The sequence below is a fragment of the Streptomyces sp. NPDC093252 genome, from assembly GCF_040683675.1.
Classification (GTDB): Bacteria; Actinomycetota; Actinomycetes; order Streptomycetales; family Streptomycetaceae; genus Streptomyces.
The window spans coordinates 1-57671 of record NZ_JBFBEM010000003.1; the positions used below are offsets into that span (position 1 = coordinate 1).

General features: G+C 71.6%; 49 protein-coding genes and 1 pseudogene. 20 read left to right on the top strand and 30 right to left on the bottom strand.

Going from position 1 to position 57671, the window contains the following annotated elements:
• Positions 1-619 precede the first annotated feature (619 nt).
• A complete protein-coding gene (locus AB0O01_RS05945) occupies positions 620-1624 on the bottom strand; it encodes a stage II sporulation protein M (protein ID WP_365311267.1) in 1005 nt (334 codons plus the stop codon).
• A 140-nt stretch (positions 1625-1764) separates the two neighbouring features.
• On the opposite strand from AB0O01_RS05945, the gene AB0O01_RS05950 reads away from it, so the two are divergent.
• Positions 1765-2709, top strand: a complete 945-nt coding sequence (locus tag AB0O01_RS05950; protein WP_365311268.1) for an RDD family protein — start codon at positions 1765-1767, stop codon at positions 2707-2709.
• 19 nt (positions 2710-2728) lie between these two features.
• Here AB0O01_RS05950 and AB0O01_RS05955 read toward each other — a convergent pair whose 3' ends face one another.
• The 8 genes from AB0O01_RS05955 to AB0O01_RS05990 all read right to left on the bottom strand — a co-directional run bounded on the left by AB0O01_RS05955 (position 2729) and on the right by AB0O01_RS05990 (position 11400).
• Positions 2729-3346, bottom strand: coding sequence for a hypothetical protein (locus AB0O01_RS05955; protein WP_365311269.1), 618 nt, complete (start codon positions 3344-3346; stop codon positions 2729-2731).
• Between the two features lie 126 nt (positions 3347-3472).
• Complete coding sequence (gene ahcY / locus AB0O01_RS05960) at positions 3473-4930, bottom strand: adenosylhomocysteinase (RefSeq protein WP_365311270.1); 1458 nt, start codon at positions 4928-4930, stop codon at positions 3473-3475.
• 301 nt (positions 4931-5231) lie between these two features.
• Positions 5232-6212 carry a cation diffusion facilitator family transporter gene (locus AB0O01_RS05965; RefSeq protein ID WP_365311271.1) on the bottom strand — a complete coding sequence of 327 codons (981 nt, stop codon included), beginning with the start codon at positions 6210-6212 and terminating at the stop codon, positions 5232-5234.
• Positions 6213-6400: 188 nt separating this feature from the next.
• Positions 6401-7552: a mannose-6-phosphate isomerase, class I gene (gene manA, locus AB0O01_RS05970; protein ID WP_365311272.1), complete on the bottom strand. Its 1152-nt coding sequence runs from the start codon at positions 7550-7552 to the stop codon at positions 6401-6403.
• Between the two features lie 49 nt (positions 7553-7601).
• Positions 7602-8759 carry an SIS domain-containing protein gene (locus AB0O01_RS05975; RefSeq protein ID WP_365311273.1) on the bottom strand — a complete coding sequence of 386 codons (1158 nt, stop codon included), beginning with the start codon at positions 8757-8759 and terminating at the stop codon, positions 7602-7604.
• Positions 8760-8882: 123 nt separating this feature from the next.
• Positions 8883-9053, bottom strand: a complete 171-nt coding sequence (locus AB0O01_RS05980; RefSeq protein ID WP_355739326.1) for a Trm112 family protein — start codon at positions 9051-9053, stop codon at positions 8883-8885.
• Between the two features lie 307 nt (positions 9054-9360).
• Positions 9361-10725 carry a phosphomannomutase/phosphoglucomutase gene (locus AB0O01_RS05985; RefSeq protein WP_365311274.1) on the bottom strand — a complete coding sequence of 455 codons (1365 nt, stop codon included), beginning with the start codon at positions 10723-10725 and terminating at the stop codon, positions 9361-9363.
• 252 nt (positions 10726-10977) lie between these two features.
• On the bottom strand, positions 10978-11400 hold the full coding sequence (locus AB0O01_RS05990; protein ID WP_365311275.1) for a DUF3499 domain-containing protein: 423 nt from the start codon (positions 11398-11400) through the stop codon (positions 10978-10980).
• Between the two features lie 376 nt (positions 11401-11776).
• Between AB0O01_RS05990 and AB0O01_RS05995 the strand changes: the two genes are divergently transcribed.
• Positions 11777-12223 carry a metallopeptidase family protein gene (locus AB0O01_RS05995; RefSeq protein WP_365311276.1) on the top strand — a complete coding sequence of 149 codons (447 nt, stop codon included), beginning with the start codon at positions 11777-11779 and terminating at the stop codon, positions 12221-12223.
• Positions 12224-12313: 90 nt separating this feature from the next.
• On the opposite strand, the gene AB0O01_RS06000 is transcribed toward AB0O01_RS05995, so the two are convergent.
• From AB0O01_RS06000 to AB0O01_RS06010, 3 genes are all read right to left on the bottom strand, one after another.
• The gene (locus AB0O01_RS06000) at positions 12314-13798 is read right to left on the bottom strand and encodes a DUF5719 family protein (RefSeq protein ID WP_365311277.1); all 1485 of its coding nucleotides are present in this window, start codon (positions 13796-13798) and stop codon (positions 12314-12316) included.
• Complete coding sequence (locus AB0O01_RS06005) at positions 13795-17454, bottom strand: glycosyltransferase (protein WP_365311278.1); 3660 nt, start codon at positions 17452-17454, stop codon at positions 13795-13797. Before AB0O01_RS06005 ends, AB0O01_RS06000 begins: the two co-directional genes overlap by 4 nt.
• A gap of 367 nt (positions 17455-17821) precedes the next feature.
• Complete coding sequence (locus AB0O01_RS06010) at positions 17822-18085, bottom strand: WhiB family transcriptional regulator (RefSeq protein WP_030377564.1); 264 nt, start codon at positions 18083-18085, stop codon at positions 17822-17824.
• A 743-nt stretch (positions 18086-18828) separates the two neighbouring features.
• Here AB0O01_RS06010 and AB0O01_RS06015 point away from each other — a divergent pair.
• The 4 genes from AB0O01_RS06015 to AB0O01_RS06030 all read left to right on the top strand — a co-directional run bounded on the left by AB0O01_RS06015 (position 18829) and on the right by AB0O01_RS06030 (position 22757).
• Positions 18829-19329, top strand: coding sequence for a cysteine dioxygenase family protein (locus tag AB0O01_RS06015; RefSeq protein WP_365311279.1), 501 nt, complete (start codon positions 18829-18831; stop codon positions 19327-19329).
• 86 nt (positions 19330-19415) lie between these two features.
• Positions 19416-20375 (top strand): 2-phospho-L-lactate transferase, encoded by a 960-nt coding sequence (cofD, locus tag AB0O01_RS06020; protein WP_365311280.1) that lies wholly within the window; start codon positions 19416-19418, stop codon positions 20373-20375.
• On the top strand, positions 20372-21682 hold the full coding sequence (locus AB0O01_RS06025; RefSeq protein ID WP_365311281.1) for a coenzyme F420-0:L-glutamate ligase: 1311 nt from the start codon (positions 20372-20374) through the stop codon (positions 21680-21682). Before cofD ends, AB0O01_RS06025 begins: the two co-directional genes overlap by 4 nt.
• A gap of 118 nt (positions 21683-21800) precedes the next feature.
• Positions 21801-22757 carry a DNA-3-methyladenine glycosylase 2 family protein gene (locus AB0O01_RS06030; protein ID WP_365311282.1) on the top strand — a complete coding sequence of 319 codons (957 nt, stop codon included), beginning with the start codon at positions 21801-21803 and terminating at the stop codon, positions 22755-22757.
• A gap of 230 nt (positions 22758-22987) precedes the next feature.
• Here AB0O01_RS06030 and AB0O01_RS06035 read toward each other — a convergent pair whose 3' ends face one another.
• On the bottom strand, positions 22988-24070 hold the full coding sequence (locus tag AB0O01_RS06035) for an NDP-sugar synthase (protein WP_365311283.1): 1083 nt from the start codon (positions 24068-24070) through the stop codon (positions 22988-22990).
• Positions 24071-24126: 56 nt separating this feature from the next.
• Positions 24127-25596, bottom strand: a complete 1470-nt coding sequence (locus AB0O01_RS06040) for a peptidoglycan recognition protein (protein ID WP_365311284.1) — start codon at positions 25594-25596, stop codon at positions 24127-24129.
• 129 nt (positions 25597-25725) lie between these two features.
• Here AB0O01_RS06040 and AB0O01_RS06045 point away from each other — a divergent pair, with 129 nt between their 5' ends.
• From AB0O01_RS06045 to AB0O01_RS06070, 6 genes are all read left to right on the top strand, one after another.
• The gene (locus tag AB0O01_RS06045; RefSeq protein ID WP_365311285.1) at positions 25726-26493 is read left to right on the top strand and encodes a TIGR03089 family protein; all 768 of its coding nucleotides are present in this window, start codon (positions 25726-25728) and stop codon (positions 26491-26493) included.
• A gap of 358 nt (positions 26494-26851) precedes the next feature.
• A complete protein-coding gene (locus AB0O01_RS06050) occupies positions 26852-28042 on the top strand; it encodes an LCP family protein (RefSeq protein WP_365311760.1) in 1191 nt (396 codons plus the stop codon).
• A 256-nt stretch (positions 28043-28298) separates the two neighbouring features.
• Complete coding sequence (locus AB0O01_RS06055; protein ID WP_365311286.1) at positions 28299-30161, top strand: LCP family protein; 1863 nt, start codon at positions 28299-28301, stop codon at positions 30159-30161.
• A gap of 403 nt (positions 30162-30564) precedes the next feature.
• Entirely contained in the window at positions 30565-32109 is a 1545-nt protein-coding gene (locus AB0O01_RS06060; protein WP_365311761.1) for an LCP family protein, read from the top strand.
• Between the two features lie 149 nt (positions 32110-32258).
• The gene (locus AB0O01_RS06065) at positions 32259-33956 is read left to right on the top strand and encodes an LCP family protein (protein ID WP_365311287.1); all 1698 of its coding nucleotides are present in this window, start codon (positions 32259-32261) and stop codon (positions 33954-33956) included.
• Positions 33957-34325: 369 nt separating this feature from the next.
• Positions 34326-35870, top strand: a complete 1545-nt coding sequence (locus AB0O01_RS06070) for an LCP family protein (RefSeq protein ID WP_365311288.1) — start codon at positions 34326-34328, stop codon at positions 35868-35870.
• A gap of 221 nt (positions 35871-36091) precedes the next feature.
• Here the strand turns inward: AB0O01_RS06070 and AB0O01_RS06075 are convergent, their stop codons facing one another.
• On the bottom strand, positions 36092-36634 hold the full coding sequence (locus tag AB0O01_RS06075; protein WP_365311289.1) for an acyl-CoA thioesterase: 543 nt from the start codon (positions 36632-36634) through the stop codon (positions 36092-36094).
• A 119-nt stretch (positions 36635-36753) separates the two neighbouring features.
• On the opposite strand from AB0O01_RS06075, the gene AB0O01_RS06080 reads away from it, so the two are divergent.
• On the top strand, positions 36754-38067 hold the full coding sequence (locus AB0O01_RS06080; RefSeq protein ID WP_365311290.1) for an LCP family protein: 1314 nt from the start codon (positions 36754-36756) through the stop codon (positions 38065-38067).
• Between the two features lie 45 nt (positions 38068-38112).
• On the opposite strand, the gene AB0O01_RS06085 is transcribed toward AB0O01_RS06080, so the two are convergent.
• The gene (locus AB0O01_RS06085; protein ID WP_365311291.1) at positions 38113-38469 is read right to left on the bottom strand and encodes a VOC family protein; all 357 of its coding nucleotides are present in this window, start codon (positions 38467-38469) and stop codon (positions 38113-38115) included.
• Positions 38470-38578: 109 nt separating this feature from the next.
• Between AB0O01_RS06085 and AB0O01_RS06090 the strand changes: the two genes are divergently transcribed.
• Positions 38579-39085, top strand: a complete 507-nt coding sequence (locus tag AB0O01_RS06090; RefSeq protein ID WP_365311292.1) for a CGNR zinc finger domain-containing protein — start codon at positions 38579-38581, stop codon at positions 39083-39085.
• Between the two features lie 197 nt (positions 39086-39282).
• Here AB0O01_RS06090 and AB0O01_RS06095 read toward each other — a convergent pair whose 3' ends face one another.
• Complete coding sequence (locus tag AB0O01_RS06095) at positions 39283-40626, bottom strand: UDP-glucose/GDP-mannose dehydrogenase family protein (protein ID WP_365311293.1); 1344 nt, start codon at positions 40624-40626, stop codon at positions 39283-39285.
• Between the two features lie 280 nt (positions 40627-40906).
• Here AB0O01_RS06095 and AB0O01_RS06100 point away from each other — a divergent pair, with 280 nt between their 5' ends.
• Positions 40907-42064 (top strand): acyl-CoA dehydrogenase, encoded by a 1158-nt coding sequence (locus tag AB0O01_RS06100; protein ID WP_365311294.1) that lies wholly within the window; start codon positions 40907-40909, stop codon positions 42062-42064.
• A 196-nt stretch (positions 42065-42260) separates the two neighbouring features.
• Here the strand turns inward: AB0O01_RS06100 and AB0O01_RS06105 are convergent, their stop codons facing one another.
• From AB0O01_RS06105 to AB0O01_RS06140, 8 genes and pseudogenes are all read right to left on the bottom strand, one after another.
• Positions 42261-42728 (bottom strand): hypothetical protein, encoded by a 468-nt coding sequence (locus AB0O01_RS06105; RefSeq protein ID WP_365311295.1) that lies wholly within the window; start codon positions 42726-42728, stop codon positions 42261-42263.
• An 82-nt stretch (positions 42729-42810) separates the two neighbouring features.
• Complete coding sequence (locus tag AB0O01_RS06110; RefSeq protein WP_365311296.1) at positions 42811-43044, bottom strand: DUF397 domain-containing protein; 234 nt, start codon at positions 43042-43044, stop codon at positions 42811-42813.
• Between the two features lie 416 nt (positions 43045-43460).
• A complete protein-coding gene (locus tag AB0O01_RS06115; protein ID WP_365311297.1) occupies positions 43461-44291 on the bottom strand; it encodes a helix-turn-helix transcriptional regulator in 831 nt (276 codons plus the stop codon).
• Positions 44288-44563 (bottom strand): annotated as a pseudogene (locus AB0O01_RS06120) (DUF6879 family protein); the annotation flags it as partial. The gene AB0O01_RS06115 and the pseudogene AB0O01_RS06120, both read right to left, overlap by 4 nt.
• A 298-nt stretch (positions 44564-44861) precedes the next feature.
• Positions 44862-45572, bottom strand: a complete 711-nt coding sequence (locus AB0O01_RS06125; RefSeq protein ID WP_365311298.1) for a membrane dipeptidase — start codon at positions 45570-45572, stop codon at positions 44862-44864.
• A gap of 59 nt (positions 45573-45631) precedes the next feature.
• Entirely contained in the window at positions 45632-46960 is a 1329-nt protein-coding gene (locus tag AB0O01_RS06130; RefSeq protein ID WP_365311299.1) for a dipeptidase, read from the bottom strand.
• 7 nt (positions 46961-46967) lie between these two features.
• Complete coding sequence (gene purE, locus AB0O01_RS06135; RefSeq protein ID WP_365311300.1) at positions 46968-47519, bottom strand: 5-(carboxyamino)imidazole ribonucleotide mutase; 552 nt, start codon at positions 47517-47519, stop codon at positions 46968-46970.
• Positions 47516-48655, bottom strand: a complete 1140-nt coding sequence (locus tag AB0O01_RS06140) for a 5-(carboxyamino)imidazole ribonucleotide synthase (RefSeq protein WP_365311301.1) — start codon at positions 48653-48655, stop codon at positions 47516-47518. Before AB0O01_RS06140 ends, purE begins: the two co-directional genes overlap by 4 nt.
• A gap of 176 nt (positions 48656-48831) precedes the next feature.
• Between AB0O01_RS06140 and AB0O01_RS06145 the strand changes: the two genes are divergently transcribed.
• Positions 48832-49425, top strand: a complete 594-nt coding sequence (locus AB0O01_RS06145) for a GtrA family protein (RefSeq protein WP_365311302.1) — start codon at positions 48832-48834, stop codon at positions 49423-49425.
• 79 nt (positions 49426-49504) lie between these two features.
• On the opposite strand, the gene AB0O01_RS06150 is transcribed toward AB0O01_RS06145, so the two are convergent.
• The gene (locus AB0O01_RS06150) at positions 49505-50776 is read right to left on the bottom strand and encodes an ATP-binding protein (RefSeq protein WP_365311303.1); all 1272 of its coding nucleotides are present in this window, start codon (positions 50774-50776) and stop codon (positions 49505-49507) included.
• 12 nt (positions 50777-50788) lie between these two features.
• Entirely contained in the window at positions 50789-51466 is a 678-nt protein-coding gene (locus AB0O01_RS06155) for a response regulator transcription factor (protein WP_355739402.1), read from the bottom strand.
• A gap of 496 nt (positions 51467-51962) precedes the next feature.
• Here AB0O01_RS06155 and AB0O01_RS06160 point away from each other — a divergent pair, with 496 nt between their 5' ends.
• Positions 51963-53456 carry an oligopeptide:H+ symporter gene (locus AB0O01_RS06160; RefSeq protein WP_365311304.1) on the top strand — a complete coding sequence of 498 codons (1494 nt, stop codon included), beginning with the start codon at positions 51963-51965 and terminating at the stop codon, positions 53454-53456.
• A 50-nt stretch (positions 53457-53506) separates the two neighbouring features.
• Here AB0O01_RS06160 and AB0O01_RS06165 read toward each other — a convergent pair whose 3' ends face one another.
• Complete coding sequence (locus AB0O01_RS06165) at positions 53507-54895, bottom strand: hypothetical protein (RefSeq protein ID WP_365311305.1); 1389 nt, start codon at positions 54893-54895, stop codon at positions 53507-53509.
• Between the two features lie 266 nt (positions 54896-55161).
• Between AB0O01_RS06165 and AB0O01_RS06170 the strand changes: the two genes are divergently transcribed.
• The 3 genes from AB0O01_RS06170 to AB0O01_RS06180 are packed head-to-tail and all read left to right on the top strand — an operon-like array spanning position 55162 to position 56246.
• Positions 55162-55371 (top strand): hypothetical protein, encoded by a 210-nt coding sequence (locus tag AB0O01_RS06170; RefSeq protein ID WP_365311306.1) that lies wholly within the window; start codon positions 55162-55164, stop codon positions 55369-55371.
• A complete protein-coding gene (locus tag AB0O01_RS06175; protein WP_365311307.1) occupies positions 55355-55885 on the top strand; it encodes a DUF6879 family protein in 531 nt (176 codons plus the stop codon). Before AB0O01_RS06170 ends, AB0O01_RS06175 begins: the two co-directional genes overlap by 17 nt.
• A 25-nt stretch (positions 55886-55910) precedes the next feature.
• Positions 55911-56246, top strand: a complete 336-nt coding sequence (locus AB0O01_RS06180; protein ID WP_365311762.1) for a helix-turn-helix transcriptional regulator — start codon at positions 55911-55913, stop codon at positions 56244-56246.
• Here AB0O01_RS06180 and AB0O01_RS06185 read toward each other — a convergent pair.
• Complete coding sequence (locus AB0O01_RS06185; RefSeq protein ID WP_365311308.1) at positions 56224-56604, bottom strand: peptidase inhibitor family I36 protein; 381 nt, start codon at positions 56602-56604, stop codon at positions 56224-56226. The two genes, AB0O01_RS06180 and AB0O01_RS06185, sit on opposite strands and share 23 nt — an antisense overlap.
• 254 nt (positions 56605-56858) lie before the next feature.
• On the bottom strand, positions 56859-57248 hold the full coding sequence (locus tag AB0O01_RS06190; protein WP_365311309.1) for a peptidase inhibitor family I36 protein: 390 nt from the start codon (positions 57246-57248) through the stop codon (positions 56859-56861).
• Positions 57249-57671 lie beyond the last annotated feature (423 nt).

A 57671-nucleotide genomic window follows, 5' to 3' on the forward strand; every position in this document is an offset into this window, starting at 1 on the left:
GCGTTCGTCCTGAGCCAGGATCAAACTCTCCGTGAATGTGTACCGGTAATCCGGTCCAACACCACGAGAGCGGAACAACCAGGCGGAATAAGCCCAGCCGTTCACAGCGTCCTCGCTGTGTTTTACTTCAAAGGAACCCTGCCACCAGAAACCCGAAGGCTCCCGATGTCGGGGTATCAACATATCTGGCGTTGATTTTTGGCACGCTGTTGAGTTCTCAAGGAACGGACGCTTCCTTCGTACTCACCCTCTCGGGCTTTCCTCCGGGCGCTTCCCTTCGGTGTCTCCGACTCTATCAGATCCTTTTCTCGACCTGATTTCCTCGGAGTGCTTTCCAGGTTCTCGCTTTCGCGATTCCCTTTCCGGCAGTTTCGACTTTATCAGAAGTTTCTTGCCGGTCTGACCGGCCGTCCATTTCCGATTTCGTCGGGGACGCCACAACGAAGTCGAATCTCATGAATGAGGAGTCGACTTGAGGTGGCGAGTGGATTCTGATGGTTGCCGACCGAGTGAGACCCAGTTCCAGGCAACTGTTCGAATCTACCTCCCCACGGGCGCCGTGTCAACGGCTCCTGCGGGGCGAAGAGGAGACTAGCAGTTCAGCAGACCCGTCCGCACATCAGGCGGCTGTCGGGACCGTGGCGCTGCGTTCGGCGGAGTCGAGGTCGCCTGTGGCGCCGGCGCGGGCCGCGCGTCCGCCGAGGACGTAGACGTAGATGAGGAAGGCCAGCTCGGCGGTGATGCCGATGGTGATGCGGGCCCAGGTCGGGAGGCCGGACGGGGTGACGAAGCCTTCGATCAGTCCGGAGATGAAGAGGACCAGGGCCAGGCCGATCGCCATGCCGACGGCGGCGCGGCCCTCCTCGGCGAGGGCGGTGCGGCGGGTGCGGGGACCCGGGTCGATGACGGTCCAGCCGAGGCGCAGGCCGGTACCGGCGGCCACGAAGACCGCGGTGAGTTCCAGGAGGCCGTGCGGCAGGACCAGGCCGAGGAAGACGTCGAGGCGGCCGGCGGAGGACATCAGGCCGAAGCCGATGCCGAGGTTGAGCATGTTGCTGAAGAGGATCCAGATGACGGGCAGGCCCAGGAAGACGCCCAGGATCAGGCACAGGGCGGCTGCCTGGGCGTTGTTCGTCCAGACCTGGGCGGCGAAGGAGGCGGCGGGGTTGCTGGAGTAGTACGCCTCGTAGCCGCCTCCCGGGCGGGTCATCTCGCGTAGTTCGTCGGGGGCGGCTATGGAGGACTGGACCTCGGGGTGGGTGCCTATCCACCAGCCCAGGAGGGCTGCCAGGAGGGTGGAGAGCAGGGCGGTGGGGACCCACCAGTGGCGTGCCCGGTAGACGGCGGCGGGGAAGCCGTGGGTGAGGAAGTGGGTGACGTCGCGCCAGGAGGCGCGGCGGGTGCCGGTGACGGCGCTCCGCGCGCGGGCGACGAGTTGGCTGAGGCGGCCGGTGAGCTGGGGGTCGGGTGCGCTGGACTGGATCAGGGAGAGGTGGGTGGCGGTGCGCTGGTAGAGGGCGACGAGTTCGTCGGTCTCGGCGCCGTTGAGGCGGCGGCGTCGCAGGAGGGCGTCGAGGCGGTCCCACTCCGCGCGATGGGCGGTGACGAAGACGTCGAGGTCCATCGGTGTGCCTGCTCCCCGGCTGTTCGTCGGCGGATCCTGGCGGATCCTGATGGATGTCTGCTTGTCGTACTGCGGCGCTCCGCGTTCTCAGCTTGGCAGACTGATCGTGCTGTAGGCAGGCCAGGGGAAGGACATCGGGTGTGAATGAGCTGGTGACGGGCGAGGCGGTGGCGCTGGAGCTGCGTCCGGCGAAGCTGCCGAGCAGGGCGTTGGCGGTGCTGCTCGATCTCTTCGTGGCCTTTGCCGCGTATCTCCTGGTGTCGATGGGGTTGCTGATCGCTGCGGCGTCGCTGGACGAGGCGGCGCAGATGGCGTTGTCGATCGCGTCGTTCCTGCTGGTGCTGGTGGGGGCGCCGATCGCGGTGGAGACGCTGTCCCGTGGGCGGTCGCTGGGGAAGATGGCGGTCGGGCTGCGGGTGGTGCGGGACGACGGGGGGCCGATCCGGTTCCGGCACGCGCTGGTGCGGGGCGGGATCGGGATGATCGAGATTCTGATGACGTTCGGGGTGGTGGCGTGTACCGCGTCGCTGGTGTCGGCGCGGGGGCGGCGGCTGGGGGATGTGTTCGCGGGGACGCTGGTGGTGCGGGAGCGGGTGCCTGCCGGGCAGGCGGGGTTTCTGCCGCCGCCTCCGCCGTGGCTGGCGGGACGGTTCGCGACGCTGGATCTGTCGGCGGTGCCGGACGGTCTGTGGCTTGCGGTGCGGCAGTACCTGACGCGGATGCGGCAGCTCGATCCGCAGGTCGGGTGGGGGATGGCGCAGCGGCTGGCGGCCGAGGTGGCGGAGCGGTCGGGGGCTCCGGTGCCGCCCGGGGTGCCGCCGGCGGCGTATCTGGCGGCGATGCTTCAGGAGCGGCAGGTGCGGGAGGCTCGGCGGGCTGCCGGGGGTGGGGAGCGGGAGTGGGGTGAGCCGTCGTTGGGTGGAGGGGGCTCTGCCGTTCCGACTTCTGCCGTTCCGGCTTCTTCTCCGCCTTCTTCATATCCGGCTGCTTCTTATCCGGCTGCTTCTCCGGGGGCGGTGGGCTCTCCGGGGCCGGTCGGGAGGGCCGGTGATGGGGAGTCCACCGGGTTTGTGCCGCCTGCGTAGGTGGGAGGGGTTCGGGCTGTTACTCGGGGGGTGGGGACGGGGGTGAGTCGAGGTCGTCCAGGTCGATTCCGGGGGCTGCGAGTACTACGTCGCCGGTGAGGTGGACGGGGTGTTGTTCGCCGGTGTCCAGGGCTGTGACCTGGTATTCGTCCACGGTGAGGGGGCCGTTGTCAGTGGCGTGTGCTTCTCTTTTCAGCAGGGCCCAGGACTGGTCCACGGTGCGGGGGGCGAGGACGGGGTGGGTGAAGTCGACCAGGCGGACGCGGGTCGCGGCGGTGGAAGGGGTGAGGCGCAGGAGTCGGGCGGTGGCGATGAGGAAGGCGGGGGAGGTGCCGGTGAAGGCGTGGGCGCGGACATTGCCTTCGGTGGCGTGGTGGCCGGTGGGGTCGGTGCGGACCCAGGTGACGCCGTCGAGGGCGGCGCCGCGTACCTGCCAGCTCGCGGTGTGGAGTTCGAGGCGGAGGGGGCGGCCGAGGGTGTCGAGGGTGAGGTCGACGGAGCCGAGGTGGTCGCCGGTGGGGGCGGTGAGCTGGGAGACGTAGCGCCAGCCGGAGGGGCCGGGGGCGCACTGGAAGTGTTCGTGGGCGAGGGGGGTGTGATCGTGGGGATCGAAGAGCGTATAGCTGCCGCGGGGCATGGGGGCTGTCCTGGGGTGTGACGGGCCGGGCTGGTGCGGATCGGTTCGGGCCGGTCGGCCAAGGGGACAGGCCCCCGGCACGGGGGTGCGGGGGCCTGTCCTCGGGGTCGCTGGGGAGCGCGGGGCTCAGTAGCGGTAGTGGTCCGGCTTGTACGGGCCCTCGACCTTCACGCCGATGTAGTCGGCCTGCTCCGGACGGAGCGTGGTGAGCTTGACGCCGAGGGCCGCCAGGTGGAGGCGGGCGACCTTCTCGTCGAGGTGCTTGGGGAGGGTGTAGACGCCGGTGGGGTACTCGTCGGGCTTGGTGAACAGCTCGATCTGGGCCAGGGTCTGGTCCGCGAAGGAGTTGGACATCACGAACGACGGGTGGCCGGTGGCGTTGCCCAGGTTCAGCAGGCGTCCCTCGGAGAGGACGATGAGGACCTTGCCGTCGGGGAAGGTCCAGGTGTGGACCTGGGGCTTGACCTCGTCCTTGACGATGCCGGGGAGCTTGGCGAGGCCGGCCATGTCGATCTCGTTGTCGAAGTGGCCGATGTTGCCGACGATGGCCTGGTGCTTCATCTTGGCCATGTCGGCGGCCATGATGATGTCCTTGTTGCCGGTGGTGGTGATGAAGATGTCGGCGGTCTCGACGACGTCGTCCAGGGTGGCGACCTGGTAGCCGTCCATCGCGGCCTGGAGGGCGCAGATGGGGTCGATCTCGGTGATGATCACGCGGGCGCCCTGGCCGCGCAGGGACTCGGCGCAGCCCTTGCCGACGTCGCCGTAGCCGGCCACGACGGCGGTCTTGCCGCCGATGAGGACGTCGGTGGCGCGGTTGATGCCGTCGATCAGGGAGTGGCGGCAGCCGTACTTGTTGTCGAACTTCGACTTGGTGACGGCGTCGTTGACGTTGATCGCCGGGAAGAGGAGGGTGCCGTCGCGCTGCATCTCGTACAGGCGGTGGACGCCGGTGGTGGTCTCTTCGGTGACGCCGCGGATCTCGGAGGCGAGCTGGGTCCACTTCTGGGGGTTCTCGCCCAGGGTGCGGGTCAGCAGTTCGAGGATGACGCGGTGCTCGTCGGATTCGGCGGTGTCGGGTGAGGGGACCTTGCCGTCCTTCTCGTACTGGACGCCGTTGTGGACGAGGAGGGTGGCGTCGCCGCCGTCGTCGAGGATCATGTTGGGGCCGCCGGTGGGGCTGTCCGGCCAGGTCAGGGCCTGCTCGGTGCACCACCAGTACTCCTCCAGGCTCTCGCCCTTCCAGGCGAAGACGGGGATGCCCTGGGGGTTGTCGGGGGTGCCGTCGGGGCCGACGGCGATGGCGGCGGCGGCGTGGTCCTGGGTGGAGAAGATGTTGCAGGAGGCCCAGCGGACCTGCGCGCCGAGGGCGGCGAGGGTCTCGATGAGGACCGCGGTCTGGACGGTCATGTGCAGGGAGCCGGTGACGCGGGCGCCGGCGAGCGGCTGTGCCTCGGCGTACTCCTTGCGGATCGCCATCAGGCCGGGCATCTCGTGCTCGGCGAGGGTGATCTCCTTGCGGCCGAAGGTGGCCAGGGAGAGGTCGGCGACCTTGAAGTCCTGTCGGTTGTCGACAGTCGTCATGGGGAGCTGCTCCTCGGTGTCGGTTCGAGGTGGGTAGGGCTGGTCTGCGCGGCGGCGGACACAGGGGTGCCCTGGGGAGGACACAGGCATGCCCGCGTGCGCGCAGCGCAGTCCGTCGGAGGCCCTCTCTCCCTCGGCCGGTCCGCTGGGGGACCGCCCGACCGCCATCAGCAGCGACGTCTGGCTCCGTCCCAAGCTACACCGGACGGCCCGGCCGTCCCCAGTCCGCCTGAGAAGAGTTCGAGCCGATCCGGTGGGGAGGGGGCGGGGGCGTTGGCCGGTTTCGGGTGGGTGTGGGGGGTCAGTGGGTGGGGTCGGGGTGGGTGGGGCCGCCGGGGGTGGCGGTGGGGTCGGGGCCCTTGGCGGCCTCGGATTCGCTGTAGACGTCGGGTTCGAGGTAGATGACGCGGGCGATGGGGACGGCCTCGCGGATGCGGGACTCAGCGGCGTCGATGGCGGTGGCGATCTCGGTGGCGGTGTCGTCGTGCCGGACGGCGATCTTGGCGGCGACGAGGAGTTCCTCGGGGCCGAGGTGGAGGGTGCGCATGTGGATGACGCGGGGGACGGTGTCGCCGTCGACGAGGGCGGCCTCGATCTTCCGGACGTCGTCCAGGCCGGCGGCCTCGCCGAGCAGCAGGGACTTGGTCTCGGCGGCGAGGACGACGGCGATGAGGATGAGGAGGACGCCGATGCAGAGGGTGCCGATGCCGTCCCAGATGCCGTCGCCGGTGAGGAGGGCGAGGCCGACGCCGCCGAGGGCGAGGAAGAGGCCGACGAGGGCGCCGAGGTCTTCGAGGAGGACGACGGGGAGTTCGGGGGCCTTGGCGTGGCGGACGAAGTCCTTCCAGGACTGGGTGCCGCGCAGGGCGTTGGACTCCTTGATGGCGGTGCGGAAGGAGAAGGTCTCGGCGATGATCGCGAAGACGAGGACGCCGACGGGCCAGTACCAGTGTTCGATCTCGTGGGGGTGCTGGATCTTCTCGTAGCCCTCGTAGATGGCGAACATGCCGCCGACGGAGAAGAGGACGATGGAGACGAGGAAGGCGTAGATGTAGCGTTCGCGGCCGTAGCCGAAGGGGTGTTGGGGGGTGGCTTCGCGCTGGGCGCGTTTGCCGCCGAGGAGGAGCAGGCCCTGGTTGCCGGAGTCGGCGAGGGAGTGCACGGATTCGGCGAGCATCGAGGACGAGCCGCTGAAGAGGAACGCCACGAACTTCGCTACGGCGATCGAGAGGTTGGCGAGGAGTGCCGCCACGATCGCCTTGGTGCCGCCTGACGCGCTCATGTGGTCCGGGGTGTCCCTTCTGGGTGCCGTGCGCCGCCGTACCGGGCTGTGCCCGTGCGTTGTCGGTGGGCATTGTTGCAGTCCGGTGGGGCGGTGGCGGGGCAGTCGGGGAGATCGCTCGCCGGGGCCTTCGCGCGGGCCTCGTGGGCCCCGTGTCCGGGGCTCGCACAGGCGGCACGGGAGGGGGGTCAGGCGATGACGGTGGCCCGGAAGAGGGTTCCCGCGCCGGAGACCTCGGCTCGTTCTCCCGCGGGGACGAAGACGGATGCGCCGGGGGTGAGGTCCTGGTCGCCGGTGCGGAGGGTGCCGGTGGTGCAGAGGAGGATCTGCGGGGTGGGGCGGGTGAGGTCGCGGGGGGTGGCGCCGGCGGGCAGGACGTAGCGGGAGAGGCGGAACTCATCGATGGGGGTGGTGTAGACCTCTTCGCCGTCGGGGTCGGCCTCGGGGCGCAGGACTCCGGGGTCGGTGGGCTCGAAGCGGACGATGCGCAGCAGTTCGGGGACGTCGATGTGCTTGGGGGTGAGGCCGCAGCGCAGGACGTTGTCGGAGTTGGCCATGATCTCGACGCCGAGGCCGTCGAGGTAGGCGTGGGGGATGCCGGCGCCGAGGTAGAGGGCCTCGCCGGGCTGGAGCCGGACGTGGTTGAGGAGCAGGGCGGCGAGGACGCCGGGGTCGCCGGGGTAGTGGCGGGCGATGTCGGCGTAGGGGGTGTAGGGGCCGCCGAGGCGTTCGCAGGCGGTGGCGGTCTCGGTGACCGTGCGGGTCATGTCCTCGGGGTCGGCGGTGAGGACGGCGGTGAGGACCTCGCGCAGGGCGGCGTCCTCGGGGTGGGCGCGCAGGAGGTCGACGTAGGGCTTGAGGGAGGGGACGCCGAGGCCGTTGAGGAGGTCGGCGGTCTCGTGGGGGGCGCGGAAGCCGCACAGGCCGTCGAACTCGGTGAGGGCGCAGAGGAGTTCGGGCTTGTGGTTGGCGTCCTTGTAGTTGCGGTGCGGGGCGTTCCGGGGGATGCCGCGGCGCTCCTCGTCGGCGTAGCCCTCCTTGGCCTGGGCGAGGTCGGGGTGGACCTGGAGGGAGAGGGGGGCGCCGGCGGCGAGCAGTTTGAGGAGGAAGGGCAGGCGGGGGCCGAATCTGGCCACGGCTGCGGGGCCCAGTTCGCGGGTGGGGTCGGCGTCGATGACCTCGTCCAGGGTGCCGCGCGGGGTGCGGGAGGGGGCGCCGGGGTGGGCGCCCATCCACATCTCGGCCTGGGGTTCGCCGGTCGGGTCCATGCCGAGGAGGCGGGGGATGGCGGTGGTGGAACCCCAGGCGTAGGGGCGGACGGTGTTGTCGAGGCGGTCCATCGTTCTCTCTGGGGTTCTTCTTCTCGGGGTTCGGTGTGGTGGGGGGCGCTCAGAGGGTGGTGTCGGGTTCAGGGGAAGCCCCTGAGGCGAGCGCCAGGTAAACGGCGGCGAAATCCGTCATGGCGATCAGTTCGGCGAGGGTCTCCAGTTCGCCGCCCTCCTCGGGTTCCAGCTCACTGATCGGCGTGTCGTGGCTGAGGGCCAGGTCACGGGCGGTGGGGGCGGCCGTGAGGCCCCCGATCGGGCGGTCCCTGAGGAGCACTACGCGCGCGTGGAGGGCGGGGGGCTCGTCGACGCGGTCGCGGAAGAAATCGTCGGGGTCGGCTCCCGCGGCGAGTGGGCCGGCGAGCAGGGCGCTGTGCGCGGAGAGCGCCTCGGGGAGTTCGGCGACGAGGGCGGGGCGGCCGGAGAGTTCGGCGAGCGCGCCCGCGAAGCGGCGGCCGGCCGGGCCCGCGGAGGTGCCCTCGGTCCAGATCACCGGGAGGGCGTCGGCGAGTTCGGCGGCGAGGGTCTTGGCCGGATTGCTGAAGGTGGCGATGGCCGGGCCGCAGCGCTCGGCGATGTGGTCGAGCCGGTCGGCGACCTTCTCCACGGCCTCGGGGGGCGCGGAGACCAGGCCGACGCGGTCGAGGAGGGCGAGGAGGGGGGTCAGCAGGGCCCAGAAGACGCCGGGGGCGGACGCGGCGAGTTCCTCCGGTTCGTCCTGGTCGTAGGGGGCGGTCGCCATGGGGACGAACAGGCCGTGCACGGCCGCGACGGAGTCGGCGAGCGGGGTGCGGGCGGGGGCGACGGCGACGACCGTGCAGCCGCGGCGGTATGCCTGGTCGGTGAGGAGGGCGAGGCCGGGTTCGGTGCCGTCGGGGGTGGCGATGAGGAGGAGGTCGAGGTTGCCGGTCCAGCCGGGGACCTCCCAGCGCAGGGCGCCGGCGACGGGGGCGACGCCGGAGGGGGCGAGGCGGATGACGGGGCTGCCGGGGCCGGCGAGCGTGCCGAGGAGGTCGGCCGCGCCGATGGCGGCGGCGCCGGGGCCGGCGATGAGGACGGCGCGGGGGCGGCCGTCGGGTTCGAGGGCGGTGACGCCCGCCTCGGCGGCGTGCCGGGCGGCGGTGCGGACGCGGGCGCCCGCCTCGGCTGCGCCGCGCAGGAGGCCGCGGTGGTCGGCGTCCGCGAGGGCCTCGGGGGTGTCGAGCAGCGACTCGTCGAGCATGGCGGGTCCTCCGATCGCCGGGCGGGGTGACGCCGGCTGCGGGCGCCGGGGTGGGTGGCGCCTTGGCGGCGAGCGCCGGGTGGGGGTGTGCCGGGCGGCGGGTGGGGTACGCCGGGCGGCGGGTTACGCCGGGCGGCGGGCCTCGTCGACGAGGAGGACGGGGATGTCGTCGCGGACGGGGTAGGCGAGGCCGCAGTCCTGTGAGGTGCAGATCAGCTCGGGGTCCTGCTCCTTGAGGGGGGCGTGGCAGGCGGGGCAGGCGAGGATCTCCAGGAGGCCGGCTTCGAGGGGCATGGGGGTCCTTTGGGGTGCGGGGTGGGTGTGAGGGGGCGGGGTCAGGGTACCGCCGAGGGGTGTGGGTGTGGGTGTGGGTGTGGGTGTGGGTGTGGGTGCGGGTGCGGGTGCGGGTGCGGGTGGGTGGGGGGTGGGTGCGCAGTTCCCCGCGCCCCTGGGAGGTGGGGTGGGGTGGGGTGGGATTAGGAGGCGGGGTGTGAGGAATCTGTGCGCGGTTCCCCGCGCCCCTGAGGGTGGGGCGGGATTACAGGGGCGGGGGCGTGAGGGCTCCGTGCGCGGTTCCCCGCGCCCCTGGGGGGGTGGGGGCTCAGGCTCGGATGATGGTGAGGGCCTCGTCTCGGATTTGGGTCATGGTGTGTTCGTCGCGGGCCTCGGCGTTGAGGCGGAGGAGGGGTTCGGTGTTGGAGGGGCGGACGTTGAACCACCAGTCGGCCGTGGCGACCGTGAGGCCGTCGAGTTCGTCGAGGGTGACGCCCTCGCGGCCCTCGTACGCGGAGCGGATCGCGGCGAGGCGGCCCTGCTGGTCGTCGACGGTGGAGTTGATCTCGCCGGACCCGGCGTAGCGGTCGTACTGGGCGACCAGTGCGGACAGGGGGCCGTCCTGGCCGCCGAGGGCCGCGAGGACGTGGAGGGCGGCGAGCATGCCCGTGTCGGCGTTCCAGAAGTCCTTGAAGTAGTAGTGCGCGGAGTGCTCGCCGCCGAAGATCGCGCCGGAGGAGGCCATCTCGGCCTTGATGAAGGAGTGGCCGACGCGGGTGCGGACGGGGGTGCCGCCGTTCTCCTTGACGACCTCGGGGACGGTCCAGGACGTGATCAGGTTGTGGATGACGGTGCCCTTGCCGCCGTGCTTGGCCAGCTCGCGCGAGGCGACCAGGGCGGTGATCGCGGACGGGGAGACCGGGTCGCCGTTCTCGTCGACGACGAAGCAGCGGTCGGCGTCGCCGTCGAAGGCGATGCCCAGGTCGGCGCCCTCGGCGCGGACGCGGGCCTGGAGGTCCACGATGTTGGCCGGGTCCAGGGGGTTGGCCTCGTGGTTGGGGAAGGTGCCGTCCAGTTCGAAGTACATCGGGACGAGGGTCAGGGGCAGGCCCTCGAAGACCGTGGGGACCGTGTGGCCGCCCATGCCGTTGCCCGCGTCGACGACGACCTTCAGGGGGCGGATGGAGGTGAGGTCGACCAGGGAGCGGAGGTGGGCCGCGTAGTCCTTCAACGTGTCGCGGCGGGTGAGCGTTCCCGGGGTGGCGGCGGGGGCCGGGGCGCCGGTCTCCCGCCAGTCCTCGACCAGTGCGCGGATCTCGGCGAGGCCGGTGTCCTGGCCGACCGGGGCGGCGCCCGCGCGGCACATCTTGATGCCGTTGTACTGCGCCGGGTTGTGCGAGGCGGTGAACATCGCGCCGGGCAGGTCCAGCGCGCCGGAGGCGTAGTAGAGCTGGTCCGTGGAGCACAGGCCGATCTCGGTGACGTCGACACCGAGGGCCGCGGCGCCGCGCGCGAAGGCGCCGGACAGGCCGGGCGACGAGGGCCGCATGTCGTGCCCGATCACGATCGCCCCGGCCCCGGTCACCCGGGCGAAGGCGGCGCCGAAGAGTTCGGCGAGCTCTTCGTCCCACTGGTCCGGGACCACCCCGCGTACGTCGTACGCCTTCACGATCTGCGACAGATCAGCAGTCACGGCCAGCCCTTCTGATGTCCTACTCGGTCACCCAAAGCTACCTGCCCCCACCGACGGCGCGCGCGGGGCCCGGCGCAGTCGGGTCGCCCGCCGGGCGGCGGTAGGAGGGAGGGGTCCGGGGGAGGTGGGAGTGCGTCGGCGTCAGGGGCGTGAAGCGGCTGGTCGTTCGCGGCTGCCGGGAGGGGAGGGTGGGGCGTGGGCCGCAGCTCGTGGGTGGGCGGCGGTCGTTCGTGAAGGGGCTGTGCGGCGGGGTCAGTTGTCCGGGGAGCGCAGGACCCGGAGGTGGCCGCGGCGGGCGACCTCCATCGGGTCGGCTCCGCGGGACGCCCCGCCCGCCTGTGCGGCGCGCTCCTGGGGGCGGGCCGCCTCGCGCACCGCGTTCGCCAGCGCCTCCAGGTCGTCGCCGCTGGGGCGGGCCGGGGCGGAGCCGTCCAGGAGCCGGACGACCTCCCAGCCGCGCGGGGCGGTCAGCCGCTCGGAGTGCTCGGCGCACAGGTCGTAGCAGTGGGGTTCGGCGTAGGTGGCGAGCGGGCCGAGGACGGCGGTCGAGTCGGCGTAGACGTACGTCAGCGTCGCTACGGCGGGACGGCCGCAAGCGGTGCGCGAACAGCGACGTACAGGGCTCACGACGTTGGACGGTACCGCACTCTTGAGCGGGCCGCGACGACTCTCCACCAGGTCACTCCACCGTGTCGTGTTGCGGAACGTCCCCCGGACCTCTTCAGTCATACCCCGCTGACCTGCGCGGACATGCACGGGGGTGGAGGTCGGGGAGGGCCGGTTCGGTCAAGGCCCGGTACAAACAGCGTCAATTGCCTCGTGGCCGACGGTCTCGGAGAGATACGGAATCGAGCCCAACCTTGGCCGGAATGGTCATCTGGCGACATGCCGTACGCGTCCCCCATGGGCGTTGACCGGGCGGGCCGGGGAGGGGGTTGCGGGTGCGGTGCAGGTGAGGGGGGTGCGCCGGGGCGGGCGGGGGCGGAATCGGGTGGTCCGGCGGGTGGGCGTCGGGCGGGGCCGGGGTCGCGGGGACTACCCTTCACCAGTGATGGACAACCCTGTACCGCCTCCCGCCGCCGGACCCGGGCCGCGCCGCCGTGATCGTCACGGGCGGGGCATGCGCGGGCCGATCGCACCGCCGCAGGTGCCGCTGGCGGCGAGCCGTGCCGACGCGTTCGCGGATCTTGTGCAGGACTCGGTGGAGCGGCTGGAGCGGCGGTGGCCGCAGCTCGCCGATGTCGACTTCCTGGTGCTGGAGGTGCCCCGGCTGGACGGGGGCGGGCCCTGGAGCGACGAGGCGGTGCCGCTGGGCAGGAGTGCGTCGGCCGGGGACGGGCGGGCGGCGCGGGTGGTGATCTACCGGCGGCCCGTGGAGATCCGCACCAAGGGGCGGGAGGAGCGGGCCGCGCTGGTCCACGAGGTGGTGGTGGAGCAGGTGGCCGAGCTGCTGGGGCTCACGCCGGAGACCGTCGATCCCCGGTACGGGGAGGACTGAGCGCCCTCCCCGTACCCGCGGGGACGCGTTCGGTGCATTCGTCGCCGCTGCCACCTCCACTCAGCCCTCCCCGTACCCGCGGGGGCCGCGTTACTGCTGGAGCACCGACAGGTCCTGTGCCGCCTCCGGGACCGAGACCCTGCCCCGGTCGTCCGGGAGGACCTGGGTGGTGAAGGCGGGGACGTCGTCCTGGGCGGATTCGAGGGTTCTGGCGGCGTAGAGCGGGCCGCCCGAGGTGGGTTCCACGGTGAGGGCGTAGGTGCCCTTCAGGCCCTCGGGGACGGGGAGTTCGATGTTCTGGGTGGTGCCGGACTTGATCGTGTAGGACTCGGAGACCGGTTCGCCGCCCTCCGTCCCGGCCGACGCGGTGACCTTGACCTCGGTCGTGGTGGTCGGGGCCGTCAGGGAGAGCGTGGTGCCCTTCTCGGTGTTGGCGACGGCCGTCGCACGGGTGTCCACCGGGCGGCTGGCCGGGATGAAGGCGCTCTCCCGGTCGTCGCCCTCGCCGCGGATCACCTGGACCGCCGCGACGACCGGCACCGAGCCGCCGGTCGGGGTCAGGACCAGTGAGCCCGGCTCGCCCTTGGTGACGTCGGCGAGGTCGACCGAGGTCGTCATCCCCGCCTTGACGTGCAGCGTTTCATTACCGACGGGGGTGATCAGGCCCGAGGGGCCGGCGAGGCGCAGCTTGAGGTCGGCGTCCGTGTCGCCCGGGGAGAAGGCGATCAGCCGGACCTGGGCGGCGTCCTCGGGGATGCCCGGCAGCACCAGGCTGCCCGCGGGGTCGGCGGACGCGGTCAGCCAGTCGCCGCCCAGCTTGTCGTCCAGCGCCTGGACGGCCGCGCCGACCCGGCCGCTGCGCACATTGACCCGGACCGTCAGATCGCTCTCCTCGGCGTCGGTCAGCGTGGACAGCAGGACCGGCTCGCTGGTGCGGGGCTTGACCGTGATGTCGGAGGCGACCTCGGACGTCAGGGCGCCGTCCTTGCCGTACAGCTCGATGTCGACGACGGCGGCGGAGTCGTCGGGGTTGGTGAGATGGACGTAGTCGGTGCGGTCGGCGGAGGTGCTGGCGGCCGGGAACCAGAAGTCGGTGTCGGGGGTGACGCAGACAAGGCCCTGGAGGCCGCGTCCGGTGCCCGCGGTGACCTCGGTGGTCTGCTGCACGGTCCAGCCGGGGGCGAGGCGGCCCTCGGCGGTGCCGGTCAGGGCGGGGGCCTCGGCGCCGGACTCCTCGGCGGCGACCGGGGTGCCGGGCTCCTTCTGTTCGAGGACCGACGTGCCGGGTCCGTCCTCGGCGTCCGGGTCGGCCGACTCCTCGGCGGCGGGCAGCAGTTCGGCCGTGCCCCCGTCGCCGGTGCCCTCGGTGGCCGGGGTGAACGCGGTGTAGACCGTCTCGGCCAGGTCGGACGTGCTGGGTGCCGGGCAGACCAGGCTGGTGCGCTCGACGGGCAGGGTGGCCGCCGCGCCGGACGGTCCGGCGTCCTCGGTGCCGGGGGCGGAGACCGAGGCGAAGCCGGTGAGCGCGGCGAGGGCGGCCACGCCGGCGATCAGGGACACGGTGGTGCGCTTCACTGCTGGCTCCCGTCGGGGCGGCGGCCGTGCGGGTCGTGCTGCCGCGCGGGGTCGTACGAGATGTCGTGGCCCTGGGGGTGGGCGGCCGGGTCGTACGGCTGCTGCTGGGGCTGTCCGCCGTAGCCGTAGGGGTCGTACGGCGTGCCCTGGTCGGCGTTGTGCTGCTGCTGGTAGTGGTACGGCTGGGCGTAGCCGGTGTGGGCGGGCTGGGCGGCGTAGGGGTCGGCGGTGTAGGTGCCCTGGTCGGCGGTGTAGGGGGCGCCCTGGTGGGGGGTCCGGTCCCACGGGGCGTCGTAGGGCTGCTGCTGGGGGACCGGGGCGGGTTCGGCGGGGGGCGGGTCCTCGCCGGTGGGGGCGGGGTCCTCGGCGCGGTCGCGCAGGCGGCGGGCGCGGCGGCCCTCGCCGGTGGCGGGCTGCGCGGGGATCACGGGCTCCTCGGGCAGGTCGTCGTCGATGTCGCGGCGGCGGCCGGGCAGGGCGAGGACGACCAGGACCAGGGCGAGGGCGCCCTGGGTCCACAGCCGGGCGGTGTGGGTGACGGGGGCGTCGTAGGTGAGGTCGAGACGGCCGCCGGTGGCGGGGAGTTCGAAGCCCTGGGCCCAGCCGTCGACGGTGGTGGGGGTGAGGGGCCTGCCGTCCAGGGTGGCGGTCCAGCCCTCGGCGGCGGTGTCGGCGAGGCGCAGGACGCGGCCGTCAGGGCCGGAGGGGAGGTCGGTGTGGATCTCGACGGGACCCGCGGGGACCGGCTGGAGGTCGCCGCCGTCCTCGGCGGGGACGATCGCCGCGCGGGAGACCTGCCGGTCGACCTGCCACAGGGCGCTGCCGCCCTCCTGCTGGCTGAGGCGGCTGAGGCCGGGGGTGGCGTCCAGGACGCGGCTGACCTCGCGCGGGGCGCCGGGGTGGACCAGGACGTAGCGGACGGCGAAGCCGCCGAGCTGCTCGGCCTGGTCGGCGCCGGAGCCGGCGACGAGGTTGGCGACGGCCTTCTCCAGCGGGGCGTTGACCGCGTCGGCGGCGGCGAGGTCGGCGTCGCCGAGGCGGGCGCCGGAGCCGCGGACCAGGGTGTAGCGCACCTCGGCGGCGCTGTCGCTGTCCAGGACCAGGGTGCGGGCCTGGTCGTCGCTGCCGCTCTCCTCGGCGACGAACGCGGGCACCTGGACGGGTTCGCGGCGCTCCAGGGGGCCGTCGGCGCCGCGGATCATCCAGCCGGCGGCGAGCAGCAGGGGGCCCGCGGCGGACACGAAGGCGATCAGGGCGGCGACGGGCTGGCGCCAGCCGAAGCTCTGCTCGGCGACCCGGGAGCGGGCTCCGTCGGCGCCGAGCAGGGCGGCGGCGAGCAGGGCCAGGCCGTAGACGAGGGTGGCGGGTCCGGCCCAGGCGGAGGCGTTGGACAGCACCGCGAAGAGCAGGGCGGTCAGGGCGACGGCCCAGGCGGCGAGGATGCCGGTGCGGCGCTCGGAGCGCAGCAGGGCGGCGAGGGCGGCGAGCACAATGCCGATGAGCATCGGTCCGGCGACGGTTCCGGCGCCGCCGGGTGCGGCGGCGAGCAGGTCGAGGGCGCTCGCGGCGGAGGCGCCGTACTCCAGGCCGGCCTCCTGGAAGAAGCCGGTGGGGAGCAGGGACAGCGACCAGGGGGCGAGGATCAGCAGGGGGGTGCCGAGCTGGGCCAGGAAGCGGGGGCCGTAGGCGGTGAGTTCGGTGCGGCGCACGGCGAGCAGGGCGAGGCCGAGGACCAGGGCGAGGGGCCACACGATGGGGGTGAACGCCGTGGTGACGGTCAGCAGCAGGGCGTAGGCCCAGGTGGCGCGCCAGGTGCCGCGGGTGCCGGCCAGGCCGGAGGCGGCGACGGCGGCGCGGGCGAGCAGCGGGAGCAGCGCGGCGAGGACGGCGGTGCCGATCCGGCCGCCGGCCAGGGCGCCGGTGGCGGCGGGCAGGAAGGCGTAGACGACGGCGGCCCACGCGCGCAGGAGGCGGGACATGACCAGCGGGCGGGAGGCGAAGTAGGCGGTGACGCCCGCGATCGGGACCGAGCAGACCAGCAGCACGGTGACGGCGAGTCCGGTGGAGCCGAACAGGAGGCTGCCGAGGGCGGCGACGGCGGCGAGGTAGGGCGGGGCGGCGGGGGTGCCGCCGGTGCCGACCGGGTGCCAGGCGTCGAGGTAGCGGGCCCACAGCTCGGCGGAGTCGGCGGGGGCGGGCAGCAGGGCGCCGCCCGCGAGGGAGCCGGTGCCGAGGAGCTGGCGGCAGGCGATGAGGGAGGCGAGCAGCAGGATCAGGAAGAGCATCGGGCCGGGGTTGCGGGCGACGCGCTTGAGCCGGGCGAACTGCTCGATCTCCAGGAAGTCGGCGTCGTCGCCGCCGGGTCCGGACTCCACCGCGCCGTGGCGTCCGGCGCCGCCCGCGGTCTCGGTGTCGGAGCCGCCGAGGAGGGTGCCCGCGGCCTGTTCGACGGTGGCCCGGACGGTGGCGCCGGGGGGCGGGAAGAGCTGGCGCAGCTCGCCCTTGTCGATCCGGGAGGGGCCGCGCGCGCGGCGGGCGGCGATGATCCGTTCGGGGCGCAGGAGGGTGCTCAGGAGGCCGCGGATCTCGTCGAGGGCCTGTCCGGGGGCCTTGCCGACGAGGTAGGCGACGGTGCGCAGGAGGGTGCCGAGGACCAGCCGGAACAGGATCCAGGGCAGCAGGGCGCCGCGGGAGTTGGCGAGCAGGGTGTGGACGGCACCGGCCTTGTCGACCTTGTGGGGGGAGGCGGCGGTGCGGCCCGCGCAGTCGACGGTGCGGCGCTCGCGGGAGGCGGCCTCGGCGTGCCGGACGACGGCCTCGGGGGCGACCAGGACGCGGTGGCCGGCGGTGTGGGCGCGCCAGCACAGGTCGATGTCGTCGCGCATGAGGGGCAGGCGGCGGTCGAAGCCGCCGAGCTGTTCGTAGACGTCGCGGCGGATGAGCATGCCCGCGGTGGAGACGGCCAGGACCGGGCGGACGTGGTCGTGCTGGCCCTGGTCCTGCTCGCGGCGGTCCAGGCCGGTCCAGCGGCGGCCGGAGTGGGCGAGGGTGACGCCGACTTCGAGGAGCTGGCGGCGGTCGTACCAGCCGCGGAGTTTGGGGCCGACGACGGCGACGTCGTCCCGGCCCAGCTCGATCTCGTTCTCGACGACGCGCAGGAGTTCGGCGAGGGCGCCGGGTTCGGGGGCGCTGTCGTCGTGGAGCAGCCAGAGCCACTGGACGGGTTCGCCGTGGGGCAGTTCGGGGAGGTCGTAGGCGTCGTCGCGCCAGGTGCGGGTGACCGGGTCCCAGCCGCTGGGGCGCTTGAGGTAGGGCAGGTCCTCGGGGGTGAGGACGGGGGCGGTGCGGTGGGCCTCCTCGACGGCCTGGCCGAAGCCGGTGCGGCGGGCGAGGTGGAGGACCCGGTCGGGGCCGAGGGTGCGGGTGAGGAGCTGCGCGGAGTCGTCGGCGCTGCCGGTGTCGGCGGCCAGGACGGACTGGACGGGGCGCTCCTGGCCGAGCAGCCCGGCGAGCGCGTCGGGCAGCCAGCGGGCGCCGTCGTGCGCGACGAGGACCGCGGTCACCACATGGCGCGGGTACTCGGGCTGGCGGGCCGGGTCAAACACTGCGGTGGCGGCCGGGTCGTGCTGGGCCGCCGGGTGGCTGTGCGCGGACATCGAGGTACGGGCCCCGGTTCGGTGGACTGCGGTGGACACCCGTGCCCGGTGCGGGCGGTGGGGGTCTCGGACGAGCGCCCACACTAGCGGCTGACCATGACGACGGCCCGCCGCCTGTGGATAACCCACCCGCGACGGGCCGTTCGTACGGTGTTCGATGAGCCGGGGGTCCAGCGGGCCGGGGGTGGGTCCGGAGGCCCGGGGGTCGGGGGGGTCCGGGGGGCCGGGGGTGGTGTCCTGCCGGGTCGCTCCCCTGCCCGGTACCGGCTCGTTCAGAACCGGCTCGATCGGAACCTGTTCGATCGGAACCTGTTCGACCGGGACCGGCTCGGCCTGCCCGGTACCGGATCGGTCGGGAGCGGCTCGGTCAGACGGCTGCCTTCTTGAGGCGGCGGCGCTCGCGCTCGGACAGGCCGCCCCAGATGCCGAAGCGTTCGTCGTTGGCGAGGGCGTACTCAAGGCATTCGGAGCGGACCTCGCACGCGAGACAGACCTTCTTGGCCTCGCGGGTGGAACCGCCCTTCTCCGGGAAGAAGGACTCGGGATCGGTCTGGGCGCACAGTGCGCGCTCCTGCCAGCCGAGTTCCTCGTCCGCGTCGTCGACCAGCAGTTGCTCCACCAGCTCGGTCATGTGCGCCCCTCGTCTGTCTTTCGCGTCCCCGTGCTGTGGTCGTCACGGCCGTCACCGCCGTCACCGATCGATCGCGGCCGAACGACACGAGTGAAATTACAAGTGTGCTGCTCCGGGCGAGTCAAGCCGGGATCTGCTATTGGGGCCCTTATTCACTCTGCGGAACCAAGGCCGTGCGGAAAGTGTTCAAATCGCCATAAACCTCTCCACGCAGAGAGGACCCCGCGGGACGCCCGCCCGGGAACATCCACAGGGACATCTATTACGGACGAGGACGCCCCGCCGTTCGATCGCGTTCCGACACGCGGGCGGAAGCGAATCTGATCACATTCGGATCACGGGACCGGGCCCGGCACGCGGTCCCGGATGTGCGCCATGTGTCCCGGTCATCGCATGAACAAACCTTTCGGCAGCCGGATGCACCGGATGAGGTGAAAGCCGTCCCGCACACCGGGCGCCGAGTTGACACCACAGGTGTGAACCGGTGTCCTTGTGGGCATGCTCGCGAACTTGGCGCCCACCTCGACCCGCTCCGCCGGGTCCCCCGGTGCTGCCCTCGCTCGTCGTGGCTGTTGTTGCTGTTCCGGCTGTTGAGCCCAACGCGCTCCGGCCGCTCCTGAGTCGACCTCGACTCGGCTGCCCGTCCCTCCGCCCGCACCCGGGCACACCCCACGCCCGCGACCCGGGCGGACGGTCCGTGACACCCAGCCCCCCGCACTGACGCCGAGGAACCACCCCACCCCATGAACAGCGACAGCGACCTCCAGATCGCCGGCGACATCCTTGAGGTCCCCCACCTGCTCCAGGCCCCGCGCGAGCACCCGGCCACCGTCGCCGAGTTCGCGGGCCTGGCCCGGTCGATCGCCGCGGACCGCCCGGCCTGGGAGCACCTGGTGCGCTACGACGCCACCAGCCGCTGGTACCACCGGCTGCGCACCGGGCCCGGCTACGAGGTCTGGCTGCTGTCCTGGGTGCCCGGCCAGGGCAGCGGGCTGCACGACCACGGGCCGTCCTCCGGGGTGCTGACCCTGCTGTCCGGCACCCTCACCGAGCACACACGCGGGCGCAGGCGCGTCCTGGACCGCGGGGCGCAGCGGGTGTTCGCGCCGGGCTACGCGCACGAGGTGGTCAACGACAGCCTCGACCCCGCGGTGAGCCTGCACATCTACTACCCGGGCCTGACCGAGATGCCGATGCACGCCCGGGAGCGGGCGCACTGCTGCACGGGGGTTCCGCTCCGCTGATCCGGCGCTGACGGGGGTGGGTGGGGGGAGAGGGTCCGGCGGCGACCGGCCGGGGCGTTGTCAGTGGCGCCTGCAACACTTTCCCCATGCGCATTGTGGTTCTGGCAGGCGGCATCGGCGGTGCCCGGTTCCTGCGCGGTCTGAAGCGGGCCGTGCCGGACGCGGACATCACGGTCATCGGCAACACCGGCGACGACATCCATCTCTTCGGGCTGAAGGTCTGCCCGGACCTCGACACGGTGATGTACACGCTGGGCGGCGGTATCAACGAGGAGCAGGGCTGGGGGCGGGCCGAGGAGACCTTCCACCTCAAGGAGGAGCTGGGGGCGTACGGGGCGGGCCCGGAGTGGTTCGGGCTCGGCGACCGTGATTTCGCCACCCACATCGTGCGGACCCAGATGCTGGGCGCCGGCTATCCGCTCAGCGCGGTCACCGAGGCGCTGTGCGACCGCTGGCAGCCGGGGGTGCGGCTGATCCCGATGTCCGACGACCGGATCGAGACCCATGTCGCCGTGGAGCTGGACGGCGAGCGCCGGGCGATCCACTTCCAGGAGTACTGGGTGCGGCTGCGGGCGTCCGTGCCCGCCCACGCGGTGGTGCCGGTCGGCGCCGAGCAGGCCAAGCCCGCGCCGGGCGTCCTGGAGGCCCTCGCCGAGGCCGACGTCATTCTCTTCCCGCCGTCCAACCCGGTCGTCTCCGTCGGCACGATCCTCGCCGTGCCCGGGATCCGCGAGGCCATCGCCGAGGCCGGGGTGCCGGTGATCGGCCTGTCCCCCATCGTCGGGGACGCGCCGGTGCGCGGGATGGCCGACAAGGTGCTGGCCGCGGTGGGCGTCGAGGCGACGGCGGCGGCGGTCGCCGAGCACTACGGCTCGGGGCTGCTGGACGGCTGGCTGGTCGACACCGTGGACGCCGGAGCGGTGGAGCGGGTGGAGGCGGCGGGCATCCGGTGCCGGGCCGTGCCGCTGCTGATGAGCGATGTCGACGCCGCCGCGCGGATGGCGGGGCAGGCACTGGAGCTGGCCGAGGAGGTGCGGGCCCTGTGAGGGACGGATTCCGGGTCTGGGCCGTGCCGGGGCTGCCGGAGGTGCGGGCCGGGGACGAGGTGGCGAAGCTGATCGCGGGGGCCGAGCCGGGGCTCGCCGACGGGGATGTGCTGCTGGTCACCTCGAAGATCGTGTCCAAGGCGGAGGGCCGGATCGTCGAGGCCGCCGACCGGGAGGCCGCGATCGACGCCGAGACGGTCCGGGTGGTGGCCCGGCGCGGGCCGCTGCGGATCGTCGAGAACCGGCAGGGCCTGGTGATGGCCGCCGCCGGGGTCGACGCCTCCAACACCCCCGCCGGGACCGTCCTGCTGCTGCCCGAGGATCCGGACGCCTCCGCGCGGGCGATCCGCGACGGGCTGCGGGACGCGCTGGGGGTCACGGTCGGCGTGATCGTCACCGACACCTTCGGCCGCCCCTGGCGGGCCGGTCTCACCGATGCCGCGATCGGCGCCGCCGGGGTCCGGGTCCTGGACGACCTGCGCGGCGGGACGGACGCGTACGGCAATCCGCTCTCGGCGACCGTGGTGGCCATCGCCGATGAACTCGCCGCGGCCGGTGACCTGGTCAAGGGCAAGGCGGCCGGGCTGCCGGTGGCGGTGGTGCGCGGGCTGGGACACCTGGTCGGCCACGGGGACGAGGACGGCGACGGCACCGGGGCCCGCGCGCTGGTGCGGGACGCGCGGGACGACATGTTCCGGCTCGGCACCTCCGAGGCCGTCCGGGAGGCGGTGACCCAGCGGCGGACGATCCGCGCGTTCACCGACGAGCCGGTGGACCCCGGGGCGGTCCGGCGGGCGGTGGCCGCGGCGGTCACCGCGCCCGCGCCGCACCACACCACGCCCTGGCGGTTCGTGCTGCTGGAGTCGGCGCGGTCGCGGGTGCGGCTGCTGGACGCCATGCGGGAGGCGTGGATCGAGGATCTGCGGCGGGACGGGAAGAGCGAGGAGTCCATCGCCAAGCGGGTGCGGCGCGGGGACGTGCTGCGCGGGGCGCCCTATCTGGTGGTGCCCTGTCTGGTCATGGACGGCTCGCACCACTACGGGGACGCCCGGCGGGACACGGCCGAGCGGGAGATGTTCGTCGTCGCCACCGGGGCCGGGGTGCAGAACCTGCTGGTCGCGCTGGCCGGGGAGCGGCTGGGGTCGGCCTGGGTGTCGTCCACGATGTTCTGCCGGGACGTGGTGCGGCGGGTGCTGGAGCTGCCGGAGGAGTGGGATCCGATGGGGGCGGTCGCGGTGGGGCATCCCGCGGAGGCGCCTCGGGCGCGGGGGGTGCGGGATGCCGGGGGGTTTGTCGAGGTGCGGTGAGGTGGGGGGATAGTGGTGGGAGGGGAGAGTGGTGGGTGCGGTGTGGTGAGTGGGGTGTGGTGAGTGCGGTTCCGATGTGAGGGGGTTGGTGGTGGCTGGACGGTTCGCGCCTCGGGGGGTGGGGCCGCAGGTTCGCGCTGTCCGCGTGGGTGGGGGGCTGGTGCGGACGTGGGTGCCGGGTGGGCCGGTGGAGCTGGGGCTGGTGCTCGGGCCATTGCGGCGCGGGCCCGCCGACCCCACGTTCCGGGCGCTGCCCGACGGGTCGGTGTGGCGGGCCTGCCGGACGCCGGGCGGGCCGGGGACCCTGCGGGTGTCCCTCGGGGACGGAGTGGTCCGGGGGGAGGCGTGGGGGCCCGGGGGTGAGTGGCTGCTGGAGCGGCTGCCCGAGTTGATGGGCGGGGCCGACGATCCCTCGGTGTTCCGGCCCCGGCACCGGCTGGTCGCGCTGGCGCGGCACCGGCGTCCCGGGCTGCGGCTGACGCGGACCGGGCTGGTGATGGAGTCGCTGATCCCGTCGGTGCTGGAGCAGAAGGTCACGACGGTCGAGGCGTACCGGGCGTGGGGGATGCTGGTGCGGCGGTTCGGGGAGCCCGCACCCGGGCCAGGGGTGGGCGGAGGGGGGCCTCGGGGGATGTTTGTGATGCCGGACGCCCGGGGGTGGGGGTTGATTCCGTCGTGGGAGTGGCATCGGGCCGGAGTCGATGACAAGCGGGCGTCGACGATCCTGCGGGCCGTGCGGGTCGCCGCGCGGCTGGAAGAGGCGGTGGGGATGTCCGCAGGGGATGCGCGGAGGCGGCTGGAGGTGGTGCCGGGGGTGGGGCCCTGGACGTCTGCGGAGGTGGTGCAGCGTAGTCATGGGGCGGTGGATGAGGTGACTGTGGGGGATTTGCATTTGCCGGGGATCGTGGGGTTTGCGTTGGCGGGGGATCGGTATGCGGATGACGCGGAGATGCTGCGATTGCTTGAGCCGTATGCGGGGCAGCGGCAGCGGGCGGTTCGGTTGATTTTGGTGGGGGGGAAGGGGCCGGAGAGGCGGGGGGCTCGGATGGCTGTGAGGGATATTGCTGGGTTGTGAAGGGGGGTTGCGTGGGTGGGGTGGGTGGGGTGGATGTGGGTGCGGGTGCGTTGTGGTTGGTTGCGCAGTTCCCCGCGCCCCTGGGGGGAAGGGGGTGGTCAGGGTTGTGGAGGAGTGCGGGAGGGGGGTGGTTTAGTGCGCAGTTCCCCGCGCCCCTAGGGGGGAGGGGGTGGTTGCGGTTGTGGAGGGGTGCGGGTGCGTTGTGGTTGAGCGCGCAGTTCCCCGCGCGCTTACTGGTCCGAGGAGAAGCGGAGGGCTCCTCGGGGGATTTTTGCGTCGCACCAGACTCGGGCGCCTGACTGGAGTTCGTTGTCGGGGCCGACGAACGCTCCGTCGCCGATGACCGTGCCGGTGAGTATGGAGCGCTCGCCGATCCGGGCGCCCGTGCCGATGAGGGAGTCGGTGATGACCGCGCCGGGTTCGATGACCGCGCCCGGCAGGATCGTGGAGCCGACCACCCGCGCGCCCCCGGCCACCAGCGCCCCCTCCCCCACCACCGTGCCGCCGGTGAGTCTGGCGTCCGGGGCGACCCTGGCCGTGGGGAGGATCAGACGGTCCCCGGTGCGGCCCGGGACCGCCGGGGACGGGGCCCGGCCCAGCACCAGGTCCGCCGAACCGCGCACGAAGGCCGCCGGGGTGCCGAGGTCCAGCCAGTACGTGGAGTCGACCATGCCCTGGAGATGGGCACCGGCGGACAGGAGGGCGGGGAAGGTCTCGCGCTCGACCGATACGGGACGGCCCGCCGGGATCGTGTCGATGACCGAGCGGCGGAAGACATACGCCCCCGCGTTGATCTGGTCGGTGACGATCTCCTCCGGCGTCTGCGGCTTCTCCAGGAACGCCGTCACCCGGCCCGTCGCGTCCGTGGGGACCAGACCGTAGGCCCGGGGGTCGGTGACCTGGGTGAGGTGCAGGGAGACGTCCGCGCCCGCGCGTTCATGGGTGTCGACCAGGGCGCGGATGTTCAGGCCGGTCAGGATGTCGCCGTTGAAGACGAGGACCGGTTCGTCGGGGGCGGAGTGGAGGCGGGACGCCGCGTTGCGGATGGCGCCCCCGGTGCCGAGCGGCTCGTCCTCCGTGACGTATTCGAGGTGCAGTCCGAGCGACGAGCCGTCGCCGAAGTGCGGTGCGAAGACCTCCGCCAGATAGGACGTGGCGAGCACGATGTGCTCCACGCCCGCCGCGCGGGCCCGCGCCAGTTGGTGCGTGAGAAACGGCACCCCCGCCGCTCTGACCATCGGCTTGGGCGTGTGCACCGTGAGCGGGCGCAGCCGGGTGCCCTTGCCGCCGACCAGAAGGATCGCTTCAGTCACCTGTCGTCTCTGCTTCCTGCCGGGACCGGCCGAGGTGTCGTTCGGCCGGTCGGTGCTCAACGCCCTTGCAGGCGTGCCGCGTCGGCGCGGGCGGTGCCGAGTCTGCCGTAGAGCTGGCCGCCGGGGCAGTCCGTGGCGAACCCGTCCCGGTGGCCGGAGATCACATTCAGTCGCACATTCTTACCCTTTGCGTAGAGATTGCCGCCACCCGACTTGAGAGACGTCATTCCCTTCGGGTTGGCTCCCCAGATGCCCAGTTTCCAGGCGCTGAGCCGGGCGACCGCGGTCACCGCGGCCCCGGGGGGCTTGGTGAAGCTGTACGTGCCGATGACAGCGATCCCCATGCTGTCGGTGTTGAAGCCGAGGGTGTGGGCGCCCAGTACCGGCTTGGCCACACCGCCGGCGCGGCCCTCGTAGATGTTTCCGCATGTGTCGACGAGGAAGTTGTAGCCGATGTCCCGCCAGCCCATGCTCCCCACGTGGTACCGGTAGATACCGCGAATGACGGAGGCCGCCTGGGAGCACTTGTAGTTGTTGCCGGTGGCGGTGTGGTGGACGAAGGCGGCCTTCACCTTCTTCGTGTAGACGAAGCTCCGCTCCCGCAGGCTCTCGTCCGCGCCCCAGCCCTTGCGGGTGACGATCTTCGGGCGCGGGCCGATGTACGGCTTGGCCTGGGGGGCGCCCGCCGCGGCGGCGGTGCCCGGGGCGGCGAGGGCCAGTTCGCGTTCCGTCTCGGCGCGGGTGAGGGCCGGGTACTCCAGGGGCTCGGCGGGGGTGGCGGCGCCGGTCGCCGTCGACGGGGTGGCCTGCTGGGGGCCGTCCGCCCGTCCCGGGTCGATCAGTTCGATGCGCAGGCCCGCCGGGAGGACCGGCTCCGAGCCGGAGCGGGCGCCGTCGCCGCCGGTGGAGCCGGGGGACGCGGAGGACGCGCTGGACTCGGGGGACGCGGGGGACTCCGTCGCCTGTGCCTGGACGCGGACCTCCACGCCGTCCGACTCCCCCACCCACAGCGGGGCCGTCGCGCCCCGGAGGCGGGGCGAGGAGCGCTCGGCGGTGTCGGGGTCGGCGGCGTGTTCGGCGTTGTGGGTCTCCAGGTTCTGCCAGCCGGACCAGTGGCCGGTGAGGGCGGAGCGGGTGCGGACCTGGACGGTGCCGTGGAGTTCGGCGTCGGGGTCGTCCCAGATGACGCCGAGGAGGGAGAAGTGCCGGACGTCCCGGACGGGCAGCCCCTGGAGGGTGGAGCCGAGGGCGCGGTCCCGGGAGAGGGGGCCGAGGGGGAGGGACTCCGTGGCGCCCGGGATACCGGTCGTCGTGCCGGGGGCACGGGCGGTGGTGGCGGCGTCGGTGCCGGTGGCGGTGCTGGTGCCGGTGCTGGTGCCGGTGCTGGTGCCGGTGGCAGCGCCGGTGCCGGTGGCGGTGGCGGACCGGGGGTCACCGGGGGCCGCCGCGGCCTCGGGGAGGACCGACGGGAGGGCGAGGGCGGCCATACAGGTGACGCCGAGGGCGGAGGCAAGGTATCCACGCATGCATCTGATCGTGAACATCACGGTGCAAATCTGTCCATTGCGGAACTGAGGGGGCGTCGGGTGCCGCTGCGCCGAACCGGTGACCCGGGCATTCCGGGCGGCGGGCGGCGCGCGCGTACGCTTGCCCGGGTGAACTCCACCGATCGCACCCCTGCCGACCTGCTGCGTTCCGCGCTGGCCACGGATCCGGCCCGCCCGCTGGTGACCTTCTACGACGACGCCACGGGCGAGCGCGTGGAATTGTCCGTCGCCACTTTCGCCAATTGGGTGGCCAAGACGTCGAATCTGCTCCAGGACGGACTGTCCGCGGAGCCGGGTGAACGGGTGGCACTGCTGCTGCCCGCGCACTGGCAGACCGCGGTGTGGCTGGTGGCCTGTTCGTCGGTCGGGGTGGTCGCCGACCTGGGCGGGGACCCGGGCCGGGCGGACCATGTGGTGGCCGGGCCGGGGGCGTTCGAGGCGGGGCTCGCGTGCCGGGGGGAGCGGTACGCGCTGTCGCTGGCGCCGCTGGGGCGGCGGTTCGTGCCGGGTCCTCCGGACGGTTACGCGGACTACGCGGTGGACGTCCCGACCTTCGGCGACCGGTTCGCGCCGTACGCGCCGGTCGACCCGGAGGAGCCCACGCTGATCGTGGCGGGCGCGGAGTTGAGCGGTGCGGAGGTGGTCGAGCGGGCCCGGGGCGACGCGGCGGGGTTCGGCTTCACCGGGCCGGGCGCACGGGTGCTGTCGGGGCTGCCGTACGACACCTGGGACGGGGTGAGCGCGGGGCTGTACGCGGCGCTGGCCAGCGGGGGGTCGGTGGTGCTGTGCAGGAACCTGGAGTTGCTGGCCGGGGACGCGCTGGCCGCGCGGGCGGAGAGCGAGCGGGTGACCGAGATCGTAGGGGCGCCTCGGTAGGTGCCGGTGCCGGTGCCGCGCAGGAGCCGGTGCGTGCGGGTGCCGGTGCGTGCGCGCGGGTGCCGGTGCGCGCGGGATGCCTCGGCCCCGGTGGGCGCTGGTGACCTCCGGGTGCCTCTGCCGCGGCGGGCGCTGGTGACCTCCAGATGCCCTTGCCCCGGTGGGCGTCCGGGGCGCAGCCGCTCCCCGGGGGGGGTCCCTCCGGGCCGGGTCCGGGGGCACCTGGCCCGGAGGGACCCCCCGGGGACACCCGGAGGGGACGGGTCACCCGTCCGGCCCTCCCCGGGGCGCCCCCGCCGCCCTCCCCCGGCATCGTCGTAGGCGCAGCGAGTCGGCGGCCGTAGGGGGTGGGTGCGTGGTGGGTGGTGGGTCCGCAGGGGGCGACGGGGCACCGGCCCCCGGGGGCGTCTCGACTCCCGGGGGTGCCTCGGCCCTCGGGGGCGGGGTACGTCGGCGGCGGCGCCGGCGCCTGCTGCGCGCGGGCGCGCTCGGCGGGGCGGGGCTGCTGCTGGCGGGGGCGGGCATCGGATGGGGCGTCTATCTGAAGCTGAACGGGAACATCACCGCCGACGAGGCCGCCGCCCGGGAGCTGGCCCGGTACGAGAAGGAGCGGCCCACCGCGCTGGTGAAGGGCGCGCAGAACCTGCTGCTCCTCGGCTCCGACTCCCGTGCCGGGGACGGCAATCGGGCCTACGGGCAGGACGACGGCACCGAGCGCTCGGACACCGCGATCCTGCTGCATCTGCCCGCCGGGCGGAACAGCGCCACGGCCGTGTCGATCCCCCGCGATCTGATGGTGGACCTGCCGTCCTGCCGCGACCGGGAGGGCGGGCGCAACGCGCCGGTGTTCACGATGTTCAACCGGGCCTACGAGACCGGGGGTTCGGCGTGCACGATCCGGACCGTGGAAAAGCTGACGGACATCCGGATCGACCACCATCTCGTCGTCGACTTCAGCGGATTCAAGGAGATCGTGGACGCCCTCGACGGGGTGGAGATCTGCCTGGCGCGGCCCATTCACGACGAGGACGCCAAACTCCAACTGCCCGCGGGCCGGGTGACGCTCGACGGGGAACAGGCCCTCGGCTACGTCCGGGTCCGCAAGTCGCTCGGCGACGGCAGCGACACCGACCGGATGGACCGGCAGCAGCGCTTCCTGGCGGCCCTGGTGAAGAAGGTGCGCGGCAATGGCGTCCTGCTGAATCCGGCGAAGCTCTATCCGGTGCTGGACGCCGCCACCTCGTCCCTCACCACCGACCCGGGACTGGCCAGTCTGCGGAGTTTGTACGAGCTTGTTCGGGGACTGCGGAACATCCCCACCGAGCGGGTGCAATTCCTTACGGTCCCGCGGGAGTCGTATCCCGGCAACGCCAATCGCGATCAGCTCGTGGAGCCCGCCGCCGAGCGGCTCTTCGAACGTCTGCGCAGGGACGCCCCGGTCGACGTGGCCCCCGAGAAATCCGACAAGGCCGACAAGAAGCCCTCCCGGGAGGCGTCCGCCGCGCCCACTTTCCGGGGTGACACGGCCGCCCGGGACGGCTGTTCCTGAGGGTTTCCGGGCCACCCGGGTAAAGCGGGTCCCAAGCGGGCGTACGAGTGTTCAAAGAAATGGGCCGGATTGCCCAGTTGTAGGGACAACGAATTTCGGGCCGCCGTCGCTGGACGCTGAACTGGGCGGATAGTGTGAGCGCTTCGGTGTGTACTCGACCCGCGGACGTCGTGGTGTCGCGCACTGTGTGTACGAGACCCGAGCGCCTTTGAGGGGGTAAGGCGCCGCGTGGCCCCGACGGAGGATTCGGACAACCGTGGACGCGCAAGGCCGTGGGCGGGCGGAGAATGTCGATCCCGCAGACCAGTGGGTGCTCAATCCGAACACCGGTGAATACGAACTGCGACTGAGTCCTTCCGCACCGCAGTCACCGGTTCCCGGGCAACGCGGAGCGGGCAGACCGCCGCGTTCCCGCAAGGCGTCGGCGCCCGATGACGGGGGCGCCACCCGGCAGACACGGGGCGGCAGCCGCGCCGGATCCGCTCCGGGCGGCAGTCGCTCCGGATCCGCTCCGGCCCGGTCGGGCCAGGGCGCGTCCGGCACGAGCGACACCCGTCAGGCCCCGGGACGCACCTCACCCGGACGGGACGTTCCCGGCCCGCGCCGGCGGCGCACCGCACCCGAGGAGCCGCCGCCCGGCCGGCGCGGCCGGCGCCCGGCGAAGAAGAGCCGGGCGAAGAAGGTGCTGGTGTGGACCGGCGGCACGATGGCCTTCGTACTGGTCGCGGCCGGGGTCGGCGGCTATCTGTATCTGAGGCATCTGGAAGGCAACGTCAGTACGACCGATGTCGGTGACGCGGGCTCCAGCAGTTTCGCCAAGGACGAGGCGTTCAACATCCTGCTCCTCGGTACGGACAAGCGCACCGGCGAGGGCAACGACGGCTACGGCGACACCGGCAGCGAGGGCCACGCCGACACCTCGATCCTGCTGCATGTCTCCAAGGACCGGACGAACGCGACCGCGCTCAGCATTCCGCGCGATCTGATCGTGGACATCCCGGACTGCGAGACCAAGCAGGAGGACGGCACCTCGACGGTGGTGCCGGGCGAGACCGGCGTCCGCTTCAACACCAGCCTGGGCCAGTCGGGCCGGGATGCCGGGTGCACCATGCGGACCGTCGAGGCGGTCACCGGGATCAAGCCGGACCACTTCATGATGGCCGACTTCAACGCGATCAAGACGCTGACCACGGCGGTGGGCGGGGTCGAGGTGTGTGTGGAGGAGCCGGTCGACGACCCGGACTCCAAGCTGAAACTGCCCGAGGGCACGTCGGTCATCGAGGGGGAGCAGGCGCTCGCGTTCGTCCGGACCCGGCACAGTTGGGGCAACAAGGGCGACCTGGACCGGATCAAAGTGCAGCAGCAGTTCCTGGGGTCGCTGATGCGGAAGATGTCGTCCAGCGACACCCTGACCAGCCCGAGCAAGCTGCTCTCCCTCGCCGAGGCGGCGACCGAGGCGCTGACCGTGGACACCGGTATCGGCAAGGTGTCGACGCTGACGGATGTGGCGCTGGAGCTGAAGAAGGTCCCGCCGAAGAACATCACCTTCACCACCGTGCCGGTGATCGACAACCCGGCCGAGGTGGTCAAGGCGACGGTGGTCGTGGACGAGACCAAGGGGCCCGAGGTCTTCGACGCCATCAACAACGACGTCTCCTTCACCGAGGTGAAGAAGCAGGAGAAGGCGGAGAAGGACGCGGCTGCGGCGGAGGCGGAGAAGCGGCTGGAGGGCACGAAGGCCGATCCGTCGGAGGTGCGGGTGCGGATCCTCAACGGCGGGGGCGGTGACGGGGCGGCGCAGCAGACGCTGACCTGGCTCCAGACCGAGGAGGGGGTCACCAAGTCCGAGCAGGTCGGCAACGCGGACGCGGACCAGCCGAAGACGAGCCTGGAGTACGCGCCGGACCAGGCGGACCAGGCGCGGGCGCTGGCGGAGATCATGGGGCTGCCGGGGACCGCGCTGAAGCCGGGGGAGAGTGTGGCCAACTCTCAGGGGCTGCCGGCGATGACGCTCATCCTGGGTGAGGACTTCAAGGGGGCGGGGACGCCGGTCACGGGGGCGACGGAGGCGCCTGAGGTGGAGAAGTCGACGGCGGATCAGGAGAAGTGCGCTAGCTGATTTACCGGGTGGGCTTGTGGGGGGCGGGGGGTGGGTGTCGGGTGCGGGTGGGTGGGGGCTGGTCGCGCAGTTCCTCCCCCAGAGGGGGTACCCCCAGCGCCCCTAAAAGCCTTGGGTCGGGTCGGCGTGAACCGGGTGCGGGTCCGCTGAAAGCTCTGGATCGGGGCGGTGTGATGCACGTCTGCGTCCCTGAAAGTCATGTCTCGTTGCCCGAACGTTCCCTTTCGGTGGTCCGGGGTGTGGATTTTGCTCGGGCGTGGCCAACCACCGGGCGGTCTCGTGGGTCTGACTGGTAGCCGATCCGCTGTCGGCGGGTCGGGCCGGGGTGGGGAAGGACGTGGACGTGAGCGGCAGCAGTGTGCGGGGAGACGCGCCCGCCGAGGGAAGCCGCGTGGACGACACCATGCCGCTGCGGCCCCGGACCGTCCGCTCCCGGCGCTCCCGAACCGGGCGCCGGCTGATCCGCTGGTCGGCGAGCACCCTCGCCGTCCTCATCCTGGGTACCGCGGGTGCCGGGTACCTCTACTACCAGCACCTCAGCGGCAATCTGGAGAAGGGCGAGCGCAGCAGCGGTGACTCCAAGGCCGAGCGGACCGCGCCCAACGCGGCCGGGCAGACGCCCCTCAACATCCTGCTCATCGGCTCCGACAGCCGCTCCTCCGACGCGAACGTGGCGCTCGGCGGCAGCCGCGACAACCGGGACAGCCCGCCCCTCGGCGACGTCCAGATGCTGATCCATCTCTCCGCCGACCGCAAGAGCGCGGCCGTGGTCACCATCCCCCGGGACACCCGGGTCGACATACCCGAGTGCAAGGACCCCGAGACCGGAGAGACGTTCCCGGCGACCAACGCCATCATCAATGAGTCCCTGGGCCGCGGCGGCGCCGGCTGCACCCTCGCCACCTGGGAGAACCTCACCGGTGTCTATATCGACCACTGGATGACCATCGACTTCGCCGGGGTCGTCAGCATGGCGGACGCCATCGGCGGGGTGGAGGTCTGCGTCAAGCAGAACGTCTGGGACCGTCCGCTGCCCGGGATGAAGGGCGGCTCCGGGCTGAAGATGACCCAGGGCCGCAAGAAGGTCCAGGGCGAGCAGGCCCTCCAGTGGCTCCGCACCCGGCACGCCTGGGGCAGTGACCTGCTGCGCGCCCGCGCCCAGCACATGTACCTCAACTCCATGATCCGCACCCTCAAGGAACAGAGCGTCTTCACCGACGGCGGGCGGCTGACCAGGCTCGCCGAGGCGGCCACCGAGTCGCTCGCGGTCTCCGAGGAGATCGGCTCGCCGAAGAAGCTCTACGACCTCGGGATGCAGCTCAAGACCGTGCCGACCGACCGCATCACCATGACGACCATGCCCAACGTCCAGGACCCCCAGGACGACAACCACGTCATCCCCGACAGCGCCGACGCCGAGACCATGTGGAAGATGCTCCGCGACGACATCCCCTTCGACAAGAACGGCGAGAAGGAGAAGGCCAAGAAAGACAAGGGGAAGGAGAAGCAGGCCGTTCAGGAGCCCTCCGTGCCCGATGCCGAGATCGGTGTGCAGGTGTACAACGGGACCGGCTCCTCGGATGAGGCCGCCGTTCCCCGGCGGGCCAGGGCCATCGCGCAGGAGCTGGTGGGGGCGGGGTTCGTACGGGCGGCGGCCGACTCCTCGGGGTCGCTGGCGCAGGAGCGCACCGAGGTGTCGTATCCGAGCGCGGAGCTGAAGGGGGACGCGCAGCGGGTGGCCGGGGCACTGGGGATTCCGCTGAGTTCGGTCAAGCGGTCCACCGAGGTCTCGGGGGTCACGCTGGTCGTGGGCGCCGACTGGCGGGAGGGTACGGCGTATCCGGAGCAGTCCGCGCCCGAGGCCGGGGACGTCCCCGACACCGCCGACGCCCTGAACGGTTCCGACGACACCCCGTGCATGGAGGTGTACGCGCCTTATCGCTGGTGACACACGTCACTCAGGCAGGGGTTGCCCGCCCGGGACCCGCTCGAAAAGATCGCAGACGTTCTGGTGTAGACCTGTAGAGCCGTGGACCTCGTGGTCCGGCCTCGGGTCCTTGATCCCCGTACCGCGCAGGGGTGGGGAGGACGGACACAATGACGCAGCACCGTGTGCGAGGGGAGGGCACGCTCACGCGCGCCCGGCGCGCCGCCGGGACGGACACCGGGACCGGGACGGACACCGGGGCGGACACCGGGACCGATACCGACATCGATGCCGACACCGACACCGATACCGAGGTCGAGGTCGAGGAGTCCGGGGCCGGGGGCGGGGGCGGGCCGGACGAGGAGCGCCCCGCCGCGCCCCGCCGTCGGCGCAGGCTTCTGAAGTGGGCCGCCGCCGGGCTCGCCCTCGCCGTGCTCGGCGCGGCGGGCGCCGGTTACCTCTACTACGAGCGGCTCAACGACAACCTCCGCAAGGACCACCTCAACCTCGGGGACGGCACGGTCGCCGCGCCCACCCCCAACGCCGCCGGGCAGACCCCGCTGAACATTCTCCTCATCGGCTCGGACGCCCGGGACTCCGAGGAGAACCAGCAACTGGGCGGCGCCCGGGAGACCTTCGGGGCGGCCCCGCTGGCCGATGTGCAGATGCTGCTGCATCTGTCGGCGGACCGCACCAACATGTCGGTGATCAGCATGCCCCGGGACACCCTGGTGGACATACCGAAGTGCACCGACCCCGACGACGGGACGGTGTACCCGGCGAGCGACGGCCGGGTGATGACCAACCAGAGCCTCGGGCACGGCGGTCCGGGGTGCGCGGTGGCGACCTGGCAGGAGCTGACCGGCATCCGTATCGACCACTTCATGATGGTCGACTTCGCCGGGGTGGTGAGCATGGCCGACGCCATCGGCGGGGTCCCGGTGTGCGTGGACGCCAACATCCTCTCCCGGACCGGTGACGGCAAGGGCTCCGGGCTGAAGCTGGAGAAGGGCACCACCGCGATCCAGGGCGAGCAGGCCCTCCAGTGGCTGCGCACCCGCTACGGCTTCGGCGACGGCAGCGATCTGGTCCGCGCCAAGGCCCAGCACATGTACATGAACTCGATGGTCCGCGAGCTGCGCGCCAACGCCACCCTGACCAGCCCGAACAAGCTGCGCCGACTGGTCGAGCAGGCCACCCGGGCGCTCACCGTCGACGAGGGCCTGGACACGGTGAAGAAGCTGTACGACCTGAGCAACGAACTGCGCAAGGTCGAGCCGGAGCGGATCACCATGACGACGATGCCCAACCGGTACGTGGGAGCCCGGGTCGAGCCCACCGAGGACGCCGAGCAGTTGTTCCGGCTGGTGCGGGAGGACATCGCGCTGGACGGCAAGGACGAGCCCGGGACGCCCGCGCAGGAGAAGCCGGTGGCGCCGCCCTCCGACCCGGCCGCCGACGACGCCGAGATCGCCGTACAGGTGCAGAACGGGACCCGGACGGAGAGGCTGGGACCGGCGTCGGGGCGGGCGAGCACGGTGGCGGGGCTGCTGGCGGAGGAGGGCTTCGCGGAGGCGTTCGCCGACCGGTCGTCCGCGCTGAGCGAGGAGCGGACGGTGGTGCGCTACCCGAGTGCCGATCTGGCGGGCGACGCCCACCGGGTGGCCGAGGCGCTGGGTGTCCCGGCGGACGCGGTGGAGAAGAGCACGGAGGTCTCCGGGGTCACCCTGGTGGTGGGCGCGGACTGGCGCGAGGGCACCCGCTACGAGGCGCCGGAGGCGGACGACTCGATGCCGGACACCGCGAGCCCCCTCAACGGGGCGGACGACAGCGCGTGCATGCAGGTGAATCCGAACTACACGTGGTGAACGGCGCGTCGGCCCGCGCCACCCGGTGAGCGGGGGCGCCACCCGGTGAGCGGGGCGCTCGGTCGGCGCCGCCCGGTGAGCGGGCCGCGCCCCCGGTACCCGCCGCCCGCCCGGCCGCAGATGCCGCTCCCCCTCCCCCCCTCCGTGGACGGGCATCATCACGGAAACGGCCGACGGCCGCATCCCGGATTGACGTTCATCAGTCCTCGCGTTACCGCGAACGGGGGACACCCGTGCGTGCCGCCGGGTGCGCTGCGCCGGGTCGCAGATCGTATGGGCCTACGGTGCTCACGGCCGGGCCCTGAATCCCGACGGGCCCCGATCCCGACAGGCCGGCCGCCCAGGCTCGCTCCGCCGGAGGTGTCCCCCATGCCCAGCACGCCACCCCGGTCGCCCGCCGGTCCCCGGCGCCGTGCGCAGCGGCCCGTACCGCAGCGCAGCCCCCGCCCGGACCCGGCGGCGGACGACCGGCCGCCCGCGCGCTCCGCCCCCGCGCGCTCCGCCGTACGGCCCCGGCGGCGGCCCCGTTGGGCCATGCGGGCGGTGACCACCCTGTCGGTGGTGGTGCTGGCGTCGGCGGGGATCGGGCACGCGGTGATGACCGGGCTGGACGCGGACATCGACCGCGTCGACCCCTTCAAGGACATGAAGAACCGGCCGCGCGCCGGGCACGGCATGAATGTGCTGCTGGTCGGCACGGACGGCCGGGACAAGATCTCCGAGGCCGAGCGGCGCAGGTACCGGCTGGGCGGGGCGCCCTGCCACTGCACCGACACGGTCATGATCGTGCACATTTCGGAGGACCGGGAGCGGGCGAGCGTGGTGAGCCTGCCCCGCGACTCGTACGCCGAACTGCCCGCGCACACCGACGCGACGACCGGGAAGCGGCACGGGGCGCACCCGGTCAAGCTGAACGCGGCGTACGCGGAGGGCGGGCCGCAGTTGACCGTCCGGACGGTCGAGCACATGACCAAGGTGAAGATCGACCATTACCTGGAGGTCGACTTCACCAGCTTCATGAAGACGGTGGACGTGCTGGGCGGGGTGGAGATCTGCACGGCCGAGCCGATGAAGGACACCTATACGGGGCTGAATCTGCCGGCCGGCCGCCATGAGATGACCGGCGGGCAGGCGCTCCAGTTCGTCCGGGCCCGGCATGTGGACGGGGCGTCGGACCTGGGGCGGATGGGCCGCCAGCAGCGGTTCCTGGCGGCGCTGGTGGAGCGGTCCACGTCGTCCGGGGTGCTGCTGAACCCGATGAAGTTCCGGGATGTGACGCGGGCGGTGCTGGGGTCGGTGCGGGCGGACCGGGGGTTCGGCACGGACGAGCTGCTGGACCTCGGCCGCGCCATGCGCAACTTCTCCCCGTCCTCCTCGGAGTTCACCACGGTCCCGATCGGCCAGATGGGATACGCGGTGAAGGGCATCGGGTCGACGCTGAAGTGGGACCCGGTGAAGTCGGAGGAACTGTTCCGGGCGCTGCGCGAGGACGAGCCCCTGTCGAAGCGGACGGGCACCCGCCCCGGCCCGGCGAAGGACTCCCCGGCACCGGCCCGGGTACCGGTCGCGCCGGACCGGATCCAGGTCCAGGTCGAGAACGGCACCGGGACGGCGGGGCTGGGGCGGCGGGTGGACACGGCGCTGGCGGCGGAGGGGTTCCGGACGACGGGGCAGCCGGTGAACGCGGCGGCGGTCGAGCGCACGGTGGTCTCCTACGACCCGCGCTGGGACCGCTCGGCGAGATCACTGGCGGCGGCCCTCCCCGGCAGCGAACTGCGCCCGGTGAAGGGACAGGGCCCGGTACTGAAGGTGACGGTCGGCCCCGACTTCCGCACCCTCCGCAAGGTCCACCCGGACACCCCGACCCCCTCACAGGAGCCGGTGGTGCGGGGGGATGAGGTGACCTGCGGGTAGGCACGCCGCTTTGGGGGCGGGGGCGCGCGTGTTGGGGGGCGGTGGGGGGCGGCGCCCTGCCTCTCTAGGGGCGCGGGGAACCGCGCACAGAGGAATCAGCAGCCTCGGACTCAAACGCGGGACAAGCGCAACGCCCCGCTTCTAGGGGCGCTGGGGCTACCCCCCTCTGGGGGAGGAAATGCGCGACCAGCCCCCACCCACCCGCACCCGACCCCGTACCCTCACTCCCCCACCACTCCCCGCTCCCGCAGCTCCAAAATGGCCCGCCGCCGCGCCAGCCGATGCGTACGCCGGATCTGTGCCTCCTGATACCTCCGCCGGTCCCGCTCCGTCTCCGGCAGCACCTCCGGCACCCCCCGCGGCCTCCCGTCCGCGTCGACCGCCGCGAAGACGAGATACGCCGACCCCACCTGCGTCGCCGGGGTCGACTCGTTCCACCGCTCGGCCATCACCCGCACGCCGACCTCCATCGACGTCCGCCCGGTCCAGTTGACCTGCGCCTTCACATGCACCAGGTCCCCGACCCGGACCGGCTCCAGGAACGCCATCTCGTCCATGGACGCCGTCACCGCGGGCCCGCCGCTGTGCCGCCCGGCGACCGCGCCCGCCGCGTCGTCGACGAGCTTCATGATGACGCCGCCGTGCACGGTCCCCAGCAGATTGGTGTCGTTGTGGGTCATGATCCGGCTGAGGGTGGTCCGCGAGGCGGACGTCGGCTTGCCGGGAATCGCGCTGCCGGGCGTCGCACCGGCCTGATCTGTCATACGGTCCACTTTATGCCGGGGTACGCACCGCGGACTTTGTGCCGGGTTCGCAACAGCCCCGCCCTGATTTTTCGCCGGACCTTGTGAGCCCCACGGTGGCACACGGCACACTAAGGCCCATGAATGACTGGCCCCAGGGATGGTCCGACGACAACCGCGGCGGCGCAGGCCGCAACCGCCACGGCGGCGGCAGCGGGAGCGCTCAGCCGGAGGGCGCGCGGGTGATGCGCCAGGTGCGCCGCGGGCCGTCCGGGGCCGGTGGCTACCCGCCCGCTCCCCCGCAGCAGCCGCCGCACCCCCCGTCCTACGACGGCGTCCCGCAGCAGTCGTCGTACGCGAACGGACCCGGGGGTGACTCCTACGACAGCGGGTACAACACCGGCCAGGTCTACGGCAGCGCCGGTGGCGGTGGCGGGCGCGGTGGCGGTGGCGGTGGGGGCGGGCGGCCCGCGCCCGACTGGCGGCGCCGGATCAAGGTGACCGCGATCACCGTCGTCACGGTGCTGGTCGTCACCTCGGTGGCCACCTACTTCTGGGCCGACGGCAAACTGAACCGCGAGGTCGATCTGTCGAAGGTGATCGACCGCCCGGAGGCCGGTGAGGGCACCAACTATCTGATCGTCGGCTCCGACAGCCGCGAGGGCATGACCGACGAGCAGAAGAAGGACCTGCACACCGGTTCCGCCGAGGGCAAGCGCACCGACTCGATGATGATCCTGCACACCGGGAGCAACGGCTCCACCCTCGTCTCCCTCCCCCGTGACTCGAACGTCGAGATCCCGAGCTTCGTCGGCTCCGAGTCCGGCAAGACGTACGAGGGCACCGGCCGTCAGGTGAAGCTCAACGCCGCCTATGCCGAGGACGGCCCGGAACTGCTGGTCCGCACGGTGGAGGCGAACACCGGGCTGCGCATCGACCACTACGTCGAGATCGGCTTCGCCGGGTTCGCGAACATCGTGGACGCGGTGGGCGGGGTCGAGATGGACATCCCGCAGGACATCAAGGACACGAAGTCGGGCGCGGACTTCAAGAAGGGCAAGCAGACCCTGAACGGCGAGGAGGCGCTCGCCTTCGTCCGCACCCGGTACGCGCTCGCCGGTTCCGACCTCGACCGCACCAAGAACCAGCAGAAGTTCCTGTCGGCGCTGGCCGGTCAGGTGGCGACGCCGGGTACGGTCCTCAACCCCTTCAAGCTGTACCCGACCATGGGCGCGGGCCTGGACTCGCTGATCGTCGACAAGGACATGGGCCTGTTCGACCTGGCGAGCATGTTCTGGGCGATGAAGAGCGTCAGCGGCGGTGACGGCACCTCGATGAACATGCCGCTGGCCGGGAACGCGGCCAACGGCAACCTCCAGTGGGACACCGAGAAGGTGAAGCAGTTGGTGGAGGAGCTGAAGAACGACGAGAAGGTGACCGTCACCGCCGACTGACGGCCGCCACGGTCTCCGCTCCTTCTCAGGCGTCTCCCGTACTTCTCAGGCCCGGCAGAGGCAGAACGGATGCCCTGCCGGGTCCGCGTACACCCGCCAGCCGCGCCCCTCGGCGCTGTCCAGCGGCTTGGCGCCCAGCGCCAGGACGGCCGCCTCCGCCGCGTCCAGATCCGCCACCGTCAGATCCAGATGGAACTGCTGGGAGCGCTCGCCCGACGGCCACTCGGGCGCCCGGTGCTCCGGCGCCCCCTGGAAGGCGAGACCCCGCCCGTCCGGCAGCCGCAGCTCCACCCAGTCCCCCTCACCGTCGACCGTGCCGCCGAGCACCCCGGCGTAGAACCCGGCGAGCGCGCGGGGGTCGGGACAGTCCAGGACGACGGCGCCCAGCGTGGCGAGAGCCATGATTCCTCCCCTTCAGGTCATTCACATCCATGCCGTTACCGCTAGAAGCCTTCTTACGGTAACGGCTCGCGTTACCGCATCATGGCGCACTGCCGGTAACCTCGCAAGCGTGACGGAGCGATCTCCCGCGCCCGGCGGTCTGGCGCTGGTCGAGGCGCTGGTGAACACGGTGGACCTGGAGTCCGGCGCGGACACCCTCGACAGCGCGGCCGGGCGCGCCCCCTTCCAGCTCACCGAGTCCGCGCTCGACGAGGCGCGTGAACTGCGTGAATCCCTGCGCGCGACCTGTCTGGCGCATGCCGGTCATCCCCCGCACCGCCCGGTGACCCCGCTCGGCGCGCTGCTGGCGCGGGCGCCGCTGTATGTGGACATCGACCCCGGGGACGGGTCGGCGCGGCTGGTCGCGGCGGACGGGGGCCCGCTGCTCTCGCGGGTCGCGGTGGCCGTGGCGGAGGCGGTCGCGGCCGGGACCTGGCTGCGGCTCAAGGCGTGCGAGCTGCCCGACTGCCACTGGGCGTACTACGACCGCAGTCCGGCCGGGCGGGGCCGCTGGTGCTCGATGCAGGTGTGCGGGGCGCGCGCGAAGATGCGGCGCTATCGGGCCAAGGGGGCGTGAGGGGGCGGGGGCGTGGGGCCAAGGGGGCATGAGGGGCCGGGCCCGGCGCCCCGGTTCGCCGCCCGGGGCCGTGGTGGGTGGGGCAGAATGCGTCGGGACGCCGGTTCGGCCGACTGAGCCTCGGCCGAACCGGCGTTCCCGTCCGCCGTCTGCCCGCCTCCCGTCCGCCCGTCTACCCGTCCGCCCGTGCGGGCGCCTCAGGCCGTCGGGCGGCCCATCGCCCGGTACGTCCAGCCCGCCTTGCGCCACACCTGGGGGTCGAGGGCGTTGCGCCCGTCCAGGATCACCCGGCGCGCGGCGGCCTCGCCGAGCACCGCCGGGTCCAGCTCGCGGAACTCCCGCCACTCGGTGAGATGCAGCACGACATCGGCGCCCCGCACCGCCTCCAGCACGGAGCCGGCGTACCCGAGGGTCGGGAAGAGCCGCTTGGCGTTGGCCATGCCCTTGGGGTCGTAGACGGTGACCTGGCCGCCCTGGAGGTGGATCTGCCCGGCGACATTGAGGGCCGGGGAGTCGCGTACGTCGTCGGAGTCGGGCTTGAAGGCGGCGCCGAGGACCGCGACGCGGGTGCCGAGGAAGGAGCCGGTGCCCAGCGCCTCGCGGGCCATCTCCACCATCTGGCCCCGGCGGCGCATATTGATCGAGTCGATCTCGCGCAGGAAGGTCAGGGCCTGGTCGGCGCCCAGTTCACCGGCGCGGGCCATGAAGGCGCGGATGTCCTTGGGCAGACAGCCGCCGCCGAAGCCGATACCGGCCCGCAGGAACTTGGCGCCGATCCGGTCGTCGTGGCCGATGGCCTCGGCGAGCCGGACGACATCGCCGTCGGCGGCCTCGCAGACCTCGGCCATGGCGTTGATGAAGGAGATCTTGGTGGCCAGGAAGGAGTTCGCGGCGGTCTTGACCAGCTCGGCGGTCGGGAAGTCGGTGACGACGAAGGGGGCGCCCTCGGCGAGGGGTCCGGCGTAGACCTCGCGCAGCAGCTTCTCGGCGCGCTCGCTGCGCACCCCGGCGACGATCCGGTCGGGGTGCAGGGTGTCGTGGACGGCGAAGCCCTCGCGCAGGAACTCCGGGTTCCAGGCCAGCTCGGCGGCGGCCCCGGCGGGGGCGTGGGCGGCGAGGTAGGCGGCGAGGCGCGCGGCGGAGCCGACGGGGACGGTGGACTTGCCGACGACCAGCACCGGGCGGGTGAGATGGGGGGCGAGCGAGGCGAAGGCGGCGTCGACATAGCTCATGTCGCAGGCGTACTCGCCGTGCCGCTGCGGGGTGTTCACACAGACGAAGTGGATGTCCCCGAAGGCGGCGGCCTCGGCGTAGTCGGTGGTGAAGCGGAGCCGTCCGGTGGCGCCCTCGATCCCGGCGACGTGCTTGCGCAGCAGGTCCTCCAAGCCGGGTTCGTACATCGGGACCTCACCGCGGCGGAGCGTCTCGATCTTCTCCGGGACCACATCCAGCCCGAGCACCTCGAAGCCCAGCTCGGCCATGGCCGCGGCATGGGTGGCGCCGAGATAGCCGGTGCCGATCACGGTGATCTTCAGGGCCATGGGGTACTCACTCCAGAAGACGAACGGATGGTGCAGTGGCTGGTGCAGTGGGTGGTGCTGAAGGTGGTGCTGTGGGTGGTGCTGAGAATGGCGCGGGGTGCGGCGCCGGACGCGGTGCCCGAGCATAGTCGGGGGCGTGCGCCCGGCCTCAACGGGCAGTTTTCCCGATGTCGTCCAGGTCACGTACCCGTCCGCCGGACCGCCCTCTAAAATTCGGGTTACTTAACGGTAATTTGCAGAGACATCCCCACGTCACCGTCGTATGTGGAGCGTGAGAACCGTGGCCGGATCGGCTGATTTCGACCTGTACCGCCCGTCCGAGGAGCACGACATGCTCCGGGACGCCGTCCGCGCGCTGGCCGAGGCGAAGATCGCGCCGTTCGCCGCCGCGGTGGACGAGGAGGCCCGCTTCCCGCAGGAGGCGCTGACCGCGCTGGTGGCCAACGAGCTGCACGCGGTGCATGTGCCCGAGGAGTACGGCGGCTCCGGCGCGGACGCGCTGGCCACGGTGATCGTGATCGAGGAGGTGGCCCGCGTCTGCGCGTCCTCCTCCCTGATCCCGGCGGTGAACAAGCTGGGCTCGCTGCCGGTGATCCTGTCCGGCTCCGAGGACCTGAAGAAGAAGTACCTGGGCCCGCTGGCCAAGGGCGACGGGATGTTCTCGTACTGTCTCTCCGAGCCGGACGCGGGCTCGGACGCGGCCGGGATGAAGACGAGGGCGGTCCGCGACGGCGACCACTACGTCCTCAACGGCGTGAAGCGCTGGATCACCAACGCGGGCGTCTCCGAGTACTACACGGTGATGGCCGTGACCGACCCCGAGAAGCGCTCCAAGGGGATCTCCGCGTTCGTGGTGGAGAAGTCGGACGAGGGGGTCTCCTTCGGCGCACCGGAGAAGAAGCTCGGCATCAAGGGCTCCCCGACCCGCGAGGTCTATCTCGACAACGTCCGGATCCCCGCGGACCGGCTGATCGGCGCCGAGGGCACCGGCTTCGCCACCGCGATGCGCACCCTGGACCACACCCGGATCACCATCGCCGCCCAGGCCCTCGGCATCGCCCAGGGCGCCCTCGACTACGCCAAGGGCTATGTCAGGGAGCGCAAGCAGTTCGGCAAGCCGATCGGTGACTTCCAGGGCGTCCAGTTCATGCTGGCCGACATGGCGATGAAGATCGAGGCGGCCCGCCAGCTCACCTACGCCGCCGCCGCCAAGTCCGAGCGCGGCGACAGCGACCTCACCTTCCAGGGCGCGGCGGCCAAGTGCTTCGCCTCGGACGTCGCGATGGAGGTCACCACGGACGCCGTCCAGCTCCTCGGCGGCTACGGCTACACCCGGGACTACCCGGTGGAGCGGATGATGCGCGACGCCAAGATCACGCAGATCTATGAGGGGACGAATCAGGTGCAGCGGATCGTGATGGCGAGGAACCTGCCTTAGCAGGTTTTTGCAGGTCAGAAGCCGTTTCACCGGCCGAATGGACATCCTCGGCCTTCCGTCCGCCGCAGCCCGATCGGGGCCGTTCGCGGGCGTCGTGCTGGGAAGATCCTGGGCGGATGCTGGGCTGAGAACGACCACTGACGTGCACAAACAACGCGGCCCCGGCCCGATGGCCGGGGCTTCCTTGTTCCGCCGGTCATGTGAGGGGGCAGCCGAGTCGAGGGTGGGAACGGTTCGGGGAGCAGGTCACCACTGCCAGGGACAGAAATGTGGGGCGTTCGAGGTAGAAGCCGTACGACACGTCCCCGCCCGACCGCAGGTGTCCGGCCGCGCTGTTCACCAGCCGGGCCAGGCGGGTGGTGTCCCGGTCCCTCTGTGATGCGAGGCGAGGGGCGTGGTCGGCCAGCCGCTCACCGAGCCACGCCGCCCCCTCCTCCGCCTCCTCCCATGTGCCGCCGACCAGGGAACGCGGCTTGACCAGCCAGTGGGCCGTCTCCAGTGGCGGCAGATCAGAAATGGGGAACTCCGCGGCCACCTCGCGGTACCGCTGGATCAGCTCCGGTCTGCTCCCGGCCGGGGGCGGCTCGGGATGCGGGGGCCGTCGCAGTGCCTCCCGGTCGAAGCGTTCCTTCGGGCCGGTCCACAGATAGCCGTGATGGTGCACGAGTCGATCCCGTTCCGGAAGTGCCGGACGGACCGGGCCAACGAAAGGGGATGGACCCGGTCCTGCGGTGAAGGGGAGGAGGTCAGACGCCGAGGCCGAAGCGGGCCGGGTCGATCCCGGCCGCGTCGAGTTCCTCCGTGGTGAACCGCAGCGGCTGCCCGTCCGGCCGCTTGCTGTCACCGAGTGCCCAGGCGTCACCGCCGATCCGGGCCAGCGTCACGCACGCCTCACCGTCCGGATGCGTGCTGCCGCCGCACGCCTTCACAAAGACGGCCCCGCTGATGTCGAGGCCGTACAGGTCGATTCCGTTCAGCATCACTGCACCTTCCTGCTCGACTGATCGCGGCCATGACCGGCCGCCACCGCCCATGACGGGCGGAAGTTCAATGAAGGAAATGAAGGAAATGAAGGAGCGAGAAGAGACTTCAGCGCCTGGAGCGTTGGCCGCCTTCCGCGCAGCGCCGGCACTCGCACGGCGGCCAGGCACTGCTGAGCAGGGGCGGAGGATCGTCGGTTGAGGACACGGTCCGCACCGGCCCCCAGGTCCGCCCCGAGTCACGAGAAACGCACAAGGTCATCAGCGGGCGGTCGGCGCAAGCGGGTTGGGGCGATGGGTCGCGCCCCGAATCTTTCAGACGGGTCGCTGCTGGGGTGTTGGCTCCAGGATCTGGATTTCCCTCTTCGCTCTCCATGGCTCCATGGCTCCATGTTCGGCGACCCAGGGAAATTGCTCTACCCTGTTTCCTGTTGCCGCAAAAACTCGTCACGGATGCCATCGACCAGACTCCGCATTTCGTCACCAAACAACGCCACTCGGGAAAATCCGTCGAACTTCTTTACGTAGACATCAATGTCTCTGGGGTCGGTAACGAGCACCTCGGCATGAATCATTTCCACGGTTACCATTCGGTTGTCCCGAATCGCAAAGGAATGGTTCGCCATGTCATGCTGTTGAATATCCAGAGGGACCACACGGATGTCGACATGGGAGAGCCGCGATATGGAAACGATCCTGTCCAGTTGTGCAGCCATCATGGGAGGCGGGACGATCCGCCACCTCAGCACGGGTTCCGTGATGACGAACCGCAGTGACTTGGATGTGTTGTAGAGAATGGCCTGGCGCTCCAGTCGACCACTGATCGTGCGGGCCAGCGTGTCATCGCTGAGGTCGTGGCGTTGCAGCACCGCCCGGATGTACTCAGGGGTCTGGAGCAGTCCAGGAACCAGGGCCGGTTGAAACATCCGCAGGACCGACATCTGGGCTTCGAGGGCTTTGACCTCCTGCTGACCCTTGTGAACGCCGACTCGCTTCAGCAGTCGCCACTCTGTCGTCTCGGTACCCGCTGACCGAGCGGCCTCGGTGTACTCGGCCTTGATCTGAGGGGAGACCCCTATGGCGACAAGGATGCGCTCCACGTCCGTCACGCTGGGCGCCAGTTTCGCGTTCTCGATCTTGGACAGCTTGGAGGGGGACATGAGTGCGCCCCGGGCGACTGTCTTGGCCTCCTTGCCGGATGCCTGTCGCAGTGCCCGCAGCGCAGCCCCCAACTGTGCCCTGTTCACGCCTTGTGCTTGGCCCACCATTCGGTGAACGGCTCCGCGTGGGCGAGTGCCACGTCACGGTGCCTGACGAACTCCGGTGTTCGGTTCGACGGCAGAATTTCCGCACCTCGGTATTTTCCGACGTCGTCGTATTCCATCACAGCCACGGATTCGGAGTCGAAGAACCAGAAGTCAGGAACGTCCCGCAGGGGGTTCGGCCCGTCGGTGATGTCCAGGATGAAGAACTCTTCGCCCCCGACCATGTTCTTCTGATACCCCCACCCGAGTTCGAATCCAGCGGGATTTCCACCAAGTTTTCGTGAGCGGGAATCCGAAGCCCGTGGTCAGTCGGTGTTCCTCCCTGAACCAACAGCGTGCCACGATCCGTCGCGTAGATCGTCGGGCATTCCGTGATGTCACACGTGCTGACCAGCTTGGTGACCTTCATGGCCTGGGTTCCCCTCTCCCGTGCTGCCGGTATCCCGCACCTGGATCGATGCTCCCGACGCCAGGGTGCGCGGGTCAAGCAATCACGGTTGACGGAACGGGAAACCGCACAACCACCCCGAAGCCCGCCGCCGCGCCGTCCGCTCAGCCGTCCGGTTCGGCGATGCTCGCTGTCGACGGGGCGCGGCGGGTCTGGGCGGCCCTGGCGGTGGTGGCGGTGGCGCGCAGGACGCGTTGGATGTTTCCCCAGGTCAGCAGGGCGAGGTCGGGGTGGGGCCAGTCGCGGCGCAGGAGTTCGGCGATGAGGTAGGGGTAGCTCGCCGCGTCGGGGAGTTCCCGGGGGTGGGCGGTTCCGGCGTCGTAGGTGCCGGAGAGGGCCACCGCGTGCGGGCCGGCCACCCGGCGGACCTGGTCGAGGTGGTCGGCGACGTCCCGGACCGTCGGGCCGGTCTGCTCCGCGGTCAGCGGGACCATGACCAGCCCCTGGGCCGCGCCGATCTCGGCCAGCAGGTCGTCGGGGAGGTTCGCGGGGTGCGGGTCGGCGGCCAGTCCCTCGGGCAGGTGCAGGGCGCAGGACAGGGCGCCCGCCTGTCCGGCGCGCAGCCGGGGGATGTCGGTGTCGAGGGCGTTCTCGCCCAGCTCCAGGTCGTACCAGGGCAGATGGCGCAGGGCCCAGGGCAGTCCGCTGTAGCCGTCGGCGACGGGGTGGGCGGTGAGCAGGGCGCGGGCCAGGAAGAGGTGGTCGGGGTCGGAGTCCGGGGATGGGGGTGGTGGGGAGGGGGCTTCGTAGGGGGGCAGGGGGGTGAGCCGGGGCATGTCCGCCGTGGTGGGCAGTTCGTCCTGGAGGTCTGCCATCGTCGGCTCCGTACGCCCGCGATCCATGGGGTGAGCGTCAGGCGTGCGCGCCTGTTCGATCACCGGCGCACGGAGCCGCCGGGTACTCCTGGTGGAGGGGCCGCCGGGGTGTCGAGGGCGGCGAGGGTGGCGTTCGAGGGGCCGCGCCTGCCCTGGAGGTCGCGGGCCACGTCCTCGGCGGCGCCGAGCACCCGTACCGCGTTGTGCCAGGTGAGCTTGGCCAGGTCGGGGCGGGACCAGCCACGGTCGAGGAGTTCGGCGATCAGCCGGGGGTAGCCGGAGACATCGGTGAGGCCGTCGGGGAGGAAGACGGTGCCGTCGTAGTCGCCGCCGATGCCGAGGTGGTCGATGCCGGTGACCTCGCGCATATGGTCGAGGTGGTCGGCGACCGTGGCGACGGTGGCGACCGGGCGGGGGTGGGCGGCCTCGAAGTCCCGCTGGACCCGGCGGCCCTCGGCGGTGCCGTCGAGGGGGTGCAGGCCGTGGGCGCGCATGTTGTCGTCGGCGGCGGCGGTCCAGTCGACGGCGGCCTGGAGGACGAACTTGGGGACGAAGGTCACCATCGCCATCCCGCCGTTGGCCGGGAGGCGTTCGAGGACGTCGTCGGGGATGTTGCGGGGGTGGTCGCAGACCGCGCGGGACGAGGAGTGGGAGAAGATCACCGGCGCCTCGGAGGTGTCCAGGGCGTCCCGCATGGTCGTCGCCGCGACATGGGAGAGGTCGACCAGCATGCCGGTGCGGTTCATCTCCCGGACGACCTCGTGCCCGAAGGGGGACAGTCCGCCGACGCCGGGGGCGTCGGTGGCGGAGTCGGCCCAGGGGACATTGTCGTTGTGGGTGAGGGTCAGGTACCGCACGCCCAGGTCGTACAGGCCGCGCAGGGTGGCCAGGGAGCAGCCGATGGAGTGGCCGCCCTCGGCGCCCATCAGGGACGCGATGCGGCCCTCGCGCCGGGCGGACTCCATGTCGGCGGCGGTACGGGCGGGGGCGAGGTCCTCGGGGTAGCGGGCGAGCAACTGCCGTACGCAGTCGATCTGCTCCAGCGTCGCGGGGACCGGGTCGGGCTGGTCGGCACGGACGTACACCGACCAGTACTGGGCGCCGACGCCGCCCTCGCGCAGGCGCGGGAGGTCGGTGTGCAGGTGGGCCGACTGGTCGGTGGCGATGTCCCGGGCGTCGAGGTCGTAGCGGACCTGTTCGCGCAGGGCCCAGGGCAGGTCGTTGTGGCCGTCCACGACGGGGAACTCGCGCAGCAGGGCGCGGGCTTCGAGGAGGGCACCCTGGGGGGCGGGGGTCGCGGGGGTCGCGGGGGTCGCGGGGGTGCTGGCAGTCGCAGGGGTGCCGGGGGTCGGGGAGGTCGGAGAAGTCGGGGACGTCGGAGAGGTCATGTTCTGGTCACTTCCCGAAGCCGAAGCCGCTCGATCCCTCGGTCTTGGCCCGCAGCCGCTTGCCCTTCTCGGTGGCCTGGTCGTTCAGCTCCTGCTGGAAGTCCCGCATCCGGCCGAGGAGTTCCTCGTCGTGCGCGGCGAGGATGCGGGCGGCGAGCAGCCCGGCGTTGCGCGCGCCCGCCACCGACACCGTGGCCACCGGCACACCGGCCGGCATCTGCACGATGGAGAGCAGCGAGTCCATGCCGTCCAGGTACTTCAGCGGCACCGGGACGCCGATCACCGGCAGCGGGGTGACCGAGGCGAGCATGCCCGGCAGATGGGCGGCGCCCCCGGCCCCGGCGACGATGACCTTCAGACCCCGGTCGGCGGCCCGCTCGCCGTAGGTGATCATCTCGCGGGGCATCCGGTGGGCGGAGACGACATCGACCTCGTAGGCGATCTCGAACTCGGCCAGCGCCTGAGCGGCGGCCTCCATGACGGGCCAGTCGGAGTCCGATCCCATGACGATGCCGACGACGGGGCCGACGACGGGGCCTGCGGCGGGGCTGGGGCTCATTCGGTGATCGTGCCTCTCAGATAGGCGGCTGCGTGGCGGGCGCGCTCCAGGGCGTCCGCGAGGTCGTCGCCGTAGGTGTTGACATGGCCGACCTTGCGGCCGGGCTTCACGTCCTTGCCGTACATGTGGATCTTCAGCCGGGGGTCGCGGGCCATGCAGTGCAGATACGCGGAGTACATGTCGGGGTAGTCGCCGCCGAGGACGTTCACCATGACCGTCCAGGGGGCGCGGGGGCGCGGGTCGCCCAGCGGCAGGTCCAGCACCGCCCGGACATGGTTGGCGAACTGGGAGGTGATCGCGCCGTCCTGGGTCCAGTGGCCGGAGTTGTGCGGGCGCATGGCCAGTTCGTTGACCAGGATCCGGCCGTCGCGGGTCTCGAACAGCTCGACCGCGAGATGGCCGACCACACCGAGTTCCTTGGCGATCCGCAGGGCCATCTCCTCGGCGGCGAGGGCCCGCTCCTCGGGCAGCTCGGGCGCGGGCGCGATCACCGTGTCGCAGACGCCGTCGACCTGCCGGGACTCCACCACCGGGTAGGCCACGGCCTGGCCGTGCGGGGAGCGGACGACGTTGGCGGCCAGCTCGCGGACGAAGTCGACCTTCTCCTCGGCGAGCACCGGGACGCCCGCGCGAAACGGTTCGGCGGCCTCCTCGGCGCTCTCGACGACCCAGACGCCCTTGCCGTCGTAGCCGCCGCGCACGGTCTTCAGGACCACCGGGAAGCCGTCGCCCTCGGCGGCGAAGCGGAGCACGTCCTGCGGGTCGGCCACGATCCGGTTCCGGGGGCACGGGACACCGATCTCGGCGAGTCTGGCGCGCATCACCCCCTTGTCCTGGGCGTGCACCAGGGCGTCCGGGCCGGGCCGTACCGGGATCCCGTCCGCTTCGAGGGCGCGCAGATGCTCGGTGGGGACGTGTTCGTGATCGAAGGTGATCACGTCGCAGCCCCGCGCGAAGGCCCGCAGCGTGTCCAGATCGCGGTGGTCGCCGATGACGACCTCGCTCACGACCTGCGCCGCCGAGTCCTGGGGGGTGTCACTGAGGAGCTTGAACCTGATGCCGAGCGGGATGCCTGCCTCGTGGGTCATACGAGCGAGCTGGCCACCGCCGACCATGCCGACTACCGGGAACGTCACACCCCTAGGGTATCGGCCACCCGGATCGCCCGTGTCCGCCCCATGTCGCCCCGATGTCATCGGCCGGCCCCCGGGTTTCTTTCCGAACCTGTGAGCTGGTCCGGGGGCGATCACGGAAGGGGGCTGGTTAGCATGGCCGGGTTGACGTCGCCGACCGGACGGGAGTCCTCTCCCCCATGGCACAAGGTTCCTCGGGCTCCCCCGTCGCACACGGCTCCTCAGGGTTCCGTGGTACGCCCCCCGGCGGGTGGCGCTCGCGCGTGCGGCGGCTCGGCCGGGAGGTCGCCAAGTTCGGCGCGGTGGGCGGGGCCGGGCTGCTGGTCAATCTCGCGGTGTTCAACCTGGTCAGGGCGGTGACCGACCTCCAGGTGGTGCGGGCCAGTGTGATCGCCACGATCGTGGCCATCGTCTTCAACTACATCGGCTTCCGCTACTTCGCCTACCGCGACCGGGACAAGAACCGCCGCACCCGGGAGATGAGCCTGTTCCTGCTGTTCAGCGCGGTGGGGCTGGTGATCGAGAACGGGGTGCTGTACCTGGCGACCTACGGGCTGGGCTGGGACACCCCGATGCAGAACAACGTCTTCAAGTTCCTCGGCATCGGCATCGCCACGCTGTTCCGGTTCTGGTCGTACCGGACGTGGGTGTTCCGGGCGCTGCCGGGTCCCCGGGGGGCGGTGGCGGGCGAGCCGGGCGACGCATCGTTCCTGGACGGTCACCGGTCGTCGGGCGGGGTACGGCAGCGGCAGCGGGCGCGCGCCCGGGTGTGACCTGCGGTCGCCGGGCGGGGTACCAGGGCGTGTCGTCACACTCCCGCCTGCCCCGCGACGCCATGCACGCACTCTCGCCCTAGCGGACCGTCCGCTTCTCGTCCTCCGACGCCCGCTGGACCGCCGTCCGTGACAGGAACAGGCCGAAGATCGGGGGCTGGGTCTGGAGCATCTCCAGGCGTCCGCCGTCGGCCTCGGCGAGGTCGCGGGCGACGGCGAGGCCGATGCCGGTGGAGTTGCGTCCGCTGATCGCGCGCTCGAAGATCCGTGCCCCGAGGTCGGCGGGGACGCCGGGCCCCTCGTCGGTGACCTCGATGACGGCCTGGTTGCCGGTGACGCGGGTGCGCAGGGCGACGGTGCCGCCGCCGTGCATCAGGGAGTTCTCGATCAGCGCGGCCAGTACCTGGGCGACGGCGCCGGGGGTGCCGACCGCCTTGAGGTGCCGTTTGCCGGAGCTGACGATGGCCCGGCCCGCCTGCCGGTAGGCGGGCCGCCACTCGGCGAGCTGCTGCTGGATGACCTCGTCGAGGTCGAAGGAGACGGCGGAGCCGGTGCGGGGGTCGCGGGAGTTGGTCAGCAGCCGCTCCACCACGTCCGTCAGCCGCTCGACCTGGGTGATGGCGATGGTGGCCTCCTCCTTCACCGTCTCCGGGTCGTCGGTGAGGGTGATCTCCTCCAGCCGCATGGACAGCGCGGTCAGCGGGGTGCGGAGCTGGTGGGAGGCGTCGGCGGCGAGCCGTCGCTCGGCGGTGAGCATCCGCCCGATCCGCTCGGCGGAGGAGTCCAGCACATCGGCGACCCGGTCCAGCTCGGGGACGCCGTAGCGCTTGTGGCGGGGGCGGGGGTCGCCGGAGCCGAGGCGTTCGGCGGTCTCGGCGAGGTCGGTGAGCGGGGAGGCCAGCCGGTTGGCCTGCCGTACGGCGAGCAGGACGGCGGCGATGACCGCGAGCAGGGCGACGAGGCCGATGATCAGCAGCGTCCGGCCGACCTCGCGGGTGATGGCGGAGCGCGGCTCCTGGAAGGTGACGGTCTCGCCCTCCTCGCCGCGGGCGGTGTGCTCGATGACCTGGCCGGAGGGCTGCTCGCCGATCTCGATGGGCGGCCGGTCGGGCAGCCGGACGACGGCGTACTGGTCCCGGCCGACCTGGTCGCTCAGGACGGCGGCGGAGATCTCCTCGTGCCCGAGGATGCGGCTGTCCACGATGCTGGCCAGGCGCAGCGACTCGGACTCGACGCGCTCCCGGGCGCTCTCGGTGATCGTCCGGGTCTCGACGATGACCAGTGACACCCCGAAGACGGCGATGACGACGAGGACGACGGCGAGCGTGGACTGGATGAGTCGGCGGCGCATGCGCGGAGCGGCTCAGCTCTTCTCGAACCGGAAGCCGACGCCCCGCACGGTGGCGATGTACCGGGGGTTCGCGGCGTCGTCGCCGAGCTTCTTGCGCAGCCAGGAGATGTGCATGTCCAGTGTCTTGGTCGACGACCACCAGGTGGTGTCCCAGACCTCGCGCATCAACTGGTCGCGGGTGACGACCCGTCCGGCGTCCCGGACCAGCACCCGCAGCAGGTCGAACTCCTTCGCGGTGAGCTGGAGCTCCTCCTCGCCCATCCAGGCCCGGTGCGACTCGACGTCGATCCGCACCCCGTGGGTCGCGGGCGGCTGCTGGGGCTCGGCGGCACCGCGCCGCAGCAGGGCCCGGACGCGGGCGAGCAGCTCGGCGAGGCGGAAGGGCTTGGTGACGTAGTCGTCGGCGCCGGCGTCCAGGCCGACGACGGTGTCGACCTCGTCGGCACGGGCGGTGAGGATCAGGATGGGCACGGTGTGGCCTTCGGCACGCAGTCGGCGGGCCACCTCCAGACCGTCCATGCCGGGCAGGCCGAGGTCGAGCACGACCAGATCGACGCCGCCCTGCATGCCCGCGTCGAGTGCGGTGGGTCCGTCCTCCCGCACCTCGACCTCGTATCCCTCCCGGCGCAGGGCGCGGGCCAGGGGCTCCGAAATGGAGGAGTCGTCCTCGGCGAGCAGTACACGGGTCATGTGGTGATGGTAGTCCCGCAGGCCACGACACCGAGGTGAGATCGCCTGGACGGATTCTTACCGGCGCACATGGCGGACATTTCGGCCGGGCGGCTCGCACAGAACCGGAATGGCTGCTTACGCTTCCGTCACACTCTGTTCCGTCACAGCCTGTGATCCCTGTCTCAAGTCCTTCCATATCAGGCAGTGCCCTGCCTTATGGTGATGGAACGCCTGTAGCACCGACAGGGACCTTCGTGTCGTCATTTGACACCGAAGGTCTCTTTTGCGTGCGGGCCGGGGTTCCCCTCCGGCCTTGAAAGGAATGACCTGTGGCCGGGCCTCGCAGCGCATCGACGCGCGTAGAGGCGTGGATCCCGGTGGCCGTCGTCCACCGTCCCGTGATCCGGGGCGGACACCCCGTGGGCGTGGGGTGGACGAACCGGCCGGCCGGTGCCGGCTCCCCCACCGGGCGCGCTCCGCTCCACCCGCGCGTCCCGACAGCAAGGAACGACCCATGGCGTCCAGCCTGACGAAGGACTCGGCCCTCCCGGGCACCCCCGGATCCGAGAAGTCCTTCTTCGGCCACCCCCGCGGCCTGGCCACCCTCTTCATGACCGAGATGTGGGAGCGTTTCTCCTACTACGGCATGAGGGCTCTGCTCCCCCTCTACCTGGTCGCCCCCGCCGGGCTCGGCCTGGACGCCGGTACGGCGATCGCCATCTACTCCGTCTATGTCTCGACGGTGTACCTGCTGGCGATGCCGGGCGGCTGGTTCGGCGACCGGGTCTGGGGCCCGCGCAGGACGGTCGCCATCGCGGGCTCGGTCATCATGGCCGGCCATCTGGTCCTGGCGCTCCCCTCCGCCGGGACGTTCTACTTCGGCCTCCTCCTGGTGGCCATAGGCTCGGGGCTCCTGAAGTCCAACATCTCCACCATGGTGGGCCACCTCTACGACGGCCCGAACGACCCGCGCCGCGACGGCGGCTTCACGGTCTTCTACATGGGCATCAACCTGGGCGCGTTCGCCGCGCCGCTGGTGATCGGCACCGTCGGCCAGAAGGTCAACTGGCACCTCGGCTTCGCGCTGGCCGCGCTCGGCATGGCGCTGGGCCTGGCCCAGTTCCTGCTGGGCAGCCGCCACCTCGCCGCCAAGTCGAGCATCGTCCCCAAGCCGCTCGACGTGGCCGAGCGCAACGCGACGCTCCGCAAGTCGATGATCTGGCTGCTGATCGCGGTCGTCTTCTACGCGATCGTCGTCGGCACCGGCACGTACACCCTGAACTGGGTGATGGTCCCGCTGATGGTGATCGGTCTGGTCGTGCCGATCATGGTGCTGGCCCGGATCAAGCGCGACAAGGAACTGACCCGCACCGAGCAGTCCAAGGTCTCCGGGTACATCTGGTTCTTCGTGGCCGCGGCGATCTTCTGGATGATCTACGACCAGGGCGGCTCGACGCTGGCCCTGTTCGCCCAGAAGAGCGTCGACACCCAGGTCTTCGGCTGGGAGTTCCCGGTCTCCTGGTTCCAGTCCGTGAACCCGGTCCTGGTGATGGCCCTCGCCCCGGTCTTCGCCACGGTGTGGCTGTCCCTGAACCGCGGCGGGCGCGAGCCCAGCACGATCGCCAAGTTCTCCGGCGGTCTGGTGATGGTCGGCATCTCCTTCTTCGTCTTCCTGCTCCCCCTGACGGCGGCGGGCGACGGGGCGGTGTCCCCCTGGTGGATCGTCCTGATCTACTTCTGCCAGACCACGGGTGAGCTGATGCTGTCCCCGGTCGGCCTCTCCGTCACGACGAAGATGGCCCCGGCCAAGTACGCCTCCCAGATGATGGGCGTCTGGTTCCTGGCGGTCACCGCGGGCGACGCGGTCACCGGCCTGCTCTCCACCTACGGCGTCGACCTCAACAAGACGGGGGTCGTGGCGGCGGAGGCGGCGCTCGCGGTGGCGGCGGGGGTCGGGGTGTTCATGTACCGGCGGAAGGTGAAGGAACTGATGGGGGACGTGCGCTGACCTGCCGGTGAGACCGGGGACGCCCCCGGTCTCACCGGCCCCTCCCCCTGCTACTTCCGCTTCGAGTTCTTGCCCGAGTGGTGCTTCTGGCGGTCGTGGTGGGAGGTCTTCTTGCGGTCGGGGTCGGTCTTGGTCAGATAGGACTGGCAGTAGTCCTTGGCCTTGGTGGTGGGGTAGGTGGCCCACTGGTTCTCGGTGGCGTCGAAGGTGTAGAGCCCGAGCATGCCGGTGCGGCTGTTGCCGTAGGCGAACACGGTCCGGTCCAGGGGATCGGGAACGGCGCCGACGAAATCGTGCCGCTGGCCGTCGCTGGTGACGATCCGGCTGAAGTCCGGGGTGTAGTGCAGCGCGTTCTGCGAGTCGTACTCCATGCCGTCGTTGAGGTGGGTGTTGGGCAGGCCCTGCTCGGGCAGCCAGTTGGCGGGGTTGAGGGCCTCGTTCATCTGCGCGCTCAGGGCGGATTCGTACGATCCCGAGCTGTCGGACGCCTTCCCCTTGAACTGGCCCGAGCCGTCGGAGTCCGAGGCGGTGCTGTGGGTCGGCTCGGTGGTGACGTACGGGGAGTCGTCCGTGGTGGACTCCAGGACACCGCCGCCCCGCACCGGCTCCTGGACGGGGCCCTGGTAGCGCAGGGGCTCATCCGGGTAGAGCGACAGCTTCCAGTACCGGTCGGCGCCGAGTTCCTCGCCCGCCGGGGCCTGGGCCTGGGCCGGGGCCGGGGCCTGGGCCGCCGAGGAACTCTCGGCGTGCGACTCCCCAACCTGATACGCCCCCGTTTGATACGCCCCCGCACCCACGGAGTCGGAGTCACCGTCGGAGTGCGAGGTGTGGGTGTCGGCGTCGTAGCCCTGGTCGGTCTCGGCGGGGGCGGAGTGGTGCATCGGCACGGCACTGGCGTTCCCGTACCCCGACCGGGCGACATGGTCCTTGAACCGGCCCGGCACCACGGCGAACTCCTCGTGCACCGAGCCCTTCTCCCGGTCGTAGGACAGGACGGCGGTCTTGACCTCGGCGGCGGGGAAGTAGCGGGCGACATCGTCGGTGAGTTCCTGGGCCGTGTCCGCGCAACTGTTGCAGGGCCGCCGGCTGGTGACGAGGTCGATGGCGATCCGGTAGGGCTGCACCTTCCCGATGAGCGCCCGGATGTCCCGCAGCGCGTCATCGGCGGACGCCTTCTCGGAGTCCTTCTTCGCCTCGTTGTGCTCGGGGGCGGTGCCCGGCCGGCTGTAGTGCGAGTCCGCGGTGGCGGTCAGACCGCTGCGGCGGATCGGGGTCGAGCGCTCGATCAGCTTGCGCTTCTTGCCGTCCTTGAGGGTCACATGGATCAGGATCATGGAACGGCTGTCCCCCCGGCGGCTCTTGGGCGCGTTCTTGTGCGCCTCCGCCATCAGCCGGGCAGCTCCCTTCCGTGAGTCGCGGTACTCGTCCGTCCTGGGCATGGCGTCTCCTTCACGGGGCGGGCGCGCGCACGCGCAGCACCGGGGGTCCCGGAGCACCTTTACAACGGGGGGTGGGGTGGGGGTGGTTCAGGGTTGTGGGGGGGGTGTTGCTGGCGGGTGTTGTCGGGGGTGTTGTTGGGGGGCGTTTCGAGTTCGTCTACCCGATTACGCGCATATCGGCGAAGTGCCGTGGACCTGGTACCGGAGTCCGTCCTACCGTCCTCATGACCACAGGGAACGGCTCTGTGTCCCAGAGAGGGGGAACGATGGCGCGTGCGGAACTGACCCGCCTCACCGGCATCGTCGGCGGGCCCGACTGTGACGACGACGACTGCCCGAACGTCCACCGGACCGAGAGCGGTTCCATCGTCGTGCAGGGCAGTGTGTCCGACGCCTTCTCGCCACCCGTCGGCGAGGGACTGGTGGAGACTCCCGAGCACATTCTGAGGGAGGCCGTTCGTGCTCTTGGATGGTGACGACTGGCGCCGGTTCTTCGACGCCTTCGAGCAGGAGGCATGGCGGTTCGAGGCGCAGCCCACGTACACCATGCCCAGGGAACAGGAGAACGTGGCCCGCTTCCTGCGGGGTGACGAGAAGCCCGTCGGCCACAACGCCCGCTGGCACGACCGAGTGCGCGGATACGTCGGATCCGGCAAGCGCATCGGCCGGGTCCGCATCGTGCGTCGACCGCTCACCGACTACCAGCGGTATCAATTCGCCTGGGGCATCCCCGGAAACCTTGCGGCCGGGGAAGACATCCGGATCCTGGATGTGACGCGAGACGACTTCGGGTTGCCGCTCTCCGGCCGCGACTGGTGGCTGTTCGACAACTCCCGCATCGCCCACCTCGACTTCCGCCCGGACGGAACCCAGATCAACCGCTCGGCGCACACCGGCGATCCGGAGCCCTACCGGGAGTGGAAGCGGGTGGCACTGGAGCACGCCCTTCCCTTCGAGGAGTACGTGCGGGGCCTTGACGCTCGACCCTGACCAACTGGGCCGGTCGAAGGCCGACTTGGCGGAGAGGCTCCGCGGTCTGCGCAGGGACGCCGGGCGCACTCAGGTCTGGCTCGCCCAGCGCGCCACCATGTCGCAGACCAAGTTGAGCAATATCGAAACCGGACGCGTCACCCCGGGCCCGGTCGATGTCGAGCTGATCCTCAGGGCCCTCGACACGCCCCCGTGCGGTGGCGCTCCGCTCGGCTGGGCCGTGTCGTGCGGGCGGTGCCGGTCGCGCGGCGCTGTGCGGCTGGCAGAAGGGGCCGCCCTGGGGAGGGCGGCCCCTTCTGCGCGCCTGTCCGCGGTGCGGGGATCGGGTGGTGGCGGGGTCAGCAGCGGCGCATCGAGCTGATCTTGTCGTTGATCCACGAGGGGACGTAGGCCCACCGCGCCCAGGGGGCGACTCTGAACTCCAGTCCCCCGTAGTCGGGGTGCTCGTAGAAGCAGAGGGTCGACGACGAGTTGTTCACGAGGGAGGACGTGACGTCGTGGGCAACGGTGAAGTTGCCGTCGATCGGGAGGTAGTCCCACATCACGCGGGTGTTCTCGTAGTTGCCGTCGTACCAGAGACAGAGCTGGTACCCGTTGCACACATTGGGGTCGCCGGCGGCGGCGGGAGTGGCGGTCACGAGACCGGCGGTGGCGGCGAGGGCGGTGGCCCCGACGAACAGGGCGGCCGTGCGCTTGGCCTTGCGGAGGGTTGCGATCATGCGCGGGAATCTAGCCAGGCAGGGGGGATTCGGCCGGGGGCGGAGACGCCGATTCCCGGACGACCGGGGTATACGCCTGAAGGTGCAGAGTTGCGTGAAGGTGGTGTGATGCGCCGGTGGTGATGCGGGTGGGTGGCGGTCGGGCCGGGGGCGGCCGAGCCGGGCAGCCGCAGCCGTCCGGCCTGTGGAGACGTACGGAAGGGGCCGTCCCGGTGTGACCGGGGCGACCCCATCGGCTGTCCGCCGGGCAGCGATCAGCAGGCGCGGAAGGAACTGATCTTGTCGTTCATCCACGAGGGGATGGTGGCCCAGGACTCGTTGGGGCCGATCCTGAACTGGAGCCCGCCCATGTTGGGGTGCTCGTAGAAGCAGAAGCTGTAGGGCGACTCGTTGACGAGGGACGAGACCTGGTCGTGGTAGCCGTTGGGCAGGCTGGTGATGTAGGTGCCCGAGCCCACCCAGTAGGGCAGGGTCCACCCGCCGTAGTTGTTGTGCTGGCTGAAACACAGGCTGGTCTGGCCCATGCAGGTGGCCGCCGCGGCGGGTGTGGCGGTGGCCAGCACGCCGCCGGTCGAGGCGAGCGTGAGGGCGAGGGCGCCCGCGAACAGCGAGGTCCGACGCTTTAAGCGCGAGATCGAAGTCATGCAGAGGACGCTAGGGAGTGCACGACATCCCCAGAATGCCTACTTTCCGGTACTTCCCGTTTGCCAGGAGTATGCGTTCGTTCGGGCAGACCGTATGAAAACGGCTGTATGGGGGCGAGGTGTTGTGGCGGTGCGGGGGTGTCAGTAGCGCCCGGTACCTTGCGTTCCGTCCACACCGCACGTGGGGGACGGACGGCCACATCGGCCAGGACGCCGGGCAGTTTGCGCAGTACGGCGGACAGTTCCGCGCGGTGGCGGTGACCGTTCAGGGCTGCGAGCGCGCGGGGTAGGTCTTCGGGGTGCGGTGGGGGTGGGCCGGGGGTCTCGAAGCGGCGGATTGTGTGGGAGAGGGCGGCGGTTGCACCGGGTTCCGGGACGATCCTGGTCACGCTCATGCCTCCGGGGTGCCGGTCGCCCCGCCAG

Coding starts and splice junctions, on each gene's coding strand:
- purE (WP_365311300.1), bottom strand. CDS start 47,519: ATGAGCCCCAGCCCCGCCGCAGGCCCCGTCGTCGGCCCCGTCGTCGGC.
- AB0O01_RS06165 (WP_365311305.1), bottom strand. CDS start 54,895: ATGCCCAGGACGGACGAGTACCGCGACTCACGGAAGGGAGCTGCCCGG.
- AB0O01_RS05945 (WP_365311267.1), bottom strand. CDS start 1,624: ATGGACCTCGACGTCTTCGTCACCGCCCATCGCGCGGAGTGGGACCGC.
- AB0O01_RS05995 (WP_365311276.1), top strand. CDS start 11,777: ATGGACAACCCTGTACCGCCTCCCGCCGCCGGACCCGGGCCGCGCCGC.
- AB0O01_RS06015 (WP_365311279.1), top strand. CDS start 18,829: ATGAACAGCGACAGCGACCTCCAGATCGCCGGCGACATCCTTGAGGTC.
- cofD (WP_365311280.1), top strand. CDS start 19,416: ATGCGCATTGTGGTTCTGGCAGGCGGCATCGGCGGTGCCCGGTTCCTG.
- AB0O01_RS06040 (WP_365311284.1), bottom strand. CDS start 25,596: ATGCGTGGATACCTTGCCTCCGCCCTCGGCGTCACCTGTATGGCCGCC.
- AB0O01_RS06150 (WP_365311303.1), bottom strand. CDS start 50,776: ATGCGCCGCCGACTCATCCAGTCCACGCTCGCCGTCGTCCTCGTCGTC.
- AB0O01_RS06190 (WP_365311309.1), bottom strand. CDS start 57,248: ATGACTTCGATCTCGCGCTTAAAGCGTCGGACCTCGCTGTTCGCGGGC.
- AB0O01_RS05955 (WP_365311269.1), bottom strand. CDS start 3,346: ATGCCCCGCGGCAGCTATACGCTCTTCGATCCCCACGATCACACCCCC.
- manA (WP_365311272.1), bottom strand. CDS start 7,552: ATGGACCGCCTCGACAACACCGTCCGCCCCTACGCCTGGGGTTCCACC.
- AB0O01_RS06155 (WP_355739402.1), bottom strand. CDS start 51,466: ATGACCCGTGTACTGCTCGCCGAGGACGACTCCTCCATTTCGGAGCCC.
- AB0O01_RS06185 (WP_365311308.1), bottom strand. CDS start 56,604: ATGATCGCAACCCTCCGCAAGGCCAAGCGCACGGCCGCCCTGTTCGTC.
- AB0O01_RS06160 (WP_365311304.1), top strand. CDS start 51,963: ATGGCGTCCAGCCTGACGAAGGACTCGGCCCTCCCGGGCACCCCCGGA.
- AB0O01_RS06080 (WP_365311290.1), top strand. CDS start 36,754: ATGAATGACTGGCCCCAGGGATGGTCCGACGACAACCGCGGCGGCGCA.
- ahcY (WP_365311270.1), bottom strand. CDS start 4,930: ATGACGACTGTCGACAACCGACAGGACTTCAAGGTCGCCGACCTCTCC.
- AB0O01_RS06075 (WP_365311289.1), bottom strand. CDS start 36,634: ATGACAGATCAGGCCGGTGCGACGCCCGGCAGCGCGATTCCCGGCAAG.
- AB0O01_RS05965 (WP_365311271.1), bottom strand. CDS start 6,212: ATGAGCGCGTCAGGCGGCACCAAGGCGATCGTGGCGGCACTCCTCGCC.
- AB0O01_RS06095 (WP_365311293.1), bottom strand. CDS start 40,626: ATGGCCCTGAAGATCACCGTGATCGGCACCGGCTATCTCGGCGCCACC.
- AB0O01_RS06085 (WP_365311291.1), bottom strand. CDS start 38,469: ATGGCTCTCGCCACGCTGGGCGCCGTCGTCCTGGACTGTCCCGACCCC.
- AB0O01_RS06170 (WP_365311306.1), top strand. CDS start 55,162: ATGGCGCGTGCGGAACTGACCCGCCTCACCGGCATCGTCGGCGGGCCC.
- AB0O01_RS06010 (WP_030377564.1), bottom strand. CDS start 18,085: ATGACCGAGCTGGTGGAGCAACTGCTGGTCGACGACGCGGACGAGGAA.
- AB0O01_RS06145 (WP_365311302.1), top strand. CDS start 48,832: ATGGCACAAGGTTCCTCGGGCTCCCCCGTCGCACACGGCTCCTCAGGG.
- AB0O01_RS06125 (WP_365311298.1), bottom strand. CDS start 45,572: ATGGCAGACCTCCAGGACGAACTGCCCACCACGGCGGACATGCCCCGG.
- AB0O01_RS06060 (WP_365311761.1), top strand. CDS start 30,565: ATGCCGCTGCGGCCCCGGACCGTCCGCTCCCGGCGCTCCCGAACCGGG.
- AB0O01_RS06110 (WP_365311296.1), bottom strand. CDS start 43,044: ATGCTGAACGGAATCGACCTGTACGGCCTCGACATCAGCGGGGCCGTC.
- AB0O01_RS05975 (WP_365311273.1), bottom strand. CDS start 8,759: ATGCTCGACGAGTCGCTGCTCGACACCCCCGAGGCCCTCGCGGACGCC.
- AB0O01_RS06065 (WP_365311287.1), top strand. CDS start 32,259: ATGACGCAGCACCGTGTGCGAGGGGAGGGCACGCTCACGCGCGCCCGG.
- AB0O01_RS06130 (WP_365311299.1), bottom strand. CDS start 46,960: ATGACCTCTCCGACGTCCCCGACTTCTCCGACCTCCCCGACCCCCGGC.
- AB0O01_RS06070 (WP_365311288.1), top strand. CDS start 34,326: ATGCCCAGCACGCCACCCCGGTCGCCCGCCGGTCCCCGGCGCCGTGCG.
- AB0O01_RS06005 (WP_365311278.1), bottom strand. CDS start 17,454: ATGTCCGCGCACAGCCACCCGGCGGCCCAGCACGACCCGGCCGCCACC.
- AB0O01_RS05980 (WP_355739326.1), bottom strand. CDS start 9,053: ATGCCCCTCGAAGCCGGCCTCCTGGAGATCCTCGCCTGCCCCGCCTGC.